Here is a 45,421-nt window from a genome sequence, read left to right as displayed (position 1 = left end):
TAATTGGCGGCCGCTGATCCGCTCAGCCAGCAGGGCCGCGTCCCGCTCCAGCTGAGCCCACTGCCCGGCGGGATACGGCTCGGGCATCCCGTCTACCCGATTGCCACGCACAGCGGCACTTCCCGCTTTGCCCGCTATACCTTTTCTGGCCTCTGCTTCCCCCGAGGCCAATTCATACACATCCAGCTTCCTCGAAAGATAGCTTTGCCATTCGCGCTCACCCCACTGATCCATGCGCCGCTCCATCTCAAAATGTTCAACCAACCAGGATGCCTGACTCAACGGCAACGCCGGATCTAACAGCAGCCAGCGCAGCACATGTCGCCCACTTCCTCCCTCTAGCCACCAAGCCACATCCACTCGAACATTGAGGGACAAGATCATACTCCACCCTTCCTCTACACGGCATACATATAAGGCAACTTTCATTTACTCTCCTCCCCCATGGTACTGTCTCCTGAACGCAAAAAAGCACATGCCAACCCGGCAGTTCGCCGGAGCATGTGCTTCATGTCCATATTCCATCTTCGTATGATTAATCTACTTATCACTATACCAATTGAACCTTTACATCACAACATTAGTTACACAACATGAGTCCATCATACAATTCTGCTAATAACCAGAATCTTTCTTTAAAATTGCGAAACTTTTTCCAATCTGAATCGTCTATACTTTTAAATTAAGAGTTCTGACTTCGAAAAGTTTATTTTAGTGTTCAAGAACTCCTCATACCCAGACAATAACCATAGATTGCATAAAAACCCATTTTTAATTTAAAAGCAGACTTGGCTACAATTACAAAAAAAGACTACAGCTTCTGCTGTAATCTTTTCACTGTAGATCTGCGAAATGATAATCCCATTTCCCGTTCACATGCTGATTTATTGCTCTGACTCACGCAAATCAATCAGGCGAAACGTGTGATCGGTCTGTGCTACCCGTTCAATATCAGCAGGGACAGCAGGCAGATAAGATGTCTCCATGCCTTGCCTTTGCATAAGCTTTTCAATAATCGTAATCGTTTCCGCTTCTGTACGATCAGCAACAACGGTTAATCTGAAGCTCTTACCACGATATAACAATTCCCGGCAAAGTTCTCTTACAATGCCTTCGATCCGCCCTGCCTGATTGGAAGGGATGAGCAGGATCTGCTCGAAACCTTCAGATTCCGGACGGGAAAGATGGCGCTGGTGCATGGCATGAACGGCCATTGCCGCCAGGAAGTATATGAGCAGAATCATAGTCAGATGAGCAACCATGGCAACTGCACCTCCTCGGAAGGTCATGCTCACCCATGGCGAACATCCCTGTATACAACAAGTATATGCTGTACTTCCTGAAGGGTTACACTTGCATTTCCTATCGCTCATATTCCACTCTGATCGACACCGGACGAAGAAAGACAGGCCAGGTCATTCATTCACGCCTAAGCTTGAACATATGTTCCGCACAACCTTACACTTTGCTCATTTGCAGTGATAAAGTCCATTAACCCGCAGACCAATCCAACATTCTGGAAAGGGCGCGAGTGAACACCAATCTATACTTCGTCTAGGTTGAATCAACCAATGGACTGACTTACCGTAAGAATACCGCTTTACGAAAAACATAAGGTATTAGAGCGTAACCCAACCATATTTAATCGAATTGATAACGGCTTGTGTACGGTCATCCACTTCCATCTTCTGCAGAATACTGCTGACATGGTTTTTTACTGTTTTTTCACTGATGAACAGGAATTCACCAATCATTTTATTGCTCTTACCTTCTGCCATCAAGCGAAGTACTTCAGCCTCACGACGTGTGAGCGGGTTATTGTCGCCAGCGACAAATTTAACGCCTGCTTCCTTCGAAGCTCCTTCACTCATTGCCCCTGTTTCATTAAGATACGTCATACGACGCAGCTGCATGATCAGTTTGCCGGTTACTTTCGGATGAATAAACGCATGTCCTTCATGCACGGAACGAATCGCATTGATCAGAGACTCGGCCTCCATATCCTTCAGCAAGTACCCGTTAGCCCCTTTACGAAGCGTCTCAAATACATAACTTTCATCATCATGAATGGACAAGATAATCACTTTGACATCAGGGAACAGCTCACGCAATTTCTCCGTTGCCTCAACCCCATTTTCGATCGGCATGTTAATATCCATCAATACGATATCAGGTTTATCCTGATTGCAGAATTCGAGCACTTGTATACCATCGCCGCATTCGCCGATGACCTCAATGTCGTCCTCCATATTTAAAATGCGTTTCAGTCCCTCACGGAACAGCTGATGATCATCAGCCAAAAGAACTTTAATCGATGCTTTACCAGTATCACGGTTTTCCATCATCCTGCTACTCCTTTCCCTTATCCACGTTTGTCGGGATATGAATCACTATTTTGGTTCCTTGATTTTCTCCGGATTCAATCTCTATTCTTCCTTCTAACAGTTCAACCCGTTCTCTCATCCCAATCAGACCGAAGTGGGTATGATCCTTGCTTTTCTTGGCAAGAAGCTCCGGTTTGAACCCAAGCCCATTGTCCTGAACGACAATTTTGACGAGCTGAGCCTGGTATGTAATCTCCACCACAACATATGTGGGATAAGCATGCTTTGCAGCATTCGACAGACCTTCCTGTACGAGGCGGTAGATCGCAGCCTCCATCGCGGAAGATAAACGGTGTTCTTTACCTCTTGTTTCAAAAAGCGACCGGATTTTCGTTTTTACCTCAAAATCCTGCACGTACTTCCGAAGCGTTGGAATCAGTCCCAGATCATCCAGTGCCATAGGACGCAGATTGAAAATAACTTTTCTCATTTCTTCAAGACTGGAACGAACCTGGCCTTTCAAATCTACTATTTCGGCCTGGACCATCTTAAAATCCTGCTTAATGAGCATTCTTTCTACAATTTCCGTCCTAAGCACTAGATTGGCGAGCATCTGGGCAGGCCCGTCATGAATTTCACGAGCAATACGTTTCCGCTCTTCTTCCTGGGCCAAAATTATTTTCAAACCAATCATTTGTCGATTTTTGGCAGATTCGATGATCCGGGTCACTTGACCCAGTTCACCTGACAGGTATTCGAGTACAACACCCATCTGCGAACCGATGGTCTCGGCACGCTCCACAGAAGCTTCCACATTTTTGGCACGCTTCTGCAGATCATCCCGACGGGCCTTCAGATACATTTCCTTCTCACGATAAATCATCAGATCCAGCTGCAGCTGTGTTGCTTTCTCATACGCCTGCTTGATATCATGCTCGGAATAACGGACAAAGTCGCGGCTAACCTCAGTCAGCCGGATCCGGGAACGGCGGTAGTTCAGCTCCAATTGATCTACTTTCTCGATCGTTTCCGCCGTTTCCTTCAGCACCGACTTTAACTCCTCGTTGAGTGTTTTCAGCTCATCGCGAGTTGCGTCCATAATTTCGAACATTTGATATTTGCTGTTTTCCATGACTTGTATGGCGTTTTTAATGACGCGGTCTATGGCATCGGCTTGTAAATCCACGTTTGTTCGACTCCATTTCTATCGTTTCCGGTATATATCATACCATATCACGATGAGATGGTAACGGTCTTCGTTTTCTGTTCCCATTTTACAGTCAGACCAAGTTGCTCGGAAACGAGTCTAAGTGGGACTAAAGTCCTGCCACCCGTTACGTATGGTGCAACAGTTGCGCTCTGTCTTTTACCATTCAGAATGAATTCTTTCTGCCCTACAACCAGATCAATCAGCTTGCCACCACGTAATACCGTGATTCGCTGATTTTTGCTATCCCAGCTTGCCTGACCACCAAAAGCGTCCAAAACATGTTTGATTGGCACATACGTTGTACCATTTTTCAGGACTGGTGCTGCATCAATCGCTTTTTTCGTTCCGTTCACCGTCATCGATTTCTGTCCAAGCACAAGCGAAGCTGTACCCGTAGGCAATCCTACTTCACTGGACTTGGAAGGCATCGTGAATGCGATATTGTCAAAAGCAACCGTGCCTGATTTCGCACGCTCATCCTGACCTTCTTCCACGTTCACTACATAGACCCGCTTCAGCTTCGCCGGATAGGCGATGTTCAGTCCGTTTAGGTCCACGCTCAGCTTCTTCCACCCGTTCCAGTCAATTGCCTTGGCGAGATCGGCATATACCGTTTTGCCATTGGCATCTGTGAATTCGGCACGTAGCCAGTTCAGACTTTTATCTCCCATAACATCCATTGACATCGATGTAGCTGCAGCAGATACCTCTCTACCGGTAGAGCCATTCAGTTGTGCATAAGCGTACATTTTGCCTGTTCCAGCAGTCATATCATAACCGAGTTGCAGTACATTGGAGCCGGCTTTCTCATCTGTTCCTACTGTAACGGTTGCCGTACCAGTTACACCCGCTGCATTCGTCGTGAAGTTGATCGGATAATTCACATTCTCGAAGTTCTCCCAGATCGTTTCGCTGGCAGATGCCGAGAGTACTACGACTGTGCTGTAACCATCATAGCGACCAATGGCATATCCCACTTGTGCACCAGAATTGACTGAAGATACCGTTAATTGGTCAGCAGTCACTTTACCTTTGAACCCGATAAATTCCCATGTCAGCGAGTCTGCCGGAACCGTAACACTTTGTCCACTCTTCGTTGTTGCCGTTACAGGAATGGACATCGTTGTGCCTGCATTGAGCGAACCGAGACCCGATCCTGCTGTCAGGGAAGCCAATTCACTTCCACCCAATACCGATACTTTAATAGAAGATGAAGCTCCATTGCTCGTTGCCGTCAGCGTTGCTGTACCTGGCTTCACGCCTTTGATCGTGCCGTTGCTGACACTCACGATGCTGTTGTTGCTGGACTTCCAGGACATGCTGATATCGCCTGTTGCAATCGGGTTGTAGTAGGTGTCATATCCTTTGGCTGTGTACTTGCCCTCTTGCCCCACCAGCAACGTTTGACTGCCACTCACGGCAAAGCCCTTCAGTTTACCTACAGGAGCCGTAGAGAACACACCTAGTGTGTTTACAACCTGACGTTGCTCGGTGCCATACTCTGTGTTGAACGTCAGACCAGCGGTTTGCTCACCCAACGGACGTGTTACCATTGTTGTGGAGCCGCCTCCATCCAGGTTCATGCCTTTCCAGACACCCACACTGGTCATAAAGGATTGCAGTTCCGTCAGCGACATCCCGCTGCTGTTACTGTTTTTCTCCGCTGCGATGATGTAGACATACCGACCATCCTGGGAGTACCCTACTGCCGTTCTTGCACGAATGCCACCAATGCCGGAAGATGCGATATCACGGGAAAAGGAAGCTGCCTTGCCACCGTTTACCAAAATGGTGTGACCGCCAATCATCATCTCCAGGTTACTGGGATCGACCGATTGCCCAGTTGTTTTAGCTTTCAGTTTGTAATCCGCATCCAAGGTTTGGCCAACGGATAGATGGCTCATGATCCATGTCGCCGCTGTTCCATGCGCACGCAAAATGTACCCATCCTTCGGCACCGTCATGTTTAGCGCTTTTTTATCCGAGATTTGGGTGATTACTCCGTTCTGCACGAGAACCTCTGTTGGAGTTGTGGAAGGATCATTTGGACGTTTGGAGGAGGTCCATGCCGGTGTATAAATATACATCGAGTTGGCATGACTATACTTCACCGCACCCGACTCTACCGTATAATCCTCTTTATTTATCCCACGCAAAGCGAAGGTTGAACCATCCTGCGCCTTCACTGTTCCGTCAAAGGAATACTCATCGATCATCGGTTTTCCATCTTTGGTCACCGTGAGGGCATACATACCCGACAGCTCAGAAGGTGTGGAGACCAGTACGCCATCGGAGACCTGTCCACCAATAGGGGCGAGCTCTCCGGATACATTGAAGTAATCGCCATTCACAGCGGCTACTGCACCATTTTCCTTAGCCATGGCACCTGTGCTCTGTTTGCTGTTTAGATTACCGCCCTTGCCTGTCATCACATCCAGCTTCACATAGGGGTTCTGCAAATCCACCTGGATTACATCCGCCAGTACGTTGACCTTGGAACCGGAACGTGTTGTTGTATATCTGTATTTCATGAGCTTCGCACCCGAAGTCAGAATTTCTTCACTCAACTTGCTTGTATTCGTAGATGCTGCAGCGGCCACCGATTGCCACGAAGTGCCTGACCACATCTGCCCGCCTGCGCTCATCACCGGTGCAATCCAGATCACACCCGCCAGCGTCACAATCGCCCATTTCTTCACCTTACTGCCCTTAACGTCTTCCAGCTGTTTCTCATGTTTCCCCAGCATGTCTGAAACGTCTCTCCCATCTTGTATATCAATCTTAGACATCACGAACACTGCCAAGTAGGCAGCCGATAGCGAGATCTCTAGTATACTCTTCTATTAATAGACTGCTTTTTGTGGAAAAAGTTACGCCCTCAGCCAAGATTGAGGTATATATTGGTTAATCAATTCCATACGATTCTGCTATGTAGTTAAACTAATCAAAAAATAGACTTCTGTTGTGCACGAGTAAGCACAACAGAAGTCCATTTATGATTCATATATTTCCTTCCCAAGGATTGGATGAAGAGTCTTGATAAACGAATGATAATTTTCGAAGTCGTTCATATAATACTTTTTTGAGTATCTTAGTAATGTTCAAAAAAAGTCATCCTTTCTATAAAACTTCAGCTCTCTTTAGTCCTTTATCTAATTATATAAAAAGAACACCTCAAGAAATGAGCTTCCTTGAAGTGTTCCTATTAATTTATAGATATCCTAATTTGTCCAGTACCCGTTTCAACATCACTGCTGCCTGAGCGCGAGTCGCGTTCCCTTGGGGTTCGAATGTTCTCGCTGTCATGCCTTGAATGATCCCCTCCTCCACCGCTTTGGCAACAGAATCCTTGGACTGGATTTTGTTGCTGTCCTTGAACTTGGATAGAGTGCTAGCAGCCGAAGATTGAAGAGAGACTGTTTTCCCACCGTAGTTCATCGCACGTACCATCATAAGTGCCATCTGCTCACGCGTAATGGGACGATCCGGCTTAAACGTACCATCGGTATTCCCCGTAATGATCCCCGCTTCAGCTGCAGCACCGATATAGGCACTTGTTACACTACCGCTACGAACATCCTGGAAACGACTTGCTGCAGTAGGTTCTCCATTCAGTCCTAGACCTCTAGCGACCAATTCAGCAAATTCCGCACGTGTAATGTTCTCATTCGGTCGGTAGAAGGAACCACCTGGTGTGTTAATTATCCATTTGGCAGAGAGCTCCTTAATGACCTCACTAGCCCAGTGTGACGCCGTATCCGGATAACTAACGATGTTGTTAACAGGGACTACCGACTGATTGCCATTCAGCTGTCCTTGAACAACTACACCACCTGTCGTATTTTTAAAGGAACTAGGTACATTGGATAACCTAAATGTAACTGGATCGATATACGTAAATCCGGATGTTACACTTGGGGTATTGGCAGCCAATTGCATGGCCAGTTGGCTTTTGACATTCTGATCTACACGTTGATCGTTTGTTCCATTACCGGTATACAAATATACGTCCGTATAGTTGCCAAGCTTCTGCGCTCCTGCACCTGCAATCAAGCCTTCCATCGTTCCCGATGAAGACACAGGTACCGTCTCTAACTGAACGTATAAGGATGGGACCGCTGCTCCTGTCGTAGTACTTGTGTTTGATGTTCCTACACTCCGACTCATAGCCGCCATATCTAAATTAGACAGTGGCACCGTCCAGAGAAGATCGCCATATTTCACACCAATAGTGCCAGTGCGATAACTTGCAGCAATCTGAGTCAGTGCATTTAATGGGAATCCAACATACGCAGCCGATTCACTGTCCGGAATCTCAAATACCACCGGCTGAGTCAATTTCCCGTTTGCTCCAGCGTATTCAAAGGACTGAATCAACTTGGTTGCATCCACGTTGAATTGACGAGTCGGGCGATTATAGTGGGACATCGCAGATACAGCAGAAGCCGTAGTGTTATTCATCACAAGTAAAGACTGACCATAGCTCGATGCATCCAATTCTGCCAACCAGGAAGGACGGTTTCCCGACTGATTATTGTTCGAACTATTATTCGTCTGTTGTAACGTAAGTGGGCCAAATGCTGTTATCGTGACATTCGACGCATCCCGCAACGGCAAAGCCCCAGGTACATAACTCACCGTTCCCGTCTGAGTAGCTGTCGATGTTACTGCTGAAGTATCCACTTTCAACGTCACCACAGAGCCAGAAGCTGAAGCAGACAATACAGTTGTGGTTGAATTACCAATCACTACACTGAACTGAGATGCTGTTAGTGCAGCCTGGGACTGGATTGAATCACGAAAATTAATCTGAACCGTGTCTCCCTGAAGCGTAGCCGAAAGAATTTTGCCATTTCCATATGTGTACGTTACTGGAGTCAGATTGAGATATCCTGCTGGGTTATTGTTCAGATCCGTTAATCGCAATGCTCCAGGTACATATGATAGCGATATATTTTGTGTATCCTTCACCGCTGAAGCCAGCGTTAACGTAACCAGATCATTTTCGATCTCGGAATCATTAACGAAGACTGGCTTACCATCGACCAGAACAGAATATTGGCTATTGAGCGGTTTATTCGTCGTGTTCAGTGGTTCATTGTAACGCATCCATAACTTGTTACCACTCACCTCAGCACTCTTAAACTCAGGTGGTTTGGTATCAATTGAATTGCGGACATAGAAGCCGCTGAATCCAGCAAGGGCCTGTCCACGTGTATCTTTTACAGGCCATGAACCTGGCGTGTATGCAACCTGAACGACTTCACCATCCGTAATGGATCGACTAAGATTCAACGTCACCACAGAGCTGCCATTGATCGATATGCTATTGATGCCTACAGCCGACTGATCCGCAGTTACACTGAATTGTCTTGCTGCATCACTTGAAGTGATATATACCGTCTCAGGGTAGTACAACGTCATTGTACTGTAATACACGTTACCTTCTCGCGGCTTGGACATGACAGAATCTAAACCGTTCTCCACATCTCTTGCGCCAAAAGCAGCCGCAGCATTGGAAGATTGATCTGTAAGACGATTACCTGTAGTACCGGGTGCATATGCGATCCGCACAACTTGCCCTACCGCTACACCCGTATCCAAGACAACATATACACTGTCACCTGAGATATAACTGGAACTAACGTTTCGATTCTCTCCATTCACGGTAACGGTATAACTGCTGCTCAGTGGGCTGATGCTACTAAGCCACTTGTCGTACGTTAGACGAATCGTGTTGTTACTATGCATCTTGGCACTCTTAATTACAGGTAATGTTGTATCTCTGCTTAAGGTTTTGAAAGCCCATGATGTAGATCCATTCAAACCTGCGAATGTATTACCTGCTTGATCACGAAACATATTGGCAGGAATATCGACAACATAGTTCATATTATTCTCTAATGTGCTTGTTGGCGTAATAATCAGTTGTCTGTTGTTCGAACTAAAAGTTGTCCTCGAATCAACCGTTGCTCCATTCGCTTTCTTGAGAATGGCTTGACCTGGGAAGCTACGGTCCAGTTCCTTGTTGAACGTCACTGTTAGGTTGCCCGACAAAGGCGCATTCGTGGTGCCATTGGTAGGAGACAAGGTGGACACCGTTAGGGAAGTTGGGTCCGACTGCACATTGAATCCCCAATCCATGCCGCTGATTCCACGGATGTCATTCCCCTGCTGATCTCGTAAAAAACCTTCAGGTATCACGATATAATATGTACTATTGTTATTGAAATTTTTTACAGGATCAATTGTAATCGTCTTAGTGCCAAGACCAGTAATTCGTGGTGATCCTTTAGACGTGATTGGAATTGCTTCAAATAAAGTTTCTGTTCCGCTCCCTTGATAAATTTGAAGTGTGCCTGCTCCAGCAACAACCGGTAGACTAAACGACACTGTCAAATGATCCGAAGGTTTCACCTGAACAGCTGCGTTCTGGGGTATCTTGCCTGTAACTGCCGGCAAGCCTATATTTTGAGTACTAAACGTCCACGCTTTGTTCAATAATCCTGGAAATAAAGTAAGATTCTCACCATCCATGTAAGCAAATGCATTTGCATCAATTTGAACGTAATATGTTCCACCAGGAAGAATATTTCCTTCTGGGAGTTGGATGCTTACAAATTTCCCTTCAGGTGGTGGTGAAGCTGTATCTTCTCCTGTAGACGGTTCGGTATCGTTCATAGGTACAGAAGGATTCGTGATTGGCCCTAAGCTTTCAATCGTTACCAGTTCACTGGATACGTCTACAGAAACAACCTCTGAATCATCGTTGACACGTTTAATGGATATCTTACTTTCCGGACCGATTACTTTTGAAACCGGTCTCGCAAATTCAATACGTAACGGCAATGATCCATCGACGTTTTTGCCGTTCACCGCAGGAACAGTATTCGTTATTCCATTTGCACTTAATTCATTGGCCGCATATGCTTCCTGCTCGACTCCACTCCAACCCGTAAGCCAACCTTGAGCCGTCAGCATAACAATTAAGATTCCGAGCATGCCTTTTCTTGCAATTCTCTTCAATTCCACTGATCTTCCCCCTTATCTGCATTTCTTCTCCTGTCTGATGTACAGACCTCATTATGTATTTCGGTTGGAGAAGGGATTTCATTTAGTTATTTGGGGATATATTCCATAATTTTTCCTTTGTCCATGACAAGCAGTGAAATCGATGGAAGCACAAAAAAGCCCTTAATTCCTTAACGGAATCAAGGGCTTCATTACTATTGCACCTAACTTACAGACCTGCTTGAGTTTTCAAAAGCTCTACTTTGTCCACTTGTTCCCAAGGTACATCCAGATCTGTACGGCCGAAGTGACCGTAAGCAGCGGTTTGTTTGTAGATTGGGCGACGCAGATCCAGCATACGAATGATGCCAGCCGGACGAAGATCAAAGTTGTTGCGAACAAGCTCAACCAATTTCTCTTCGCTGACTTTGCCAGTTCCGTATGTATCCACGTTGATCGATACCGGGTTGGCTACACCAATCGCGTAAGCGAGCTGGATTTCCACTTTATCTGCAAGACCTGCGGCTACAAGGTTTTTCGCTACGTAACGAGCCGCATATGCTGCAGAGCGGTCTACTTTAGTTGGATCTTTACCAGAGAACGCACCACCGCCGTGACGTGCATAACCGCCGTAGGTATCTACGATGATCTTACGTCCAGTAAGGCCCGCATCTCCCTGAGGTCCGCCAATAACGAAACGTCCTGTTGGGTTGATGAAATATTTAGTCTGCTCATCCAGCAATTCAGCTGGAACGACAGGCAAGATTACATGTTCTTTGATGTCTTTTTGGATCTGCTCAAGTGTAGTCTCTTCAGCGTGCTGAGTAGACACAACGATTGTATCCACACGTACCGGCTTGTCACCGTCGTATTCAATCGTTACTTGAGTTTTACCATCCGGACGAAGATATTCCAATGTACCGTTCTTACGCACTTCCGCCAGACGGCGTGCGATACGGTGGGACAAAGCGATTGGCAAAGGCATGAGTTCTGGTGTTTCGTTCGTTGCAAAACCGAACATCAGACCTTGGTCACCTGCACCAATGTTTTCTGTTTCACGAGCGACTTGTTCCGGGTCACGATTCTCAAGCGCTGCGTTAACGCCTTGGGCAATATCAGCGGACTGCTCATTCAGAGAAGTCAGAACTGCACAAGTGTTATAATCAAAACCGAACTTGGCACGTGTGTAGCCAATATCCTTAATTGTATTACGAACGATGGACGGAATGTCCACGTATTCAGAAGCTGAACTGATTTCACCGATGACAAGCACTAAGCCTGTGGCTACGGAAACTTCGCAAGCTACGCGAGCATTAGGATCGTTCGCCAGGAACGCGTCCAATACGGCGTCTGAGATCTGATCGCAGATTTTATCCGGATGTCCTTCGGTTACAGACTCCGATGTAAATAGATGCCGGCCTTTAACAGACATGAAGTTTCAACCTCCCATAACTAGTAGTATGGCGATTGCCCGAACAAAACATGACAGCGATTCGTTCACTGTACCCTCGAAGCTTTCCAAAATGGAATAAGGACGCAGGGTCCGCAGTACCGAAGATAAGGATTTTTCAGGTAATTGCCTCAAACGAAAATCAACCTTTCCCTAGTGGAAAAGGTTGCATACCTCAAGTGCCATCTTAACGTATTTGTCAAGACGTGTCAAACGAAATGGGGTAAGGAAAATGCCCTATAAGTGCTGTTCTGCCTGGCGAATTAGCCTTTTGGTGATCTCTCCACCAACCGATCCATTCTCGCGGGAAGTCAGATGTCCCCACCCTTTGTATTGCCCATAAGAGTGATCACTCACTTCACCCAGTTCAGATCCAAATTCTGTATCCGCACCAGCTAAACCTCTGCCACCATAACCTACATTGAGACCAAACTCTGCAGCAATCTCATACTTCATTTGATCCAGCATTTGACGACTTTCGGGTACCACCTTGCGATTGCTTCTAGCCATGATTCCTGCACCTCCATTAATTGATTGTCAACAGTTATAGAGTGAGCAGGAACAAGGTTGGCTAGCCGTATTAATGTTTGTTAGAACTGGGTAATCTGAGCAAATGAAATGCATGACTAATGAATAATTCCTTTAACAGCTACAAAACCTATTTCAGAGTATATCCACCACGTACCATTACGGTTAAGCTGTATTTGTTTCCTTCCAAGACCGTGATCCCCCGTCCGTCCCTTGGAAAAGAGAGCAGGTGATTGGTCGGTGCTGCCTGTCCATTCGTCAGGTCAATCCCGTCCGTCAGATCAGCTACACCATTCGTACCTTCACTGACGATCACAGCTTTGCCGCTACGTACAATGAACTCCGCGCCAGACTTACCGATCAGCTGTTGCCCCGGCTTCACGGTTACGATCTCAACGGCTTCAGAAGCGCCCGAGACCAGTGGAGGAAGAGAAGTGTCTCCACCTGTACTACCTGAGTTCCCGGTTCCCGTAGATCCGGAATTATTACCGGATGAGTTGCCAGAACCCGTGCTAACGCCACCACCCATTGCTTTTTGAATCTGCTGGTCTACATAACTCTTCGTTACAACCGGATCGTCTGCTGTTCCTGGCTGGCTTGTACCTGCACCGATGGCTGTATTGCTGTATACCGACCCAACCCATACGCCAACACCAATGGCAAGCGCGGCGAGGGATACTTTCATATAAGGTTTCATGTGAATCATTTTCCTCCTCTGGTAATCTATTAACTTTAACTATAGAGAAAAAATAGGGATGCGACAAGCAAAACCTCGTTTCCGTTGGGGTGGAAACGAGGTTTTGTGGATAATTATAGTGCTGCCTGTTCTATTTCAAAACCCATCCGATGGGAACGTAGGGAACTCCGGTTCTTCTTTTGGAAGCTTAGAAATGTCGTATCCATAACTTTGCTCTGCAAGACGGATACGTTGTCCTTGAAATTGATCATATACTGTCAAACGATAAGAACCACCACGCAACTTCTCGAAGAAGCTGTCTTCTACGCTCCAGCTCAGTGTCTGGTTGGTTCCCACTTTCAGATCGGTTCCTAAGGTCAGCTCTTTTTCATATGATTTACCTGCTTGATCGGTCATTGTAAGGATTAACTTGTGCTCGTTCTCACCCATCTCAATCTCTTCATTACGGGATAAGCTGTAATTCATCTCGATCTGTACAGACGAGCTGCCTGCCAGATATGCTCTTACACTGTTGGCAGTCCAGGAGTAAGGATAGAGATTAATATTGGTCAGCGTGCCTTGAACACTAATGGAAGTTGGCGGTACTTCGAATGCCAAAGCATTCACATAAGCAGTCGCTTCCCCTTCACCGGTTACAAACTTGCTGTCTGCAATGCCTTCACCCACTATTAGGCGCAGGTCTGAGAAGGTAACGGACTTCGGAATCTTAGCCCAGAACGTAACAATTGACTTCTGACCCGGCCCAGGCAGACGCTCTGCTTGTTTCGCAGTTGCTCTGTAATACTGGCCATCCGATGTTTTGTAGTAACCTACCAGTTTACCGAGACCACTTTGACGCAATGATTTGTTCGTCATTTCGAATTCGGTATATACGATGTCCGATGATGTTCCCGGATAACGAATCGTTCTCCGCACACCCATTTCCGTCTCTTTATCAGCAGTACCCGAAGTGTATGTCTTGCCGCTTCCAACATAAGATAAGGGTGGAATTAATCCGGACGTATTTAACGTGATCCACTCATTCGTCTCTTCTTCACTAACTTTCTCGTTCAAACTTAGTTCCAGACGAGATATACGCAATTCGGAAGGAATCTTGGTTAACAGGTAAGCCTCTGTTGTCATGCCGGCTCCAAGTAACTTTCCACTTTGTGTGTAGATTAGCTTCTTGTCTCCTTCAATCTCAGCAGAATCAATCATAAACATCGCTTCAAGCTCAGGAAGTTGAACTGTTTTGTTACCTGCATTACGAATGGTCACTTTTGCGGCAATAATATCACTATCAAGCCACGGCAACCGCTGTAACGATCCAAAAGACACACCAAATGTACCTTTGTTATTCTTAATGACCGTTTCGGTCGTCAACCCATCTCCGCTGGATACCGATTCAGGAATACCATAGACACCTACAGGATAGGAGAAGACAAATCCATTCGTAGGAGAAGACGTTGTGGATTCTGTGCTTTCATTTTTGTCTACCGGACTCATTACATAAAGCTTGATTTTGCTTGTATTACCATCACCCTGAAGGGTTGTACTGAGCTTAATTGTCTTAATATCGCCTGGGTTCAACTTCAATGTATCCAATGCTTTGGTTTCGATTGGATAGACTGTTCCGTCTGTACTCCGTACCTCAAAGGTATACATCGGCACCTTAATGACTTTCTTGCCTTCATTCTTGAGCTTCATTTGAAGATTAAGGCTATACTCACCATCATCGATTCGGACTTTAGCGGATTCAAGCAATGTGGACAGTCGTTGTCCTTCAACTGAAATCATGTTTGGTTGATTGGCAGCGACTTCTACATTCGTTTTACTAGCCTCTGGCAATTGCAATGCAGCAACAGGCAGAACACTTTTCTCTTCACCCTGTTCCTCTACTAGCAACAGCTCAGACTTTTGCAGCTTCACTGACGTAGGAAGAGATGCGATCAGACTGAGGGCCTTATTAGCTTGAGCCTGGATACTGACACTCGTACTGTCTTTATCCGGAGTTAACGGATAATTGGTACCACTTGGTGTACGCAAGATCCATTTGATATTCGGATTTTCAAGCAATTTATAACTAATATTGTTTAAATTCACGCCAATTTTCACATACTGATTCTTATCTTCACCTGGAAACACTTTAATGCCAGATACTTTCACCTTCACCGCAGAGTCGCTTAGACGAACCGTCTTTGGTTTACCTATAGGTGTAGTAATACTATAGGATGCGGGCACGTTAAACTTACCCAGCGTACGTTCATAGTTAGCCTGACTGAAATCCCATTTCACGATGAGGAAGTTCAGATCACTGAGTTTCACCTCGCGACCCACTTTCATGACATAGGTCAACTCAACTGTTGATCCAGGCGAGACTGTTTTCTTTTCCTGATCTTTTGCGATCAGTTTGGGCGAGAATGATGTTCCACCCTTGGTTTTCACTTTGCTCCAGTAATCGAGCATCATCATTGGGGTGCTGTCATTGTTCTTGTAAGACAATGTATATGTAACCACATTCCCATCGTCCTGCGCCAAGATATTTACATCTGTTAACCTTACCGAACTTCGTGCTGTCACTTTAACAGCCGATAGGTTACCGAGTGTATGTACAACCTTCTGCATTGTTGTCGTTTTCTTCGATGTACTGCTATTTGAATTGGTGGCAGACGTTTTATTGGTTGTGCTCGCTGCCATGGTAATGCCAGCCGTTGAACTGATCAACAAGACACTCGCGAGCAAGCTCACAAACATTTTCTTTTGATTCACTCCCAAACCTCCCATAAGTTGCTTGTTGCTCTTATAGTATAAACGTTTGGAAAGGAGAGAAAGTTACGATGTTGTTGTCTATCAACAATTTAAAAGTTCTCTAAGTTAAATATAATCGAGAGGGAGGACTCTCATTAATTGAGTAGCCTACCTCTCAACTCTCGTACGTAGCATTCGGCATACGGTGATTCACCATTTGAGCGCAATCATCAGTACCTCAAGCGGGTGATTTCCTACTGTTAAACTATTTCAGACTAACCGCCAATTTATTACCCCTGCAAGGCGAAAAAAAAACAGCCTTGCATCTATAAAGATGCAAGGCTGTTTTAGTAAGATATAAATTACAGCTCTTTACCGAATGAGAACTCATCCAATGCATTGCCGTTTGCGTCGTTAATAGCTTTTGCTGCTTTGTTTTTAGCACCGTCGAATTTAACAGTTGCTACTTTTCCATCTGTATTACCAGCTACTGTTGCAGTAACTGTAATTGTTCTTGCATCAGTACCGATAGAAGCACCTGTAACTGTTGTAGTCACGCCGCTACCCGCATCAATGCTGAACAATCCTTGGATGTAAGCCGCACCATAGTTGCCATCTTGAGTAAGAGCTTCAGAAGCGTATACAGTTACTGTAACCGTGTTACCAGTTCTAACGATATCTTTCAAAGTTACCGTTGGAGCAATACCATCTTTTACGGTTGCAGTGAACGCTTGAAGTTTGTTACCGAAGCTATCTTGAGTGCTAGGGTTAGTAGCTTTCAAAGTATAACCAGCAACATCATTAGAGATTGTGTTGTCAGCAAACTTCAGAACTACAGTTTTGTTAGAATCAGCCAACGTGTAGCTTGTTGGACGAACGCCATTCAGATCGAAGTCACTCAAGTTAACGTTGGACAATGCTGTGCTAAACTTAACTTTTACTTCGTTACGGCTTGTAGCATATACATCATTGGTAACAGCTTCAACTTGGGAATTATCCACACTGTTTCCAACGGAATAATTTGAAGTGTTGAAGTATTTACCTTCTGAATCTTTGATGTAGCTTGCAGAAATTTTAGCATTTTTCCAAGAAACCGTAGGAATGTTATCGCTTGTTACAGCAATGCGCACTGTGTTTGTAGAGATCAATGAAATATCATTGTTTTCTTTAGCAATTTGATATGGTGTATTATTCAAATTCACCATATATTTAGCTGCATCCAGAGCATTTCCATCACCAGATGTAGCTAATGTTTTGTTGAATTGAATGTACACATATCTAGGTTGCGTTGTACCATCAAGTTGTGCTGCTGTAAGATCAGTCCATACACGTGTCACACTACCGTTTTGAGCTGTGTTAGCGTTCAGTGTCGCAGTGTAAGGCAACAATACATTTCCGATGTAAGCAGTATCGATAACACCAGATACAGTCAGAGTGTAAGTTGCATCAGATTTCAAGCTGCTTCCCAGGTTAACTTTAACAGTTTTATTGTTATCAGTATAAACTGGTGTGATTACTGGGTGACCTTTAGAAGTCAATCCAGAAGCAGTTACAACTTTACCATCTGCATCTTTGAGAACATAGTTCTCTGGGTTTTGTGCGGAATCCAATTTCAGTGATTTGCTGAATTGAACTTCAGCAATGTAGTTACCATTTTCCATTTTGAATTTAGTATCTACAACTGTTGGACGAACTGTGTCCAATGTTGGAGTTACTTTAGTGTCAACGGAAGCAGAGTTGTTGCTATAGTCGGATACTGCAGTCAAGTAAACTGTGTTTTCCGATACATTCAACGGATTGTTGAATTTCAATGTAACTTTGTTGTCGTTGATTTCAATGGATTGTGCAGTGTTGCCTGTAGCGTTAGCATATGCACTTGCAACGCTTTTCACTGTTTCGTCGAACTCAACAGTTACTTCTTTCAAGTCGTTGGATTTAACACCAACTACTTTAGGAGCAGCTGTATCTTCAGTTGCTGTGAATTTGCTTTCCACTGGAACGATGGACAGACCAGAGTAGTCCTGTACGCCGCTCACACGCAATGTGTGCTCACCAGCAGTCAGATCTGTAGTTACAATTGCAGTGTTAGGATAAACGTATTTTACAGAAGCTGCAATTACATTGTTATCTACACGGAAAGAAGTAGCGTTTACAGATTCTGGTTTAACCGGCTCGCTGAATACTACTTTGAAAGCTTTTGTTCCCAAAGCTTTAACTTCTTTTACTTCTGGAACTGCAACATCAAGTGGAGTAAACTCTACTTTTTGTGTGAATGTTTTAGTTGCATCAGCATTTTTAACGTTGTTGATTTGAAGACTAGTGGATCTTTGGTTAGTCAAAGAAGTATTACCTTCAGATACCAACAAAGTTACAGTAGTTTTGTCATCAGACAATGTAGCGCTTTTGAAAGTCAATCCGCTAACAACATAGTTATTAGTGCTTTCAGCAGAGTTTGGATCTACAGTACCATCAAACTTAACTGTAATTTCTTTCAAGTTTGTAGCAGATACGGAAGATACCGCTTGAGCTACTGTAGTTACATAAGTAACTTTTTCAGTGAACTCTTTATCTTTGTAAGTAAATTTCACTTCAGTTTCTTTGTTAGCTTCGAGAGCTTTATCCAAAGTTACTTTTACTGTTTCGCCGTCGCTGATTTTGAACTCAACAACTTTACCAGCTTCAGTTACTGTGTAAGAAGATACTTTCAAGCTTTGAGCTTGATCGATTGCGAAAGCTGCACCTACCAACAATTCGCGGGAAGCGTTAGCTGTGAAGTTAGTGTTTGCATCAACCAAACCAGCGTTGATTGCTGCTTGAACATAACCTTTAGCCCAAGCTGGAGCAGTGTTGTTTGTTTCAGTTGGGATTTCAAGATCCAATGCACGAGTCAGGATTGTAGCCATCTCGGACACAGTCACTTTACCGTTGAAGTCGAAGATTTTCTTCTCAACGTTTTTACCTTCCATGATACCCGCAGCAGTTACTGCTTCGATGTAAGGTACAGCCCAGTTTTTAGCTGTGTAGTTTTTGTCAGTGTAAGAAAGAGTTCCAGTGATCTCTTTCAGACCCAGCAATTTAGTGATAACTTTTGCAAACTCAGCGCGAGTCATGTCTTTGTCAAGACCTGCTGTACCATCCGGATAACCGTTGAAGATACCTTTTGCTTTCAATGCATCAAACTGTTGTTGTGCGGAAACTGCTGTGTCACCGAATGCTACAGATGCAAACATTGAGAATGCCATTGCTGTAGACAATGCTACGGATAAAATTTTCTTCATAACCTTTTTTTCTCCTCCTTGGGCGTTCATAACATTTGAATTTTCTTTTTTAATAGGGTCGCTCGTATTCCTCATATATTGTTGCACCCCCTTCCCAGAGTTGTGAGCAAGTTAATATAAATGATGTCTGTGAGCATATCACAGAAACTTGTAAACTAGTTTGTAAAGCAGAATCACACGTAAATAGAGTAGTTTCCTAATCCTACCTTACGTATTATACAATGGGTCCCTCGTGCCGTAAAGCAATTTTTTCTAAAAAATAGACAAGATTCTTCACGAGGTCATTCTTGGTAACAGGCCCAATGTTTTCGACTCTACACTTTAAACGCAATAGATTTCAAAAAGTTGCGGATTGCACAAAAAAAGTTTTGATTTTTTTTATGTATAGGTACAGTGCGGGTATTGAAGCCATTCAAAACCTTTTCAAACCGTTGATACAGCAGTGAATCTGGAATTGTGATCTCTGGTTTGTCTGTGCTACCAACGTTTATTTATACCCGCAACTTCAACCTATGAAGCGACAAAATTCACAAAAAATAAAATAAAAAAGCACCCCTATTGGGATGCTTTTCCTGCAGTTCTGGAAATATAAGTTATTTAATCTTCATCGCGAGTTCAATAATTTGGGCACGCATATTTGGATCGCTGTTCAATCTCAGATACATATCGTCAATTGGTTGTCTGTTCTCACGGTACGTTTTCTCATGCTTCATCGTTGTATGAGACCATTCAATCAACTCATTCTCAGCCAGCACCAGATTGTTGTACGCATCATGGAAGCCAGTGGACTGTACAAGCCCTTCCATAACTTCCTGAGAGATTTCCTGAGTCTTACGTGTATCTTCCAACTTTTTCTCCAGAATGACTGCCTGCTTCTCAAACTGTGTCTTTGCCTTCATGTAGCCCAGCTGGGCTTTTGAATAAATCGGTTTCATTAGCTAACTTCACCCTCTAGATCATTGTGTATTTACCGTTATTGTATCTTATACTCTAGCAAATTACAAAAATAGTTATTGGTAAAAATTCTGTTTCTTCTATTATAGAAGTACTCTATGTCAATTCATTGACAGCCATGAAAAGGACCTGCCCCTTTAGAGTAAGGGACAGGTCCTTCCTAAATTGCATCGATGTATCAAATGAATTAACTCAAGGTTTTAGGGAATACTTTTGTGCTCTTTTTAAGCAATTCAACTGCAATTTTACCCGCTTCTGCACGTGTCAGATTACCTTTCGGGTTGAATGCATATTGCGGCTTCTTCTGTCCAGCCACTGTAACCGGAGAACCCTCCATGATCTTGGCTTTCGTCACAGCTTGTACCGCTGGTCCAGCATAACTCTCCATGCTGCCGGAATCGATGAATGCCTTAGCAAGTGCACTTTGAAGCTTGCTATCATTAGCAACCATTTTCAGTTCTAGTGCCCGAGCAATCATCACTGCAGCCTGTTCACGTGTCAGCGGACGATCCGGTCCGAACACACCATCTGTCAGGCCAGTAATGATACCCGCTCTCGCTGCGGTCTCGATACTGTCATAATCCCATGTGAATGAACTTGTACCTGGTGCAACATCCGTGAATGTTCTTCTGCTATCGGACGTAATTGGTAAATTCAAACCTTTCACAAGAAGAGTCGCAAACTCTCCACGCGAAGTACGGTCATCTGTACCGAATTGTTCAAAGCGCAATGGAGCCATGAACCCTTTAGCATAGAGTGCATTTAGAATATTTCTTGCCCACCCATGGTTGGTGATATCGTTATAACTTCTTCTCAGCTTCATTACTTTATAATAACCAAACTCATCAAAAGGAACGGTCACTGTATGCTTCTTCGAATCCACTTCGCCGCCAATCCGTCTCCACTCTCTGCTTGGAGAATAGTAAAATACGGAAATGGTTGAACCAGCATCATCTACTACATTTGGATCATAAGCAAGAGTTAATGTACCCCGTTGTGAAGGCTTGATTTTTCGCTCTGCAGGCGTCAAAGGATTACCGTATAAGAAATCTACAGTATAAGGGCCAATTCCATTCGTTGGCTCTTTGTAATTATTATCTCCTCTTGTACCGGACTCCCCAAGGCCGCCGCTTACCCAGTAAATTTCGGAAACTGGACTAAAGTTTACAGAGTCCCCTACAATTGCGGAGAACCTTCTATAATAGTCATCGGGAACGCTTAATGGATTCGGGTCCTCTGCTTCTGTTCTGAAACCAACGATGCTTCCATAGTCGTTCTTCCGCTCCACAATTCCTGTGTTCGGGTCAGCAATACCAAACAGCAGCTTGTTGTTTGGATAGAATTTAGCAATCCCGCTGAGGTCCGTGCTTTGCATTACCGTGCCTTTCGGGAAACTCAGTTCCAGCTTTTTATTGAATGCTGAATATTTGTTGGCTACCTTAGGCGCCATATACTGAGAGTCAACACCAGTGTTGCTTGTATAGTACACTTCCACTGTATCATTTGTTTTGACACCATTTCGATCAATCGTCAACTTGATTTTATTCACTTTGTCAGCCTTGAGCCCCACATAATCCAAAGCAAAACGATCTGTTTCTGTGCCTTGAAGCTTTTTAGCCGTTTCTTTGTCAATAACAACGGAAGTAGCTCCTTCAGCCTCAATATCAAAATGAACAAAGTTTTTGCTTACAACAATTTGGCTGCCTGAAGTAGGACGTGGAGCCAAGATGCGATAACCCGCTGCTTCTCTGACCACTTCTACCTTTTGGCTCGTTTTTGCACCTGTTTTGTTATACAAATCCAGTGTGTAGATATATGTTCCTGGTGTCTCCGCTTTTAAGTCTCTTAACCGCACCACAAAGTCCTTCTGACTTCCGGAACGATCCACAATAACATTACCATTGTTCAGTGCATACTCAGGAGAGATTATTGGATCTTGCCAAGTTGTATTAGTTGCCGATCCATCTGGTATGTTCAAGTCAAAAATCGTTTGAGTACCCATACTCAAGCTCATTCGAGTCGCCCCTGCACCACGGATAGCCAAGTCAAAGTTTTTCAGGCTGGTCGTATATTTCTTGTCCGCAAATGTGAAATCCGTGGAAAGGTTAAACAGGTTTTTCACCCATTGGTCATCCGGATTATATGGATCAAGGAATGTCGAGCGATTTTTACTTGGTGCAGGTTGAAAATTATTGATTGTAGATACATTGTTATCATTGATGTAAATACGCAATTCTTTAGTTACTTCATTCAGTTGGCCTTTATCTCCAGTTCCTGTTCCCGTTAATACAATACGGTTTTCCCCAAAGAATAATGGTCCTGTGTCCCCATCGATATCAATCTCAACATCCTCGAAACTTCCATCAGCACCCAAAGTCAATTGTTTTTGCTTTGTGTTCGCTGCAGGATGTGTTGAATACACTTTAACTCCGTTCGCAAAAATCTCTGCTACAAAGTATTTGCTATCTAATGTGGCAAAATCAACGTACTTACCTTCAAGCAACAATTTATCTGTTTTTTTGGAATTCATATCATATGTTTGGCCATCCGTCAGGTTGCTCACAAAAATATAGTTTTTGGACGCAAACGAAATCGTTGCGTTTTTGCTTGATTTTGATCCAGTAAATTTAAACTGAACCGTTTGATTTCCGTTTTTGAAACCTTTAATTTGATAAATATATTTCGTTGGAGATACCTGTATAGGCGTTGTTGACAGTTCAATTGGGCTTGTGCTCCTTGGAAGATATTCCGCTGTCAACAGGCTTCCATTAGGATTTCTGCTAGTCTCTACAAGGATATAGAAATCTGCAGAAGTGACACTAGAACCCGAAAGTGGTACCCCTTCTGGTGCATCACCAGAACCGCTGTAGTCTTTAAGGTATCTTAAATCCGTAATTACCGTTTCGTTCTCTAGATATTGAAAATTCATGTTTGCACTGGCTGTGTTTTTTCCATATTTGACAGTCAACGAATGATTCTGTAAAGAATCAATCGAAGTGACTGGAGGTGTGCCAGTTGCTGATTCTGTAAACTTCAAAGATGGAATTTCGAATGAAAACAGAGAATATGAAGGCGTGTTGATCCCCACACTAGGAATGGGTTCAATCTTGGGAACAATATTAGTCAACACACCATCCACAGAGATTTCAGGAACAGCAGTGGTTTTATCATCCGGCAAAAGCAATTCAACCATTACACGGGCTTGTGCAGGATCCCCCCCATACGTAGGCCGATCAGTTAACATACTCTGAGACAGCCCATCTGAGCCCTCTTTCAGATCGAGTTGAGAGAACGGATTTTCTTCATCATAGTAGAGCAGAGAATACGTGAATTTATTTTTGTCTACGCCGCTTTCAATCGTTACAACCAGATCATTCTTACCTGATTTTAATCGAAGCATAGGTGAGAAGAATGTACCATCTTGTGTCGATAAAGATGTTGGTAAAGCCTCACCATTATTCAGTGTTACTGTTACTTTGGAGGAGTTGTGAGCTACACCTTGAATCGTCACATCACCTGTATCCACAACAACCTGCGATCCTTCATTTAGATCGAGATTATCCGCTCCACCCAAAACCTGCAGTTTCTCAATGTAAGGTATAGAGTCATACAAAATATAAAAACTTTCGGAACGCTCACTTGGACCTTGGGAACCGGTAAACGTTACTTTGTTCATTCCAGGGAACAAAGTAAGTGTTGCGTTAAAGCGATTATCCGGGCGATTAGGATCAACTGTGACAACAGCTGGTGCTAATCTTGAACTGTCTGGAACCCATGTTCCATCTTTTAAATTCAATAGCTGTACGTTGGCACCTAACGTAGAGCCAGTAACATTCGTAAACGTGCCTGTTACAGCTTGCTCCGCGCTAGTTACCACAAAAGCAGTCGAACGAGAAAGAACATCAGAGCCTGTTCCAGTCATTTTGAGTCCTACTGTACTTTTCAATGGAACGTTGGCTGTATTATCAGGAGTAAAGTAACTTGTCTGTCCCGCCGCCGATGCGACTGGTGCAAGGCCAGCTGGTATTAGAGATACAACCAGCGCCACCATCATCAGCCAGATTAACGGCTTCTTCGTACGTTGCATTCAATCATCTCTCCTCTTTTAAGTCAGTTACCTTTATATATCGGCAAAAGGTTCCAATTATTTAGTAAAAATCTCAAAATAAACAAAAAACCTTATCCACTAGGGATAAGGTTGGGTCTGGAATAATATTCAAGAATAGCTGTAACCATTACATTTATCTATTTATGATTTCGAACGGGTCTCCGGATTCAACTTGACGCGCATGCGCATCAGAAAGTTAATAACCGGTCTTCTCGTTTTGCTAACAAGTCCGATGACTTCTGCTCCCACCTGGAGGAAGAACATCATGATACAGATGACCACGAACGTTACCCAGTTCGCTTCGAACATGGCAGCGGATGATTGGATAATCGCCAAAACTCCGAAGAATGCGGCAATTCCATAAATGATCAGTACCGTCTGGCGGTGACTGAATCCAAGTTCACGCAAGCAGTGATGCAGGTGACCTTTATCCGGTGCGAAAATCGGTTTCCGTTGTACCGCACGACGGATAATCGCGAAGAAGGTATCCGAGAGTGGCACACCGATAATGATCAGCGGTGTAATAAAGGACACGATAGCAATTTGTTTGAATCCCAGCATGGATAGCATCGCCAGAGAGAAACCAAGGAATAGCGATCCGGTATCCCCCATGAAGATCTTGGCTGGGTGGAAGTTGAAAAACAGGAATCCAATGATGCTACCCAACAACACAAGGCACATCAAGGCAATCATCATGTTACCCATCAGGAAGGACATCACGGCAATGGTACCAATTGCAATACCAGATACACCGGCAGCCAGACCATCCAGGCCGTCAATCAGGTTAATCGCATTCGTTACACCAACGATCCAGAAGATCGTCAGCGGAATGGATACCCAAGCTTCGAGTGAAGAATAGGAATCCTGAAAAGGAATGTTAACGAAATCTACCCGGATATTAAATCCGAATACAACGACAGAAGCAGCAATAATCTGACCAAGCAACTTCACTTTGGCCGACAGTTCAAACCGATCATCCAATGCTCCAATCAGCACGATAATTGTTCCACCAATCAGAAACGCACTGACAAAACTCATGTCCCGAGTTGTGAACCATGCCGATACAAACGGAAGCAATGCAGCAACTGTAATAATAAAGGCCAGGAATATCCCCAGACCACCAAGACGAGGCATAATCCGTGTGTGTACTTTACGTGCATTCGGCGTATCCATTGCGCCAATGCGGACTGCGAACTTTTTGACAAGTGGTGTCAGGGCAAGAGCCAGTCCCATTGACACGATAAATCCAATGATAAAGATCGCTACCATTTGAACATTCGACCCCCAATTATAATACCTGTACGAAATTATAAATCCCCTGATCTCTTTTTATATATAAAAATTATTTGTTAGTCACTTTTGATGAAAAATGCAATTTGCACCAGAACGGAGAGGGCAGAAATAACCTGTAGAAGCGAAGCGTTCGCCTTTATCGCGGGATTTCAACCTTGTAAAGGTGGATAAAAGAAATCCAGAGATAACAGCGATCAAAAGGTTATTCTGACATCGAAGTGGCCGTGTGCAACAACTTCCGTTTTTCATGGAGTGGCACACATGTAATCCGGAATGAATTATACGCTCATCACACCCGAAAAGCCATCCTCAATTTCTAGCAAAAACACGCATTTATCTCGCAATTACCTGTTTTTAACGGACTTTCGTCACGTTTTCTTTGTCACGCATCACCTTAACAGCGAATTTCGGAAGCGCAAGCATCCGACCAGCCCGGCTTGGTTCACGCAATAAGCGATAGAACCACTCCAGTCTTAGCTTTTGGAACAGCATAGGCGCCCGTTTGGTTTTGCCCGAAATCACATCAAAGCTGCCGCCAACGCCCATGGTTACGGGAACCTGTAGGGCATCTTTATGCTTGTGAATCCACGGTTCTTGGGTATCTGCCCCACGTGCTACAAACAACAGATCAGGTGCCGCTTCCCGAATGGAAGCAATGACCTGATCATCCTCAGCCGGACCAAAATAACCGTCACGATAACCCACAATTCGAATCGCCGGATATTGCTGTTGTAACCGAACTGCCGTTTCTTGAATCACCTCAGGGGTGGAACCCAGCAGATATACGCCCCATCGATAGTTTTCTCCAACACGCAGCAATTCATGTAAAAGCTCAAAACCCGGCACTCGCTCAGCTACAGGATCTCCACAATAGTTTGCAGCCCATACGACACCTGTTCCATCAGGAACAATCAATTCCGCAGTTTGCATGACTTCCATGATTGCGGGATTTTCCAGTGCAGCCATGACCATAATGGGGTTGGCTGTAATGACCTGATGTGGTGTCTGCTTGGACAGCACAGCTTCCTGGAGAACCTTTACCGTTTCTTTCATCGTCAGTTTGGAAAAAGGAATGCCGTAGATCGAAACGGTAGGTATTGATCCGGTCTGACTCATCTTTATCTCATCCTTTGCGGCCTAAATAGTTAATAATCTGCTGTGCAGGCACTTTGGCTTCCTGCTTCAGTTGGGTGATGCCTTCTTCATGTTCCTTCAACCATTGTGAACGTTGATCCAGCAGTCCAACAACAGCCTTAGCGAGTTTGTCGCCATCGAGTGTATCCGTATTTCCTGCTGGTTCGCTATCCAGACGAAGCAGGAATTGATCAATTTTCGGATCATACGAGATACCCACCGGAGGCACATATTGCGAAGCCGCATAGATCAGACTGTGCAGACGCATGCCAATGACGAGATCACACTTGCTGACTTCCTCCAGCATAAGCTGAGGGTCGGTCAGATCTTCTGTGATGCTAATCTCGCTGCCTTTGCTGGTCACATCACCTAGCATTTCCATAAGGAATCGTGATGCCTGTTCATCCACTGGCAGATGAAATGGTAGAAAACGCAAGTGCACGGCTCTTTTGGAGCACAGTTTTTTCAATCCTGCGGCAATAGCCGTAAGTTCCTTCCGGTCGGACTCCCAAAAACGTACCGATACGCCGATCACAGGAAGCTTGGTATGTCCTCCAGTTGAAGGTTCCACTCGATTAGCTTGAGTAGCAGCATTTGCTGAGACAGCACCTGCGCCCCTCTCAACTTTTGTTTCAGGTAATGGCAAACCCATTACGGGGTCGGGTACAACATGGATCTGATTCCACTGTAGCCCGAGCCCACGCAGGTAGTCTGCAGATTGTTCATCCCGAACGGATACATAGGTGCAGGCCTTAAAGACCGATTTGATCATCGGATTGAAAATTTTACGATTCACAGGACCAATCCCCTGTGCATAGATAAACGTTGGTTTTTTCAGCCACTGGGCCAGCTTGATTACACCCAGATAATAAGGAATGGATTTCAGTCCAGTTGCATCCTGCAATAGACTTCCTCCGCCACTGATTAACCCGTCGCTCTCCTTGAGTGTTTCACGGACTTCCTTCAATTTCATACGATGCACGGAGCGCACACCGTACATGGCGGTTGTCGACTCGGGATCACCCGAGAGAACAATAGGTTCAATCGTTATGTTCGACCTTTGGCTTTCCTCTTCCAGCGCTGTCAAAATCGACTTTAGCACCGCTTCGTCTCCGCTATTGCGGAATCCGTAATACCCCGAGATGACTAACTTTTGAGAAGTGGTGACCATTTTTTCCAACATCCTTCCGCTACTTGCCACACACCCACAGCAATGATACCGAAGATTAAGCCAAGTCCCAATCCCATCACTCCACGAATGAGTGACAATACAGCCGGCGTATGGATATGCGCGAACGTATCCACCATGGACAACTGTCCAATCGCTGCAATAATGAGCACAAAGATGACTTTACGATATTTTAAAGCGGCGAACACGCCAACGATAAATAGCGGGTGTCCCAGCATAAATTCTTTGAATCTCGGACGTACACCGAACGTATCTTCCAACGTGGTACGAAGGAACATCTCTAATGGTGTTACTGAACCCGAGTTGCCTGTACGGCTCAAATAATAGTATCCAACAACGGCAGCAATAAGTGCCAAAACAACCATTAACACATTAATTGGCATACGAAGCATTTCTTTAATTTTCTTAATAGAGAACGAACCCGAACCACGATAAAACACAATATAGATCGCTACCAGTGCCATCGGTGCAAAGTGCAACAGACTCACGCCGCGGAACTGGTTAATCACCAAACTGTACGTAATACTGTTAAGCAACGCGATGACAAAAGGTACCGCCAGGAATGACAGAATCGAAGTTCTTACATATAACACCAACGTTTGTTTCAAACGACGACCCGCGGATGCGTCTGGTTGACGCTGCTGCTGATAGTTCACTGTACGAACGGCCAGCACCATTGCTATGGTCGGCGCGGCTATGGCCACAAGCAAGGCAATTCCTTGCTCTAACAGCGTTGGTTTCAAGAGGAACAATCCTGCACTGCCCACCAAAGTAACCACAAATGTGATCAAGGTCAGAAGTGGGATAAAATAAGAAACCATAAGTGCAATCATGGCAATTGCACCAACGAGAGCAACCAGTTTGGCATAACGCTGGATTGAAGAATCCTTAACTGTAAATGCCTCAGCTTGTCCTAGCTCAAATCCATGCTTCGCCATGCGTTCTACGGCATGACCCGGCTCACCCAGGCTGTTGATCAGATTCTCAATTGGATCTGTAATCATGGCCTTGGCTGTATTCCGGCTAGGGGAAGCATTCATATAGAGCATACGAATGTTACGATCCTTGGTTGCTAGAACAAAACGGTCAGCTATGACATCGACGTCCAAGTTGGCATCGCCGTCACTAAGCGAGTACAGACGCGTAACGTTGTAATCCGTTTTATACGCAAGAGTCTGGAAACCAGACTGTGGTTTCTTCAAGTTCTCGATGGCTGCAAGACCAATATTGTGCTTGTTCAGCAACTGTGCGAATTGGTCGAGACTTTTCATCTCTTCATTATCATTGTACCCTTTCACAGCATCACCATCAAACAAGATGCGCTTTACGCCATTCTCTTCGAAGAAGGTAAGCAAGCGCTCCATTGATTCCTGGCTGTATGGCACACTGTCCGAGATCCGCGGCAAAATGTAGAAACCTTTATCACGCAGCATCTTCACGGCAACCGGATCGGGCTGCAAAGGCTGCATGTTGGCATTCTCCGGAGGAGTCTGCAATATTAAGCCGCTACGACCTTCATATTCCCATGATACTACCGGAATCTGCCGATCAGCGAACGTTTGTTCAATAATAGGAGTATACGTCTGTGCGTTTTCCTCCGATGTAAATAACACATACGTGTAATTTGCATTAGAAGGGATCACATCTTTGGTCAGGTCCGCGAGATCCTGGCCGTTATATACCATTAGTCGGCGTGTCTTTCTCAGCTCGTCCAATGTACTTTCGAACACAGCCATCGTTGTTACGCCTGCATCTTTTAGACGAGTCAATTGTTCATTCATGAAATCTTGCGGATGTGCCTGATACGCTGAGATATCCAGCAGTCCTCGATAGTTAAAGACAAGCTCCACCTTTTTGGCAGAAGATTCTGTCTGCACCCGATCACTGATTACAGGGATGGACGCAACCAGACCGATAATAACGACGAGCCACAACCACTTCCGAGAAGCGTTATTCCAATAAAGCCATTTTTGACGCACTACATGTACCTCCTCAAGTGTTGGAACCAAATGCACGTTCAGCTCAAGTAATTCGTTCATTTAACATTCATACAATAATAGGATACAAACAGCTTGTGTCAACAAGCCTTCTTATATGCTAGAACCATCTACACTTTTATTTCAAAGAAAAACCCCTCCGCCAACCAACCTTACGGTGCGGAGAGGCCTTCTCTTGTCCTTGTTCATTGTTGCATTCGTATTATTGTGCGTCTACACGCGACATCACTGTAGTCACCAGACGATCGATCCGGCTCTCCGCATCTTCCAAACTCTCTCCACGTACGGCGAAGTATACTTTGATCTTCGGTTCTGTTCCTGAAGGACGCAAGCAGAACCATGAACCGTCTGCCAAAATGAACTTCAGTACGTTCTCCTTGGGAAGACCGTCCAGACCAAGGGAGTAGTCCAGTACATCTTGTACCGCAATTCCCGCTACTTCTTGTGGCGGATTGGAACGCCAGTCCGTCATTTTGGCTTGAATCTGAGCCACGCCGTCTTTGCCTTTTAGCGTACGGGACTCCAGCTTCTCCAAGAAGTATCCGAATTGGTTGTACAGCTCTTGCAAGACATCATACAGCGTCTTGCCCTGGCTCTTATAATACGCAGCTGCTTCAGCAATCAGCATCGAGGCAAGGACAGCATCCTTGTCACGGGCATAGTTACCGGAAAGGTAGCCATAACTCTCTTCATATCCGAACAAGAATGTATGACTGCCTGTTGCTTCGAACTGGTTCATTTTTTCACCGATATATTTGAAGCCTGTCAGTGTGTTCATCACTTCTGCACCGTAATGTTCAGCAATGACAGCACCCATCTCACTTGTTACGATTGTTTTGACAACCGCACCATTGCTTGGCAGTGTTCCGGTCTCTTGAAGACGGCTCAACAGGTAATGTACCATAATGGCACCAGACTGGTTACCGGACAAGACGAAATATTTGCCATCGTTGTCTTTCACCACAGCACCCATACGGTCTGCATCCGGATCTGTTCCGATCAGAATATCAGCACCAACAGATTCTCCTAGCTTCATTGCGAGCGTAAACGCCTCGCGTTCTTCCGGGTTAGGGGATTTCACGGTAGAGAACTCAGCATCCGGCTGTTCTTGTTCAGCTACAATATGCACTTGCTCGAATCCGATCTGCTCCAGTACGCGACGTACAGGGATGTTACCTGTCCCGTGCAGCGGTGTGTAGACGATCTTGAAATCAAGGCCTATGCCGGATTGAATCAGTTCGCGGCTCAGACTGCGGCTTGCTACGATATCTACAAACGCTTGGTCTTGGTCTTCACCCAACCAGATCAGGAGCCCTTGAGCTTCTGCTTCTTCTTGCGTCAGTTTCTTCACGTCAGCAAGGGAAGGCACTTCCTGGATGTACTGAATGACCTTTTCCGCTTCAGCCGGTACCAATTGACCGCCCTCATGATTGTAAACTTTATATCCGTTATATTCCGGCGGGTTATGACTCGCCGTTACAACGATTCCGCCAGTTGCCTTCTGATGACGCACTGCAAATGACAACTCAGGAGTTGAACGCAGGGATGGGAACAGCTTGGCTACAATGCCGTTTCCAGCCAGTACAAGCGCAGCATCCAGTGTGAATTCAGGTGAGAAATGACGGGAATCATGAGCAATGACAACAGAAGGTTTGCCTTCTTGGTCACCATGCTGCTCAAGCAAATAACGCGCAAATCCTTGCGTTGCCCGACCTACGGTGTAACGGTTCATCCGGTTGCTTCCGGCACCAATGACTCCGCGCAATCCCCCTGTACCAAACTCCAGGTTTCTGTAAAAACGTTCCTCCAGCTCTTTCGGCTGATCCTGCAAGTCACGAAGCTCCTGTTTCGTTGCTTCATCAATCGAAGCATCCTCCAACCATTGCTGCAACGTCTCTGCTGCTGTTGTGCTTAACTGTTCCATTCCGATAAACCCCTTCCGTCTATATAAATTCAGGTGTGCTGAGTTACTTCAGCATCTCGCATCATTCGGTCCATCTACGTTCCTGCATGATGTCAATGCTCACGTATGTAATCAGCTTGGGTCAGACAGTGCAAACATAATCTCGCCTTCAGCGACCACTTTGTCGTTCACTCGGGCAGTTGCTTTACCTTTACCGATAGAACCCTTCAGACGTGTAATCTCCACTTCCAGAATCAACGTATCTCCGGGCACAACTTGTCCACGGAATCGGAAGTTGTCCAGTCCCGCCAAAAAGCCGATTTTTCCTTTGTTGCCTTCCAAATTCAGAATGGCTACCGCACCAACTTGAGCTAGTGCTTCTGTAATCAATACACCCGGCATTACCGGATACTCTGGGAAATGACCAATGAAGAAAGGTTCGTTGATGGTTACGTTTTTCAAACCAACGGCACGTTTGCCATCCTCAATCTCTAGAATCTTGTCCACCAGCAGAAACGGGGGACGGTGCGGGATGATCTCTTGAATCTGTTTGATATCGAGCACAGTGTAATCTCCTCTCAGGATGTTTATATGAGCATTCTTCATCATGATTGACTCTTAGCGCTGCGGTGGTCGTTACGGTTACGGATCGTCCTTCTGATCGCTGTTGTCTCCGAATTTTTTTGATCAACCTCAGAGAGGTCAAAATTCGGTGACAAAGGCGAGCGCTTCGCTTCTTCTGAACGATTCCGTTCCCTCCACTTACTTCGATGCTGCAAGGTCAACCCAAACATGATAAAATCAAAAGCTCATATAAATGGGTTTTTAATTTTTAAATTTTGTATGGAAAGCATATTTTCGGTTAACACTAGTTATATCCTTCATGACTGCAGTAGTGAAGGTTAAGATAAGGGGTCTCTCTTCGCGATGACGAATGTCTTTCGCAGGGGAGGCCTCTTTTGCTATGAAACGTCATCCATCATTATACTGTTTTCAACGTCAAAAAGAAAACTCCTGCCTGCGCAGGAGTTTTCGCTTAACTCGTTACATTATGGAGCGAACACCAGATTATATACATGTTCCCATGTACTCCATTGCCATACGGAACCGATATCCTGTTTGCCCAGTACCACATATCCAGCTACCATTCCGCCAGCGAGGGCAAGAACAAGCAGGACCGGAACCAGGAACCATCTTGCGATGCGCCATCCACTCTTCTTCTTCTTGACTTCCTTTTTCTCCGGCTTACTGTTCTGCTGCTGTGTTTCTGTCATCACATTCACCTTTTACGCTCTCATATTGTTGGCAAGACCCAACATGGAATCACTTGAAGTTAGCGCCTTTGCCGCCAGCTGATATGTCCGCTGTCCTTGCATAAGCAAAGACATCTCCTGTGTCAGATCAACATTGGATTGCTCCAGAAATCCTGGTCGGATCAAGGCCGCTGCTTGACGTGTAGCTGCATTAGCGCCAAATACATCATCCTCAGTTAATCCCGCATCCAGACCAAACAGGTTATCCGCATACTGTACCAGCCCCTCAGGGCGTTCAATGTCTACCACTTGCATCTGTGCTCCAATGGTTGCGTTTGCCGCATTACCGCGTCGGATTAACAGGTTGCCATTTTCATCAAAAGCAACTTTGCTATTATTCGGTGCCGTAATACGATTGCCTTGACGATCCAGGGCAAAGTGGCCTTCGCCATTGACCATCACCATCATATCAGGTGAATTCGGAGTAGGCTTAGGTCTTGTATCAGGTACAAAATGAAATGCACCCTGACGTGTCCACATTTTCTCCCCATTCGCTTCAACCGCAAACATCGCATTTCCTTCAATGGCCAGATCGGTCGGAAGGCCAGTCTCGTTCAAGGGACCTTGAGACATATCCTTCGTTACATCTGCCAAACGAGCACCAAAACCAAGGTTATATCCCATCGGTGTGGAACGTCCATCCAGTTTGTACTTGTCCGGTTGTTGTTGAACCCGGGTGAGCACATCCTCGAAGGCCGCTTGCTTGCTCTTATAGCCTGCCGTATTCACGTTTGCAATATTATCGGAAATGACATCCAGACGCTGCTGTATGGCAGTCATGGAAACCTTGGCACTAATCATGGAATTATTCATTGGTGGTATACCCTCCCTTGGTTCCTGTCCACCCTCCCAAACCCTCCCTAGTAGGGAGGGCCCCAGATGGCGCTGCCCTCTGGACTCCCGAAACAGGCGGATTAGGTAAGTGGGGTACGATCTTGCTAAGTGGCGGTGGTGTGTGTGCGCCGCGACTGCCGTGCTATGATTCCCGCCATCGTTTCACATGGCTGAATCATAGCACGGCACGCTCTTTATGCGGCGTGTAGCTCCGCGAGATCTCTCCTTGCTTTGCTCCGCAAAGGGCTGTCGAGACTGTCGCTGCGCTCAGGTACTGCCACGCAATCCTCGCATAAACTCGGTTGCGTCTATGATCTTGCGCTCCGCGGGGTCTTTTCCTGCTTTGCTCCGCAAAGGGCTGTCGAGACCGTCGCTTCGCTCAGGTATTGCTACGCATTCCTCGCATAGGCTCGGATGCGTCTAGGCTCTTGAGCTCCGCGGGGTCTCTTCCCTGCTTTGCTTCGCAAAGGGCTGTCGAGACCGTCGCTGCGCTCAGGTACTGCTACGCAATCCTCGCATAGGCTCGGATGCGATTGGTTTGCGCCTCGCGTGAGCCTCTCTGCTTTGCTGCGCAAAGGACGCTTGGCTCTCCGCTGCGCGGTTATATTTAAACGTCGGCGTTATACACGCCCGACTTCATTGACGGCTTTATCCAGACTGCGGTCGTAGAATTGTACGATCTTCTGGTTTGCTTCATACGCACGGAATGCGGCGTTCATATCAACCGTTGCCTGTGAAGCATCAACATTGGAACCTTCCAGGTATCCCTGACGGATCTGCACATTATCACCGGCAGCCATCATCCGGGACGTTGCCCCGTTTGCATCGCTGAGACTGAAATTGCCATTACCTTGACGAACCAGTTGATTCGGCTGGTCAATGACACTAATGCCAAGAGTAACCCCTGTTGGTGCACCCGTTGCTGCATCCACCAAACGGCCTTGCTCATCCACTTTAAATTGCTCCACAGAACCTGTCAACACTACGGGTTGTCCATTATTATCCAACACTTGTGAACCTGTTGAACTCAGTAATTGTCCCGTTCCTGTGATCTCGAAGTGACCATCGCGTGTATATCCGGTGTTACCTTCTGCATCCTGAACTGTAAAATACGCCTGGGGCTGGTAAGTCACCGTGCCGTCGGCCCGTACAAATTTGCCTGATGCGTCAAACGGGACAGGTTGTCCAGTCTGCGGATCATTGACAGTCATATTGGATGAAATGGAAAAATCATTTTTTTGCCCAGTCTCCATAATGGTCCCCTGCAAATTCATGGACAAACTCTCTTCCGCGAACACCCCCGTGTTCAGCTTGCCCAGCCGCTTTGTTGGAAGATTTGCATCTCCGCCTACCAAAGTAATGAGCATTTCCGGGAAGGAACGGCTTACGCTGTTCACCTGTTTATATCCCGTGGTGTTCATATTTACGATATTCTGTGTTGCTGTGTCATGGCGGCGTTGTTGCGTAATCATTCCCGCAGTAGCGGTGTACAGACCTCTTAACATGAATTAACCCCTCTCCTCAAGCGCATGACCTGCATCACAGGTTGGCTGCTTGTCCGTTCTGCTTTCCGAGCATGGCGAACCTTTGCTATTTATATCGGCAGATTAGAACTTTTTCTTAACCACCTGATCCAAATTATTAAGCATTATGCCTGTCCCCTTCACGACACAGTGCATTGGATCTTCCGCCACCCATACCGGTACATGCAATTCATTGGACAAAAGCTCGTCCAGTCCGTTCAGCAATGCACCTCCGCCAGTCAATACAACACCACGGTCGATAATGTCCGCTGACAATTCAGGCGGTGTACGTTCCAATACCGATTTGGCTGCCACGATGATGGATTGTACGGAATCCCAAAGCGCTTCCTGTACTTCATTTCCCGATATCGTTACGGTAACAGGCAGACCGGATACCATATCGCGTCCGCGAATGTCCATCTCTGTTTGATGTCCACCCGGATGTACGGTACCAATCGCAATTTTGATGTCTTCAGCGGTCCGTTCACCGATCATGAGCTTGTACTTGGCTTTGATAAACTTGATAATGGCTTCGTCGAACTTGTCCCCTGCGACTTTAATAGAAGAGGCGGTGACCACGTCGCCCATAGAAAGGACTGCAACGTCAGTCGTACCGCCGCCGATATCCACGACCATATTGCCGCTCGGCTGAAAAATATCCATTCCCGCACCGATCGCTGCCGCTTTCGGCTCTTCTTCCAGAAACACTTCTTTGGCACCGCTGCGTTCTGCCGCCTCACGGATGGCCTTCTGCTCCACGGAAGTAATGTTCGTTGGTGCACAAATCAAAATCCGAGGGTGGCTGTACCAGCTTCTTGCACCCACACGATTAATGAAATGTCTGAGCATCGCTTCTGTAATCTCGAAGTCCGCAATAACGCCGTCACGCAGCGGTCTAATGGCAACAATGTTACCTGGAGTACGCCCCACCATACGACGCGCTTCTTCCCCAACAGCAAGGACACGCTTCGTATCTCTTTCAATGGTCACGACGGAAGGTTCATCGAGGACAACCCCACTTCCTTTCACGTGAATAAGCACGTTGGCCGTGCCAAGATCAATACCGATATCCTTGCTAAACATAAAAGAGCCCCCAAAGTGATATTATTTGGTCAGCGTATCCTGTGAAAAAGAGTCCCTTATCACGTCACCGCTCGTTCGACAAAGTGCAACATATATATGTAAAAATCGGGCTGATAAGATGTCATAATTCGATCCTGTACCAGCATTTAACATATCATACTTCAGGGGAGGGATTCAATGCATGTGTGAGCTTTTTGGCCTACGTCTTTGTGAAGATGTTTACGATTTGGCGGAAGCCAACACCTCACGTTTCTTGCCACTCGTTTTTTTGTATTTAATTTTGGTCGCTTCACCGCCCCGCAAATGGCGGATGGACTTGTGATACTCCAAAATGTGTTTCACCTGGTCAGCAAGATCAGGGTTGATTTCCGGCAGACGCTCCGTCAGATCCTTATGCACAGTACTCTTTGACACGCCGAATTCTTTGGCTATGGTACGGACCGTATTCCTCGTCTCAACAATGCAGCGACCAATTTTGATGGTCCGTTCCTTGATGTAATCGTGCACGCTCCCGCCTCCCTACTGTGTGGATAGTTTGGTACATTATATGAGGAGCATGCCTATATATTCGCGGTTTAGAGGTGTGACAAGCTTCGAAGGTCCCATTATTTTCTGAAAAGCACAAAAAGAGCAGAGGTTTAACCCTCTGCCCGTCATGTTGCTGCGGTAAAATTCATTTATTTTTCCGGAAGATATCCTTGCGGGTTAACCGGCTGTCCGTCTTCGTACACTTCAAAGTGAAGGTGGTTGCCAAGCGTTTTACCCAATTCATTGACGCCAGCGGATGCAATCGCATCTCCCTGTTTCACTTCGTCGTCCTGTTTCACTTTGACGTCTGCCAAGCTTTGGTATACCGTCTTCAGGTTATTGCTGTGTGTGATTTCCACAACTTGACCTGTGAGTGGATTTTGCTCAACCCGGGTAACTTTACCGGCGAGTGCTGCTTTGACTTCAAACGTTTTGTTATCCCCACGTGCCAGATCCACACCCGTGTTCGGGATGAATGTATCATTGTACTGCACCATTGCCGCTTCATGTTCCTCGGTTGAAGCTTCGCTATCATAGAAAGGTTTTACTACCGAAATTTCGGACGGTACCGCTACCGGCCATACAAAATTCTCCGACTTTGCAACAACTTCCACACTTTCTTCTTCTCCGCCTACTGCTGTTCCTTCTGTACCCGCCGATGCGCCTGTTTCAACTACCCCGCTAGCAGGGTCCGAGTTCAGCGTTTTGTCGCCTGTGCCCTGATAGACCCACACTAAGGTTAGTATAATGCCTGCTGCTGCGATGTAGGCTGCCGGGAAGACCCAGCGTTTGGACATTGCTCTTTTCCATGAAGAGGGCTGACTAGCCGGTACTCCTTGAGTTGTTTTAGGAGTTTCTTCTTGGTTTGTTTTTTTGTTTTGTTCATTCATGTTAATCACCTCAGTAACAAGTGTTACCGGGTGCAACTCTTTTATACACGCGCGACTCTAATTATTTTCACAGAGGTTTCAGAGAGTGCTATATATGTGAGGGGTGAGGGGTTAGTGCGTGCGCCGCTTCGGTGCCAGAAAACCTTTCGACCGCTGGTTACTACCAGATTTCTTCTATCACCTTCTTCAAAGGTGAAATCCGGTAGTAAAGGCGGACACTTCGTTTCTACAGGTCTTTTCTGTCCCCTGCGCTCTCCGTACGCTAGCACTCTCCGCATATATAGCCAAATCTCGAAAGCTCCGGAATGGGTGATGGTAGACTGGTCCGGATTGGCTGTAGTTGCCAATCCTTCTATGAAGTGCATTTATCGGTGAGAGAAAGGATATAGGATGTGACTGGATAATGCAGATTTAAAGTGCTCTAGGTTCGTTAAAGTGAGATGTGAGATTAGAGATAGACAAGGCACGCCAATACTGACTGTTCCATCTAACATCTAGATTTGAAAGAAGCTAAATCATGAATGGTTACAGTATAATTAGAAGTTGCTTGGTAGACAGGGAACATAAATCAATTTTTTAACCTTAGGGCTTGGAAACTTGATTTCAACGTTCTGGTTCTGGTTCGGCTTGCTTATTGCGAATGAGCATGTAGTGAATGGCAGTACCCTCAATTTTGCTAATGATTAGATAATAAAATATTTCTAACGAACTCAGGCGGCCTTATTAACGGAAAAATCGTGGCTCAGGGATTCTAATGAACCTAGACACGCTAATTACTCTTTTGGGCGCTATTTTCGGATCAATACTGAAGTATGTCGTGATATAACGTGTCTGAGATTCGTTAGAATTTTCATTCATTGTGATAACGCCCAATAAGGTCTCTCAGATTCGTTAGCGCGCCAATGGTGTATGTGAAGTCTGATGAGTTCCAAACCTATACTGCTCTCATTCACATACATTTGCATACATTCGTATCCATTCGAATTATTTTGCTTTATCCGTGTTCATCTTTCCTACTTCAATGCAAGCATCTTGGATGCCTGTCCGAATGAGATGCCGGTATAGTAATGTTTGAGAATCTGGGTGGCGGTGTGTCCCTCCTGCGCCATGCCGTTTGCTCCCCATTGACTCATGCCAACCCCATGCCCATACCCGAACGTTGTAATTTGGACCTCGTCACCTGTGGTCTTCCAACTGAACTGGCTGGATCTTAATCCAAGCAGTTTACGCACCTCTGGTCCGCTGAATCTTTCACCTGCGATCTGCATTTCCTTAATCCGATGTCCTTTGGTTGTAGACAACACTTCCATCCACGACCCACTCTTCTGGGCGGTAACCGGAATGGCATCCAGTTTTAACTTCTGCAGAACCTCATTACGCTTCATGGTGACGGTCTGCTTGAATCCTGGTGCCAGGTTTTTGTCCCATGGACTGTCTACACTTTTCAGATACGGCACAGCGTTCCCCCATACATCCTCGGCATTCTCGGTATACCCATTACTTGTGGAAAAAAAGGATGCGGTGATCGCCTTGCCCTGATAGGTCATCACAGTATCTCGACTTTCGCGTACAGCCTGTTGCAGTTTCTCCCATTCCTTCGCCTTCCCTAGACGCGTCCAATCCGCTTTCACCTGATCTGGCGGAATAAACACCTGATGGCTGACCGTATCCGTCACATCCGCAGTACCCGATGGAACACCGCTTGTATCACTCGCTGCGAGCCTACGCACGATAAATGTACGAGCAGCTATTGCCTGTGCCTTTAACGCCTCCAGTCTGAATTCCGCCGGCATCTCAGCTGCCACAACCCCGGTAACATAGTCTTCCAATGGCAGATTCATCGTTGTGCCCGTTGCGGACAGGTATACGCGTACTTTTGGTTCAGGGTAGGTAACTGGAACGGCTGGCGCAGGAGCTGGGGTTCTTACACTGCTTGAATCTGTTGGAGCAGGGATCGGCTTTGGTGATTCGCTTGTCCGCGGCCATACCAGAATTACCGGAATTAGCAACGCCATTGCCAATAAGGCAGATACAGCGGCAGCGGGTTGCCATCGCTTCGTATTGCGTCCCCATCGGGGTTTTCGTCCAAATGTCCGCATTCGGCGACGCTTCACTCGGCGGAATTGGTCCAGCTCAATAACAGGTATATGAATGTGCTCGGTTTTCTGTCGGTTTAGCTCATCTGTCGACACCCGTCCTGGATTGGAGAAACTTGCAGGCTGTGATGAAACAGTCCTCAGATTCAATGGGGCAGGCTTGTCTTTTTCCACTCCAGAAACGGTATTGCCCTCCGGCTCTTGCATACCTGGACGAGGGACAAGGGGTACCTTTACCTGTACACGAGCTTCTTTCATTCGAATATAACCCTCCGTTATCTATGGCCGGTCATGTGCCGGTCGTGTTGTTCAAATCCATAGTTTAGGTTATGAGCTGGCTTGATCTGATAGAACCTGATTTAAGAGAAACGAGACCCTTTCGTTCTGTTCAATCTCCTGTTTCCTTTTGCTATGTACATCTTAGAAACGTTGATCTGTCGCTGAATACCGGTAATCAACTGCAGTCGACACCCTATATAAAGTACGCTCTTTCATTTGGTTCAGAATCGATACAGAATACGATGTTATGCTATACAAGTTAGGACCAGCTATTAATAGAATCAGGTATCAAATATCTCGTTGTTTTCTTGAAAGTAAACACAAAAAAAGCCAAGCCAGATGGCTTAGCTTTATCATTTTTTACAACATACGTTCCTTCGCATTCATAATCCACACAACTGTGTGACTCATAATAGGGGACCATATTTTTTTCTATTCAATCCAGTGTTAAGCCAAAGTTGGTTGTACCTTAAACATCGGTACTTCTTTCTCCACTTTTTCACTAGGTGCTTTGGTTGCTTCCAGCTTAGGCTCATCAACCGAGATCCGATAGATGTCAGCGCCAAGTCCATTAAGCTTCTCAGCGAGATGTACATAGCCACGGTCGATGTGATGAACACCGCCCACTTCCGTTGTACCTTCAGCAACAAGACCTGCAATAATGAGTGCGGCACCCGCACGCAAATCGGTAGCTGTTACTTTGGCACCCTTCAGTTTGGCATTACCTGTGACGATGGACGAACGTCCTTCAACTTTGATCTCCGCATTCATCAATTGGAATTCATCGACATGCATGAATCGGTTTTCAAAAACAGTCTCTGTCACGACACTTGTTCCTTCAGATGCGAGCAAGAGTGCCATCATCTGGGATTGCATATCTGTCGGGAATCCTGGGTATGGTAATGTTTTCACATCCACAGCCTTAAGAGGACGATCTGCGATTACACGCACGCCATTCTCATCCGGTTGGATTGTAACACCCATCTCTTCAAGCTTCGCGATAACGGAGCCTAAATGATCAGAGATTGCACCTTCAATGTACACGTCACCACCAGAAATTGCAGCAGCAGCCATATACGTACCAGCTTCTACCCGATCCGGAATAACGGTGTGTGTAACGCCTTTAAGTTTCTCCACACCTTCAATGCGGATGACTCCAGTACCCGCACCACGTACGATGGCACCCATTCCATTCAGGAAGTTGGCAAGATCCACAATCTCAGGTTCTTTCGCCGCGTTCTCCAGAACAGTTACACCTTCGGCCAATGTTGCAGCCATCATAATATTTTGAGTGGCACCTACGGAAGCCACATCCAGATAAATTTTCGCGCCACGCAACCTTCCTTGGCTACGAGCTTCGATATAACCTTGGCCCAAGCTGATCTCTGCGCCCATGGCTTCAAAACCTTTCAAATGCTGATCAATAGGCCGTGTACCGATGGCACATCCACCAGGAAGTGAGATTCTTGTATGACCCATACGAGTCAACAAAGGCCCCATGACCAGGAAAGACGCCCGCATTTTACTTACCCATTCATACGGGGCTTCACAGGAAGTAAGTTTCTCCGCATTTACGGTAATCACTTCGTCCCGGTATGTAACTCCCGCTCCCAGCGATTCCAACACCTTGTTAATCGTCATCACATCGTCTAGAGGAGGCGCGTCAATAATAACGCTTTGTCCTTCTTCCCCTAAGAGAGAGGCAGCGATGATCGGAAGAACAGAATTTTTAGCGCCGCTAACTTTGACACTTCCGGTCAACCTTTTGCCACCGCGGACGATAAATTTGCTCATCATGGTTCCCTCCGCGCTTTTATTCCCTTTTCTTCATTCCGGAATACGTAAGCCCCACTATGCTAGAAAGGACTGTTGCTGTGTGTGGAATTTCGACATATTCTGGCATATTGCCACAGATGTCTGTTCAGAAAAGAATTGGTTTTTATAATCCATATCAATGATACCATGTGCCGTGCATCTTGCTATTCAGCATGTAAAATAAGTGTCTTACAAGCCAGCAGAGCATCAGAACAGACAGAGTGGGATGGTTATTAGCCGGCATGAACCGGATATCCCGTTTATAACTACAAAATAAGTGAACAATTGTGAATTCCCTAACTTCCATCATAACATTGTTGAATTGTACGATACAAGCATTTTTACATAAAACATCTCAAATTCAACCAATTTTACGTCACATTTTTTTCTTAATTTCTTTACCGACAACTCATACTCTAATTGTTAACACAATTAATCGATGTTATTCGACAATGAGCAGCTTGAAGAACCTAACAGATGATTAACCAACCATCTCAACATTAAAACAAATTACGCAACATTTGAGTCCAGGACAAGTAGTCAATGACAAAGCCAGCAACGGCATGCCCCAAAATGATGGCGAGCAACAAATGCAACAGTCTTCCCTGAGCACCTCGTGGCTGCCTGATGATTAAATCCAGTTTGAGATTTGTCAAAGCCCACCAAGACAACGCAATACATAACAGGGAGACGATGATTGAGACCAAGCCATTGGTGCTTAACGCCTGGTTCACCTGATTCGTCAGATCAGTATCCATATATTCTTTACCTCCACATTTGTTGCAGCGATCAGCATATCATATGCCCGGCACCCATAACTTGTTAGTATACTGGAATGTCTTGAGCACAACATACTGAGCGTACTGTCAGATTTACTCCTACCAGGCAGGAATCTCCTGATGCCCAATCACCGAGCAGCAACATTTGCGGCTGTGCATGACTATGGAATCTACTACGCAGCTTCCTGCTTCTGCTGACTCTATGGAATATAGGCTCTTTCATCATACATTGTCAATTACATTGATTTCCACTTCTAAAATATTTTAATTTTAAAATGCCGGGATTTTGTGACTAAAACGACATAAAAGAGCGCTATTTCGATATCGATTCTGTCATTTCCTCGGAAATAATTTAAATTCATTCATGAAAAAAATGGTTCTGTTAGTGGTAAATGCGCCCACTACTTTAGTCCTACATTCTATTCAAATAATCATAATCGGTGAATATTTTGTTTAAAATACTTCTGTTTACTGAAGGGATAGGATGGATATGTGGTCAGCCCTTTTGATATATTCGATAGAACAATTCTATTAAACAAACTCAAAAAAGCCCGGCAGACTAAGCCGCCAGGCTTCCCAGAATCGTTTATTTGCCGAATACATTAATCCGGTTAACCGCTTTTTGCAGTGCAATCTCTGCACGACGGTGATCAAAGTGGTCCTGATTGCTTTGGCTTGCAAGCCGACGTTCAGCCCGCTCTTTCGCCGCACGCGCACGATCCACATCAATGCTTTCCGGGAATTCAGCACTCTCTGCGAGTACAACAACCTTATCTTTACGAACTTCGATAAACCCGCCACCGATAGCAACTCGTTTATTTTCTTTTCCGTTATGGATATAGATTGGTGCAATCTGCAAAGGTGTAACCATAGGAATATGACCTGGCATAATGCCAAGTTCCCCTTCAATACCACGAGCCGTAATGCTATTCACCTGTTCTGAATAGACCAAACGCTCGGGTGTTACAATTTCCAACAAAAAGGTGCTCAATTCCATCCCTCCTGAAATATCCGAAGGATAGCCCGCTTCATAAGGACAATCCTGGATTCAGACTAAACCAGTGTTTTGGCTTTCTCCACTGCCTCTTCAATTGTACCAACAAAGAGGAAAGCTGCTTCCGGAAGATCATCATACTTACCTTCGAGAATCTCTTTAAAGCTGCGCACCGTTTCTTTAACTGGAACGTATTTACCCGGAATACCGTTAAATGCTTCAGCAACGTGGAAAGGCTGGGACAAGAAACGTTGGATTTTACGAGCACGGTATACAAGCGCTCTGTCTTCTTCACTCAACTCGTCCATACCCAGGATTGCAATGATATCTTGCAATTCATTGTAACGTGCCAAGATACGTTTAACGCCTTGAGCGACGCTGTAGTGTTCTTCTCCTACAACTTCAGGGGACAAGATCCGGGAGCTGGAAGCCAGTGGATCTACCGCAGGGTAGATACCCATCTCGGAAATTTTACGCTCCAGGTTCGTCGTTGCATCCAAGTGGGCAAACGTCGTTGCAGGAGCCGGGTCAGTGTAGTCATCCGCAGGCACGTAGATGGCCTGAATGGATGTTACAGAACCTTTTTTCGTTGATGTGATACGTTCTTGCAGTTGACCCATTTCTGTTGCCAGTGTAGGTTGGTAACCTACCGCGGAAGGCATACGTCCAAGCAAGGCAGATACTTCTGAACCCGCTTGGGTGAAACGGAAGATATTATCGATAAAGAGCAACACGTCACGGCCTTCTTCATCACGGAAGTATTCCGCCATCGTCAGACCTGTGAGGGCTACACGAAGACGTGCGCCTGGAGGCTCGTTCATTTGTCCGAAGACCATTGCTGTTTTGTTGATAACGCCGGAATCACTCATCTCGTGATACAAGTCATTACCTTCACGTGTACGCTCACCAACACCCGCAAATACGGAGATACCGCCGTGTTCTTGTGCGATGTTGTTGATCAATTCCTGAATGGTTACCGTCTTACCTACACCGGCACCACCGAAGAGACCGATTTTACCACCTTTAGCGTAAGGAGCAAGCAAGTCGATAACTTTGATTCCTGTCTCCAGCATCTCTGCTTGGGTAGTCAGTTCATCAAATGCAGGTGCTGAACGGTGAATCGGGTTCTTGTGCTCAGCAGCTACGGTACCGCCAGTATCAATTGCTTCACCGAGTACGTTAAATACACGACCCAGTGTTGCTTCTCCGACAGGTACAGAGATTGGTGCTCCTGTATCTAAAGCTTCCATACCACGAACAAGTCCATCCGTGGAGGACATCGCAATACAACGTACTCGGTTGTCACCCAGATGTTTCGAAGCTTCGAGTGTAAGGTTTACACTAACGCCGCTCTCACTTACTGTAGTGATCGTAATGGCATTGAGGATTTCCGGCAGACCGCCGCGATCAAACTCGACGTCAACAACCGGACCCATGATGCTCACAACGCGTCCTTTGTTCATCTTAACGTTCCCCTCCTACAA

The 45,421-nt window shown here is 45.6% G+C and carries 29 protein-coding genes and 1 pseudogene; all 30 read right to left on the bottom strand.

Annotation, left to right across the window (positions count from 1 at the left end; translation table 11 throughout):
- Positions 1-429: pseudogene (locus tag ACE04G_RS06965) on the bottom strand (hypothetical protein); the annotation flags it as partial.
- 455 nt (positions 430-884) lie between these two features.
- Positions 885-1,262, bottom strand: a complete 378-nt coding sequence (locus tag ACE04G_RS06960; RefSeq protein WP_036612497.1) for a hypothetical protein — start codon at positions 1,260-1,262, stop codon at positions 885-887.
- Positions 1,263-1,619: 357 nt separating this feature from the next.
- Positions 1,620-2,342 carry a response regulator transcription factor gene (locus ACE04G_RS06955; RefSeq protein ID WP_026081439.1) on the bottom strand — a complete coding sequence of 241 codons (723 nt, stop codon included), beginning with the start codon at positions 2,340-2,342 and terminating at the stop codon, positions 1,620-1,622.
- Positions 2,343-2,349: 7 nt separating this feature from the next.
- Positions 2,350-3,510, bottom strand: a complete 1,161-nt coding sequence (locus ACE04G_RS06950; protein WP_074092506.1) for a sensor histidine kinase — start codon at positions 3,508-3,510, stop codon at positions 2,350-2,352.
- Positions 3,511-3,557: 47 nt separating this feature from the next.
- Positions 3,558-6,281: a stalk domain-containing protein gene (locus tag ACE04G_RS06945; RefSeq protein ID WP_221821852.1), complete on the bottom strand. Its 2,724-nt coding sequence runs from the start codon at positions 6,279-6,281 to the stop codon at positions 3,558-3,560.
- Positions 6,282-6,744: 463 nt separating this feature from the next.
- The gene (locus ACE04G_RS06940; RefSeq protein ID WP_221821808.1) at positions 6,745-10,566 is read right to left on the bottom strand and encodes an S-layer homology domain-containing protein; all 3,822 of its coding nucleotides are present in this window, start codon (positions 10,564-10,566) and stop codon (positions 6,745-6,747) included.
- A gap of 208 nt (positions 10,567-10,774) precedes the next feature.
- Entirely contained in the window at positions 10,775-11,977 is a 1,203-nt protein-coding gene (gene metK, locus ACE04G_RS06935; RefSeq protein ID WP_221821809.1) for a methionine adenosyltransferase, read from the bottom strand.
- Positions 11,978-12,232: 255 nt separating this feature from the next.
- Positions 12,233-12,505 (bottom strand): alpha/beta-type small acid-soluble spore protein, encoded by a 273-nt coding sequence (locus ACE04G_RS06930; RefSeq protein ID WP_017691962.1) that lies wholly within the window; start codon positions 12,503-12,505, stop codon positions 12,233-12,235.
- Positions 12,506-12,653: 148 nt separating this feature from the next.
- Positions 12,654-13,220 (bottom strand): hypothetical protein, encoded by a 567-nt coding sequence (locus tag ACE04G_RS06925; protein ID WP_221821810.1) that lies wholly within the window; start codon positions 13,218-13,220, stop codon positions 12,654-12,656.
- Between the two features lie 135 nt (positions 13,221-13,355).
- Positions 13,356-15,968 carry a hypothetical protein gene (locus ACE04G_RS06920; RefSeq protein WP_449004016.1) on the bottom strand — a complete coding sequence of 871 codons (2,613 nt, stop codon included), beginning with the start codon at positions 15,966-15,968 and terminating at the stop codon, positions 13,356-13,358.
- A gap of 341 nt (positions 15,969-16,309) precedes the next feature.
- Positions 16,310-19,300 (bottom strand): S-layer homology domain-containing protein, encoded by a 2,991-nt coding sequence (locus tag ACE04G_RS06915; RefSeq protein ID WP_449004017.1) that lies wholly within the window; start codon positions 19,298-19,300, stop codon positions 16,310-16,312.
- A 518-nt stretch (positions 19,301-19,818) separates the two neighbouring features.
- Positions 19,819-20,160, bottom strand: a complete 342-nt coding sequence (locus ACE04G_RS06910) for a hypothetical protein (RefSeq protein ID WP_036612519.1) — start codon at positions 20,158-20,160, stop codon at positions 19,819-19,821.
- Between the two features lie 206 nt (positions 20,161-20,366).
- On the bottom strand, positions 20,367-24,266 hold the full coding sequence (locus ACE04G_RS06905) for an S-layer homology domain-containing protein (protein ID WP_449004018.1): 3,900 nt from the start codon (positions 24,264-24,266) through the stop codon (positions 20,367-20,369).
- A gap of 162 nt (positions 24,267-24,428) precedes the next feature.
- On the bottom strand, positions 24,429-25,556 hold the full coding sequence (locus ACE04G_RS06900; RefSeq protein WP_221821814.1) for a glycosyltransferase family 4 protein: 1,128 nt from the start codon (positions 25,554-25,556) through the stop codon (positions 24,429-24,431).
- 378 nt (positions 25,557-25,934) lie between these two features.
- Positions 25,935-26,696, bottom strand: coding sequence for a WecB/TagA/CpsF family glycosyltransferase (locus tag ACE04G_RS06895; protein WP_221821815.1), 762 nt, complete (start codon positions 26,694-26,696; stop codon positions 25,935-25,937).
- A gap of 7 nt (positions 26,697-26,703) precedes the next feature.
- On the bottom strand, positions 26,704-27,885 hold the full coding sequence (gene csaB, locus ACE04G_RS06890; RefSeq protein WP_221821816.1) for a polysaccharide pyruvyl transferase CsaB: 1,182 nt from the start codon (positions 27,883-27,885) through the stop codon (positions 26,704-26,706).
- A complete protein-coding gene (locus ACE04G_RS06885) occupies positions 27,861-29,882 on the bottom strand; it encodes a DUF5693 family protein (protein WP_449004019.1) in 2,022 nt (673 codons plus the stop codon). Before ACE04G_RS06885 ends, csaB begins: the two co-directional genes overlap by 25 nt.
- Positions 29,883-30,102: 220 nt before the next feature.
- The gene (locus tag ACE04G_RS06880; RefSeq protein WP_449004020.1) at positions 30,103-31,824 is read right to left on the bottom strand and encodes a phospho-sugar mutase; all 1,722 of its coding nucleotides are present in this window, start codon (positions 31,822-31,824) and stop codon (positions 30,103-30,105) included.
- A gap of 111 nt (positions 31,825-31,935) precedes the next feature.
- Positions 31,936-32,367 (bottom strand): 3-hydroxyacyl-ACP dehydratase FabZ, encoded by a 432-nt coding sequence (gene fabZ, locus ACE04G_RS06875; RefSeq protein ID WP_036613058.1) that lies wholly within the window; start codon positions 32,365-32,367, stop codon positions 31,936-31,938.
- A gap of 485 nt (positions 32,368-32,852) precedes the next feature.
- Positions 32,853-33,077, bottom strand: coding sequence for a DNA-directed RNA polymerase subunit beta (locus ACE04G_RS06870; RefSeq protein WP_017691949.1), 225 nt, complete (start codon positions 33,075-33,077; stop codon positions 32,853-32,855).
- 12 nt (positions 33,078-33,089) lie between these two features.
- The gene (locus ACE04G_RS06865; RefSeq protein WP_221821819.1) at positions 33,090-33,929 is read right to left on the bottom strand and encodes a flagellar hook-basal body protein; all 840 of its coding nucleotides are present in this window, start codon (positions 33,927-33,929) and stop codon (positions 33,090-33,092) included.
- A 641-nt stretch (positions 33,930-34,570) separates the two neighbouring features.
- Positions 34,571-35,455: a flagellar hook-basal body protein gene (locus ACE04G_RS06860; RefSeq protein WP_105600129.1), complete on the bottom strand. Its 885-nt coding sequence runs from the start codon at positions 35,453-35,455 to the stop codon at positions 34,571-34,573.
- 102 nt (positions 35,456-35,557) lie between these two features.
- Positions 35,558-36,556, bottom strand: a complete 999-nt coding sequence (gene mreB, locus ACE04G_RS06855) for a rod shape-determining protein (protein ID WP_036612542.1) — start codon at positions 36,554-36,556, stop codon at positions 35,558-35,560.
- Between the two features lie 219 nt (positions 36,557-36,775).
- Entirely contained in the window at positions 36,776-37,063 is a 288-nt protein-coding gene (spoIIID, locus tag ACE04G_RS06850) for a sporulation transcriptional regulator SpoIIID (RefSeq protein WP_024632710.1), read from the bottom strand.
- Positions 37,064-37,233: 170 nt separating this feature from the next.
- On the bottom strand, positions 37,234-37,974 hold the full coding sequence (locus tag ACE04G_RS06845; protein WP_339284479.1) for a peptidoglycan DD-metalloendopeptidase family protein: 741 nt from the start codon (positions 37,972-37,974) through the stop codon (positions 37,234-37,236).
- A 1,013-nt stretch (positions 37,975-38,987) separates the two neighbouring features.
- A complete protein-coding gene (gene spoIID, locus ACE04G_RS06840) occupies positions 38,988-40,328 on the bottom strand; it encodes a stage II sporulation protein D (protein ID WP_449004021.1) in 1,341 nt (446 codons plus the stop codon).
- 468 nt (positions 40,329-40,796) lie between these two features.
- Positions 40,797-42,143 carry a UDP-N-acetylglucosamine 1-carboxyvinyltransferase gene (gene murA, locus ACE04G_RS06835; protein WP_221821854.1) on the bottom strand — a complete coding sequence of 449 codons (1,347 nt, stop codon included), beginning with the start codon at positions 42,141-42,143 and terminating at the stop codon, positions 40,797-40,799.
- 521 nt (positions 42,144-42,664) lie between these two features.
- Positions 42,665-42,922 carry a DUF1146 family protein gene (locus ACE04G_RS06830; RefSeq protein ID WP_017691941.1) on the bottom strand — a complete coding sequence of 86 codons (258 nt, stop codon included), beginning with the start codon at positions 42,920-42,922 and terminating at the stop codon, positions 42,665-42,667.
- A gap of 607 nt (positions 42,923-43,529) precedes the next feature.
- Positions 43,530-43,934 (bottom strand): F0F1 ATP synthase subunit epsilon, encoded by a 405-nt coding sequence (locus ACE04G_RS06825; RefSeq protein WP_221821821.1) that lies wholly within the window; start codon positions 43,932-43,934, stop codon positions 43,530-43,532.
- A gap of 62 nt (positions 43,935-43,996) precedes the next feature.
- Complete coding sequence (gene atpD / locus ACE04G_RS06820; RefSeq protein ID WP_339179902.1) at positions 43,997-45,400, bottom strand: F0F1 ATP synthase subunit beta; 1,404 nt, start codon at positions 45,398-45,400, stop codon at positions 43,997-43,999.
- Between the last annotated feature and the right edge of the window lie 21 nt (positions 45,401-45,421).

It is taken from the genome of Paenibacillus sp. AGC31 (assembly GCF_057334655.1).
The sequence above is the reverse complement of the archived record's forward strand: the minus strand, read 5'-3'. Positions and strand labels throughout refer to the sequence as shown.

Bases quoted from the DNA above. Each gene is read 5' to 3' on its own strand.
- ACE04G_RS06960 (WP_036612497.1), bottom strand. From the start codon at position 1,262: ATGGTTGCTCATCTGACTATGATTCTGCTCATATACTTCCTGGCGGCA.
- ACE04G_RS06955 (WP_026081439.1), bottom strand. From the start codon at position 2,342: ATGGAAAACCGTGATACTGGTAAAGCATCGATTAAAGTTCTTTTGGCT.
- ACE04G_RS06945 (WP_221821852.1), bottom strand. From the start codon at position 6,281: ATGCTGGGGAAACATGAGAAACAGCTGGAAGACGTTAAGGGCAGTAAG.
- metK (WP_221821809.1), bottom strand. From the start codon at position 11,977: ATGTCTGTTAAAGGCCGGCATCTATTTACATCGGAGTCTGTAACCGAA.
- ACE04G_RS06930 (WP_017691962.1), bottom strand. From the start codon at position 12,505: ATGGCTAGAAGCAATCGCAAGGTGGTACCCGAAAGTCGTCAAATGCTG.
- ACE04G_RS06925 (WP_221821810.1), bottom strand. From the start codon at position 13,220: ATGAAACCTTATATGAAAGTATCCCTCGCCGCGCTTGCCATTGGTGTT.
- ACE04G_RS06915 (WP_449004017.1), bottom strand. From the start codon at position 19,300: ATGAGGAATACGAGCGACCCTATTAAAAAAGAAAATTCAAATGTTATG.
- ACE04G_RS06910 (WP_036612519.1), bottom strand. From the start codon at position 20,160: ATGAAACCGATTTATTCAAAAGCCCAGCTGGGCTACATGAAGGCAAAG.
- ACE04G_RS06905 (WP_449004018.1), bottom strand. From the start codon at position 24,266: ATGCAACGTACGAAGAAGCCGTTAATCTGGCTGATGATGGTGGCGCTG.
- ACE04G_RS06900 (WP_221821814.1), bottom strand. From the start codon at position 25,556: ATGGTAGCGATCTTTATCATTGGATTTATCGTGTCAATGGGACTGGCT.
- ACE04G_RS06895 (WP_221821815.1), bottom strand. From the start codon at position 26,696: ATGAGTCAGACCGGATCAATACCTACCGTTTCGATCTACGGCATTCCT.
- csaB (WP_221821816.1), bottom strand. From the start codon at position 27,885: ATGGTCACCACTTCTCAAAAGTTAGTCATCTCGGGGTATTACGGATTC.
- ACE04G_RS06880 (WP_449004020.1), bottom strand. From the start codon at position 31,824: ATGGAACAGTTAAGCACAACAGCAGCAGAGACGTTGCAGCAATGGTTG.
- ACE04G_RS06870 (WP_017691949.1), bottom strand. From the start codon at position 33,077: ATGACAGAAACACAGCAGCAGAACAGTAAGCCGGAGAAAAAGGAAGTC.
- ACE04G_RS06865 (WP_221821819.1), bottom strand. From the start codon at position 33,929: ATGAATAATTCCATGATTAGTGCCAAGGTTTCCATGACTGCCATACAG.
- ACE04G_RS06860 (WP_105600129.1), bottom strand. From the start codon at position 35,455: ATGTTAAGAGGTCTGTACACCGCTACTGCGGGAATGATTACGCAACAA.
- mreB (WP_036612542.1), bottom strand. From the start codon at position 36,556: ATGTTTAGCAAGGATATCGGTATTGATCTTGGCACGGCCAACGTGCTT.
- ACE04G_RS06845 (WP_339284479.1), bottom strand. From the start codon at position 37,974: ATGAATGAACAAAACAAAAAAACAAACCAAGAAGAAACTCCTAAAACA.
- spoIID (WP_449004021.1), bottom strand. From the start codon at position 40,328: ATGAAAGAAGCTCGTGTACAGGTAAAGGTACCCCTTGTCCCTCGTCCA.
- murA (WP_221821854.1), bottom strand. From the start codon at position 42,143: ATGAGCAAATTTATCGTCCGCGGTGGCAAAAGGTTGACCGGAAGTGTC.
- ACE04G_RS06830 (WP_017691941.1), bottom strand. From the start codon at position 42,922: ATGGATACTGATCTGACGAATCAGGTGAACCAGGCGTTAAGCACCAAT.
- atpD (WP_339179902.1), bottom strand. From the start codon at position 45,400: ATGAACAAAGGACGCGTTGTGAGCATCATGGGTCCGGTTGTTGACGTC.